At 67.6% G+C, this 53,776-nt stretch carries 63 protein-coding genes (2 of these 63 only partly in view); 20 read left to right on the plus strand and 43 right to left on the minus strand.

Going from position 1 to position 53,776, the window contains the following annotated elements; all coding sequences use genetic code 11:
- The 14 genes from AB0M15_RS20365 to AB0M15_RS20430 all read right to left on the minus strand — a co-directional run.
- A protein-coding gene (locus AB0M15_RS20365) for an HNH endonuclease signature motif containing protein (protein WP_363820902.1) crosses the window boundary here: on the minus strand, nt 1-255 show its 5' portion. Its footprint begins 90 nt before the window's first position; 255 of the gene's 345 nt are visible here — the first part of the coding sequence; the start codon lies at nt 253-255; its stop codon lies beyond the left edge, outside the window.
- Complete coding sequence (locus AB0M15_RS20370; RefSeq protein WP_363820905.1) at nt 252-740, minus strand: hypothetical protein; 489 nt, start codon at nt 738-740, stop codon at nt 252-254. The genes AB0M15_RS20365 and AB0M15_RS20370 overlap by 4 nt, the downstream gene beginning before the upstream one ends.
- Nucleotides 737-955 carry a hypothetical protein gene (locus AB0M15_RS20375; protein WP_363820908.1) on the minus strand — a complete coding sequence of 73 codons (219 nt, stop codon included), beginning with the start codon at nt 953-955 and terminating at the stop codon, nt 737-739. The genes AB0M15_RS20370 and AB0M15_RS20375 overlap by 4 nt, the downstream gene beginning before the upstream one ends.
- Nucleotides 955-1,185 carry a hypothetical protein gene (locus AB0M15_RS20380; RefSeq protein ID WP_363820911.1) on the minus strand — a complete coding sequence of 77 codons (231 nt, stop codon included), beginning with the start codon at nt 1,183-1,185 and terminating at the stop codon, nt 955-957. The genes AB0M15_RS20375 and AB0M15_RS20380 overlap by 1 nt, the downstream gene beginning before the upstream one ends.
- The gene (locus AB0M15_RS20385) at nt 1,185-1,553 is read right to left on the minus strand and encodes a hypothetical protein (protein ID WP_363820914.1); all 369 of its coding nucleotides are present in this window, start codon (nt 1,551-1,553) and stop codon (nt 1,185-1,187) included. The genes AB0M15_RS20380 and AB0M15_RS20385 overlap by 1 nt, the downstream gene beginning before the upstream one ends.
- Nucleotides 1,550-2,320 carry a ParB/RepB/Spo0J family partition protein gene (locus AB0M15_RS20390; RefSeq protein ID WP_363820917.1) on the minus strand — a complete coding sequence of 257 codons (771 nt, stop codon included), beginning with the start codon at nt 2,318-2,320 and terminating at the stop codon, nt 1,550-1,552. Before AB0M15_RS20390 ends, AB0M15_RS20385 begins: the two co-directional genes overlap by 4 nt.
- Complete coding sequence (locus tag AB0M15_RS20395; protein WP_363820919.1) at nt 2,317-3,381, minus strand: hypothetical protein; 1,065 nt, start codon at nt 3,379-3,381, stop codon at nt 2,317-2,319. Before AB0M15_RS20395 ends, AB0M15_RS20390 begins: the two co-directional genes overlap by 4 nt.
- Nucleotides 3,381-3,977 carry a hypothetical protein gene (locus AB0M15_RS20400; protein WP_363820921.1) on the minus strand — a complete coding sequence of 199 codons (597 nt, stop codon included), beginning with the start codon at nt 3,975-3,977 and terminating at the stop codon, nt 3,381-3,383. The genes AB0M15_RS20395 and AB0M15_RS20400 overlap by 1 nt, the downstream gene beginning before the upstream one ends.
- Nucleotides 3,974-4,690 carry a hypothetical protein gene (locus tag AB0M15_RS20405; protein WP_363820924.1) on the minus strand — a complete coding sequence of 239 codons (717 nt, stop codon included), beginning with the start codon at nt 4,688-4,690 and terminating at the stop codon, nt 3,974-3,976. Before AB0M15_RS20405 ends, AB0M15_RS20400 begins: the two co-directional genes overlap by 4 nt.
- An 11-nt stretch (nt 4,691-4,701) precedes the next feature.
- Nucleotides 4,702-5,127: a hypothetical protein gene (locus AB0M15_RS20410; RefSeq protein ID WP_363820926.1), complete on the minus strand. Its 426-nt coding sequence runs from the start codon at nt 5,125-5,127 to the stop codon at nt 4,702-4,704.
- Nucleotides 5,124-5,324 carry a hypothetical protein gene (locus AB0M15_RS20415; protein ID WP_363820929.1) on the minus strand — a complete coding sequence of 67 codons (201 nt, stop codon included), beginning with the start codon at nt 5,322-5,324 and terminating at the stop codon, nt 5,124-5,126. The genes AB0M15_RS20410 and AB0M15_RS20415 overlap by 4 nt, the downstream gene beginning before the upstream one ends.
- Complete coding sequence (locus tag AB0M15_RS20420) at nt 5,321-6,160, minus strand: hypothetical protein (RefSeq protein WP_363820932.1); 840 nt, start codon at nt 6,158-6,160, stop codon at nt 5,321-5,323. Before AB0M15_RS20420 ends, AB0M15_RS20415 begins: the two co-directional genes overlap by 4 nt.
- A gap of 163 nt (nt 6,161-6,323) precedes the next feature.
- A complete protein-coding gene (locus tag AB0M15_RS20425; RefSeq protein ID WP_363820935.1) occupies nt 6,324-6,467 on the minus strand; it encodes a hypothetical protein in 144 nt (47 codons plus the stop codon).
- Between the two features lie 279 nt (nt 6,468-6,746).
- Nucleotides 6,747-6,980, minus strand: a complete 234-nt coding sequence (locus tag AB0M15_RS20430; RefSeq protein WP_363820938.1) for a helix-turn-helix transcriptional regulator — start codon at nt 6,978-6,980, stop codon at nt 6,747-6,749.
- A 95-nt stretch (nt 6,981-7,075) separates the two neighbouring features.
- Between AB0M15_RS20430 and AB0M15_RS20435 the strand changes: the two genes are divergently transcribed.
- Together AB0M15_RS20435 and AB0M15_RS20440 are read left to right on the plus strand one after the other, a co-directional pair.
- On the plus strand, nt 7,076-7,459 hold the full coding sequence (locus AB0M15_RS20435) for a helix-turn-helix domain-containing protein (RefSeq protein ID WP_363820941.1): 384 nt from the start codon (nt 7,076-7,078) through the stop codon (nt 7,457-7,459).
- 180 nt (nt 7,460-7,639) lie between these two features.
- On the plus strand, nt 7,640-7,867 hold the full coding sequence (locus AB0M15_RS20440; protein ID WP_363820944.1) for a hypothetical protein: 228 nt from the start codon (nt 7,640-7,642) through the stop codon (nt 7,865-7,867).
- A gap of 52 nt (nt 7,868-7,919) precedes the next feature.
- On the opposite strand, the gene AB0M15_RS20445 is transcribed toward AB0M15_RS20440, so the two are convergent.
- From AB0M15_RS20445 to AB0M15_RS20470, 6 genes are read right to left on the minus strand one after another with little or no spacing between them, the layout of a single operon-like run.
- A complete protein-coding gene (locus AB0M15_RS20445; RefSeq protein ID WP_363820947.1) occupies nt 7,920-9,389 on the minus strand; it encodes a recombinase family protein in 1,470 nt (489 codons plus the stop codon).
- Nucleotides 9,338-10,069: a carbohydrate ABC transporter permease gene (locus tag AB0M15_RS20450; protein ID WP_363820951.1), complete on the minus strand. Its 732-nt coding sequence runs from the start codon at nt 10,067-10,069 to the stop codon at nt 9,338-9,340. Before AB0M15_RS20450 ends, AB0M15_RS20445 begins: the two co-directional genes overlap by 52 nt.
- On the minus strand, nt 10,059-11,003 hold the full coding sequence (locus AB0M15_RS20455) for a sugar ABC transporter permease (RefSeq protein ID WP_363820954.1): 945 nt from the start codon (nt 11,001-11,003) through the stop codon (nt 10,059-10,061). The genes AB0M15_RS20450 and AB0M15_RS20455 overlap by 11 nt, the downstream gene beginning before the upstream one ends.
- A 6-nt stretch (nt 11,004-11,009) precedes the next feature.
- Nucleotides 11,010-12,317 carry an extracellular solute-binding protein gene (locus AB0M15_RS20460; RefSeq protein WP_363820958.1) on the minus strand — a complete coding sequence of 436 codons (1,308 nt, stop codon included), beginning with the start codon at nt 12,315-12,317 and terminating at the stop codon, nt 11,010-11,012.
- Nucleotides 12,318-12,329: 12 nt separating this feature from the next.
- Nucleotides 12,330-13,472, minus strand: coding sequence for an enolase C-terminal domain-like protein (locus tag AB0M15_RS20465; protein WP_363820960.1), 1,143 nt, complete (start codon nt 13,470-13,472; stop codon nt 12,330-12,332).
- On the minus strand, nt 13,469-14,455 hold the full coding sequence (locus AB0M15_RS20470; protein WP_363820962.1) for a hydroxyacid dehydrogenase: 987 nt from the start codon (nt 14,453-14,455) through the stop codon (nt 13,469-13,471). The genes AB0M15_RS20465 and AB0M15_RS20470 overlap by 4 nt, the downstream gene beginning before the upstream one ends.
- A gap of 102 nt (nt 14,456-14,557) precedes the next feature.
- Between AB0M15_RS20470 and AB0M15_RS20475 the strand changes: the two genes are divergently transcribed.
- From AB0M15_RS20475 to AB0M15_RS20500, 6 genes are all read left to right on the plus strand, one after another.
- The gene (locus AB0M15_RS20475; protein ID WP_363820970.1) at nt 14,558-15,448 is read left to right on the plus strand and encodes a LysR substrate-binding domain-containing protein; all 891 of its coding nucleotides are present in this window, start codon (nt 14,558-14,560) and stop codon (nt 15,446-15,448) included.
- 47 nt (nt 15,449-15,495) lie between these two features.
- The gene (locus AB0M15_RS20480) at nt 15,496-16,452 is read left to right on the plus strand and encodes an SDR family NAD(P)-dependent oxidoreductase (protein WP_363820973.1); all 957 of its coding nucleotides are present in this window, start codon (nt 15,496-15,498) and stop codon (nt 16,450-16,452) included.
- A gap of 24 nt (nt 16,453-16,476) precedes the next feature.
- On the plus strand, nt 16,477-17,229 hold the full coding sequence (locus AB0M15_RS20485; protein ID WP_363822288.1) for a putative protein N(5)-glutamine methyltransferase: 753 nt from the start codon (nt 16,477-16,479) through the stop codon (nt 17,227-17,229).
- A 41-nt stretch (nt 17,230-17,270) separates the two neighbouring features.
- On the plus strand, nt 17,271-17,732 hold the full coding sequence (locus AB0M15_RS20490; RefSeq protein ID WP_363820975.1) for a GNAT family N-acetyltransferase: 462 nt from the start codon (nt 17,271-17,273) through the stop codon (nt 17,730-17,732).
- 350 nt (nt 17,733-18,082) lie between these two features.
- Entirely contained in the window at nt 18,083-18,985 is a 903-nt protein-coding gene (locus AB0M15_RS20495; protein WP_363822290.1) for a nucleotide disphospho-sugar-binding domain-containing protein, read from the plus strand.
- 9 nt (nt 18,986-18,994) lie between these two features.
- Complete coding sequence (locus AB0M15_RS20500) at nt 18,995-19,966, plus strand: NAD(P)-dependent oxidoreductase (protein WP_363820977.1); 972 nt, start codon at nt 18,995-18,997, stop codon at nt 19,964-19,966.
- Here the strand turns inward: AB0M15_RS20500 and AB0M15_RS20505 are convergent.
- Nucleotides 19,923-21,908, minus strand: coding sequence for a translation factor GTPase family protein (locus AB0M15_RS20505; protein WP_363820979.1), 1,986 nt, complete (start codon nt 21,906-21,908; stop codon nt 19,923-19,925). The genes AB0M15_RS20500 and AB0M15_RS20505 overlap by 44 nt on opposite strands.
- Before the next feature lie 239 nt (nt 21,909-22,147).
- Between AB0M15_RS20505 and AB0M15_RS20510 the strand changes: the two genes are divergently transcribed.
- Nucleotides 22,148-24,571, plus strand: coding sequence for a glycoside hydrolase family 3 C-terminal domain-containing protein (locus AB0M15_RS20510; protein ID WP_363820982.1), 2,424 nt, complete (start codon nt 22,148-22,150; stop codon nt 24,569-24,571).
- A gap of 2 nt (nt 24,572-24,573) precedes the next feature.
- On the opposite strand, the gene pyrH is transcribed toward AB0M15_RS20510, so the two are convergent.
- The 3 genes from pyrH to AB0M15_RS20525 are packed head-to-tail and all read right to left on the minus strand — an operon-like array spanning nt 24,574 to nt 26,922.
- Nucleotides 24,574-25,281, minus strand: coding sequence for a UMP kinase (pyrH, locus tag AB0M15_RS20515; protein WP_363820987.1), 708 nt, complete (start codon nt 25,279-25,281; stop codon nt 24,574-24,576).
- Between the two features lie 34 nt (nt 25,282-25,315).
- A complete protein-coding gene (locus tag AB0M15_RS20520) occupies nt 25,316-25,948 on the minus strand; it encodes a maleylpyruvate isomerase N-terminal domain-containing protein (RefSeq protein WP_363820991.1) in 633 nt (210 codons plus the stop codon).
- Nucleotides 25,945-26,922, minus strand: coding sequence for a tyrosine-type recombinase/integrase (locus AB0M15_RS20525; protein ID WP_363820996.1), 978 nt, complete (start codon nt 26,920-26,922; stop codon nt 25,945-25,947). The genes AB0M15_RS20520 and AB0M15_RS20525 overlap by 4 nt, the downstream gene beginning before the upstream one ends.
- Before the next feature lie 559 nt (nt 26,923-27,481).
- On the opposite strand from AB0M15_RS20525, the gene AB0M15_RS20530 reads away from it, so the two are divergent.
- Entirely contained in the window at nt 27,482-28,612 is a 1,131-nt protein-coding gene (locus AB0M15_RS20530) for a phosphotransferase (protein WP_363821000.1), read from the plus strand.
- On the opposite strand, the gene AB0M15_RS20535 is transcribed toward AB0M15_RS20530, so the two are convergent.
- Nucleotides 28,594-29,238 (minus strand): GNAT family protein, encoded by a 645-nt coding sequence (locus tag AB0M15_RS20535; RefSeq protein ID WP_363821004.1) that lies wholly within the window; start codon nt 29,236-29,238, stop codon nt 28,594-28,596. The two genes, AB0M15_RS20530 and AB0M15_RS20535, sit on opposite strands and share 19 nt — an antisense overlap.
- A 121-nt stretch (nt 29,239-29,359) precedes the next feature.
- On the minus strand, nt 29,360-30,385 hold the full coding sequence (locus tag AB0M15_RS20540) for a LacI family DNA-binding transcriptional regulator (RefSeq protein WP_363821008.1): 1,026 nt from the start codon (nt 30,383-30,385) through the stop codon (nt 29,360-29,362).
- 194 nt (nt 30,386-30,579) lie between these two features.
- Here AB0M15_RS20540 and AB0M15_RS20545 point away from each other — a divergent pair, with 194 nt between their 5' ends.
- Together AB0M15_RS20545 and AB0M15_RS20550 are read left to right on the plus strand one after the other, a co-directional pair.
- On the plus strand, nt 30,580-30,906 hold the full coding sequence (locus tag AB0M15_RS20545; protein ID WP_363821010.1) for a YciI family protein: 327 nt from the start codon (nt 30,580-30,582) through the stop codon (nt 30,904-30,906).
- A complete protein-coding gene (locus AB0M15_RS20550; RefSeq protein WP_363821013.1) occupies nt 30,903-32,135 on the plus strand; it encodes an RNA polymerase sigma factor in 1,233 nt (410 codons plus the stop codon). Before AB0M15_RS20545 ends, AB0M15_RS20550 begins: the two co-directional genes overlap by 4 nt.
- 1 nt (nt 32,136) lies before the next feature.
- Here the strand turns inward: AB0M15_RS20550 and AB0M15_RS20555 are convergent, their stop codons facing one another.
- Nucleotides 32,137-32,844: a VOC family protein gene (locus AB0M15_RS20555; protein WP_363821015.1), complete on the minus strand. Its 708-nt coding sequence runs from the start codon at nt 32,842-32,844 to the stop codon at nt 32,137-32,139.
- A gap of 57 nt (nt 32,845-32,901) precedes the next feature.
- Nucleotides 32,902-33,507, minus strand: a complete 606-nt coding sequence (locus tag AB0M15_RS20560; protein ID WP_363821018.1) for a TetR family transcriptional regulator — start codon at nt 33,505-33,507, stop codon at nt 32,902-32,904.
- 82 nt (nt 33,508-33,589) lie between these two features.
- On the opposite strand from AB0M15_RS20560, the gene AB0M15_RS20565 reads away from it, so the two are divergent.
- Nucleotides 33,590-34,720 (plus strand): FAD-dependent monooxygenase, encoded by a 1,131-nt coding sequence (locus tag AB0M15_RS20565; RefSeq protein ID WP_363821020.1) that lies wholly within the window; start codon nt 33,590-33,592, stop codon nt 34,718-34,720.
- On the opposite strand, the gene AB0M15_RS20570 is transcribed toward AB0M15_RS20565, so the two are convergent.
- The 3 genes from AB0M15_RS20570 to AB0M15_RS20580 are packed head-to-tail and all read right to left on the minus strand — an operon-like array spanning nt 34,717 to nt 36,602.
- Entirely contained in the window at nt 34,717-35,544 is an 828-nt protein-coding gene (locus AB0M15_RS20570) for a phosphotransferase (RefSeq protein ID WP_363821023.1), read from the minus strand. The genes AB0M15_RS20565 and AB0M15_RS20570 overlap by 4 nt on opposite strands.
- Nucleotides 35,545-35,560: 16 nt before the next feature.
- Nucleotides 35,561-36,058, minus strand: a complete 498-nt coding sequence (locus AB0M15_RS20575) for a GNAT family N-acetyltransferase (protein WP_363821026.1) — start codon at nt 36,056-36,058, stop codon at nt 35,561-35,563.
- Nucleotides 36,030-36,602: a cysteine hydrolase family protein gene (locus AB0M15_RS20580; protein ID WP_363821028.1), complete on the minus strand. Its 573-nt coding sequence runs from the start codon at nt 36,600-36,602 to the stop codon at nt 36,030-36,032. The genes AB0M15_RS20575 and AB0M15_RS20580 overlap by 29 nt, the downstream gene beginning before the upstream one ends.
- Before the next feature lie 114 nt (nt 36,603-36,716).
- Between AB0M15_RS20580 and AB0M15_RS20585 the strand changes: the two genes are divergently transcribed.
- On the plus strand, nt 36,717-37,667 hold the full coding sequence (locus tag AB0M15_RS20585; RefSeq protein WP_363821030.1) for a WYL domain-containing protein: 951 nt from the start codon (nt 36,717-36,719) through the stop codon (nt 37,665-37,667).
- On the opposite strand, the gene AB0M15_RS20590 is transcribed toward AB0M15_RS20585, so the two are convergent.
- Complete coding sequence (locus tag AB0M15_RS20590) at nt 37,649-38,119, minus strand: GNAT family N-acetyltransferase (RefSeq protein ID WP_363821033.1); 471 nt, start codon at nt 38,117-38,119, stop codon at nt 37,649-37,651. The genes AB0M15_RS20585 and AB0M15_RS20590 overlap by 19 nt on opposite strands.
- Before the next feature lie 94 nt (nt 38,120-38,213).
- Between AB0M15_RS20590 and AB0M15_RS20595 the strand changes: the two genes are divergently transcribed.
- On the plus strand, nt 38,214-39,098 hold the full coding sequence (locus AB0M15_RS20595) for a toxin-antitoxin system, toxin component (RefSeq protein WP_363821036.1): 885 nt from the start codon (nt 38,214-38,216) through the stop codon (nt 39,096-39,098).
- A gap of 40 nt (nt 39,099-39,138) precedes the next feature.
- On the opposite strand, the gene AB0M15_RS20600 is transcribed toward AB0M15_RS20595, so the two are convergent.
- Together AB0M15_RS20600 and AB0M15_RS20605 are read right to left on the minus strand one after the other, a co-directional pair.
- Nucleotides 39,139-39,564 carry a nucleoside deaminase gene (locus tag AB0M15_RS20600; RefSeq protein WP_363821038.1) on the minus strand — a complete coding sequence of 142 codons (426 nt, stop codon included), beginning with the start codon at nt 39,562-39,564 and terminating at the stop codon, nt 39,139-39,141.
- Entirely contained in the window at nt 39,561-40,409 is an 849-nt protein-coding gene (locus AB0M15_RS20605) for an LLM class flavin-dependent oxidoreductase (RefSeq protein WP_363821040.1), read from the minus strand. Before AB0M15_RS20605 ends, AB0M15_RS20600 begins: the two co-directional genes overlap by 4 nt.
- A 93-nt stretch (nt 40,410-40,502) precedes the next feature.
- Between AB0M15_RS20605 and AB0M15_RS20610 the strand changes: the two genes are divergently transcribed.
- On the plus strand, nt 40,503-40,961 hold the full coding sequence (locus tag AB0M15_RS20610; RefSeq protein ID WP_363821044.1) for an Lrp/AsnC family transcriptional regulator: 459 nt from the start codon (nt 40,503-40,505) through the stop codon (nt 40,959-40,961).
- Nucleotides 40,961-41,800, plus strand: coding sequence for a hypothetical protein (locus tag AB0M15_RS20615; protein ID WP_363821046.1), 840 nt, complete (start codon nt 40,961-40,963; stop codon nt 41,798-41,800). The genes AB0M15_RS20610 and AB0M15_RS20615 overlap by 1 nt, the downstream gene beginning before the upstream one ends.
- A gap of 1 nt (nt 41,801) precedes the next feature.
- On the opposite strand, the gene AB0M15_RS20620 is transcribed toward AB0M15_RS20615, so the two are convergent.
- From AB0M15_RS20620 to AB0M15_RS20630, 3 genes are read right to left on the minus strand one after another with little or no spacing between them, the layout of a single operon-like run.
- A complete protein-coding gene (locus AB0M15_RS20620; RefSeq protein ID WP_363821049.1) occupies nt 41,802-42,230 on the minus strand; it encodes an OsmC family protein in 429 nt (142 codons plus the stop codon).
- Between the two features lie 30 nt (nt 42,231-42,260).
- The gene (locus tag AB0M15_RS20625; RefSeq protein ID WP_363821052.1) at nt 42,261-42,914 is read right to left on the minus strand and encodes an SDR family oxidoreductase; all 654 of its coding nucleotides are present in this window, start codon (nt 42,912-42,914) and stop codon (nt 42,261-42,263) included.
- A gap of 25 nt (nt 42,915-42,939) precedes the next feature.
- Nucleotides 42,940-44,820 (minus strand): propionyl-CoA synthetase, encoded by a 1,881-nt coding sequence (locus AB0M15_RS20630; protein WP_363821055.1) that lies wholly within the window; start codon nt 44,818-44,820, stop codon nt 42,940-42,942.
- A 63-nt stretch (nt 44,821-44,883) separates the two neighbouring features.
- Here AB0M15_RS20630 and AB0M15_RS20635 point away from each other — a divergent pair, with 63 nt between their 5' ends.
- Nucleotides 44,884-45,804 carry a threonine/serine dehydratase gene (locus AB0M15_RS20635; protein ID WP_363821058.1) on the plus strand — a complete coding sequence of 307 codons (921 nt, stop codon included), beginning with the start codon at nt 44,884-44,886 and terminating at the stop codon, nt 45,802-45,804.
- Here AB0M15_RS20635 and AB0M15_RS20640 read toward each other — a convergent pair.
- Both AB0M15_RS20640 and AB0M15_RS20645 read right to left on the minus strand, forming a co-directional pair.
- Nucleotides 45,790-46,230, minus strand: coding sequence for a GNAT family N-acetyltransferase (locus AB0M15_RS20640; protein WP_363821060.1), 441 nt, complete (start codon nt 46,228-46,230; stop codon nt 45,790-45,792). The two genes, AB0M15_RS20635 and AB0M15_RS20640, sit on opposite strands and share 15 nt — an antisense overlap.
- Nucleotides 46,230-46,859, minus strand: coding sequence for a rhomboid family intramembrane serine protease (locus AB0M15_RS20645; RefSeq protein WP_363821063.1), 630 nt, complete (start codon nt 46,857-46,859; stop codon nt 46,230-46,232). The genes AB0M15_RS20640 and AB0M15_RS20645 overlap by 1 nt, the downstream gene beginning before the upstream one ends.
- A 236-nt stretch (nt 46,860-47,095) precedes the next feature.
- On the opposite strand from AB0M15_RS20645, the gene AB0M15_RS20650 reads away from it, so the two are divergent.
- Entirely contained in the window at nt 47,096-48,307 is a 1,212-nt protein-coding gene (locus tag AB0M15_RS20650) for a Cmx/CmrA family chloramphenicol efflux MFS transporter (protein WP_363821067.1), read from the plus strand.
- Here AB0M15_RS20650 and AB0M15_RS20655 read toward each other — a convergent pair.
- The 4 genes from AB0M15_RS20655 to AB0M15_RS20670 all read right to left on the minus strand — a co-directional run bounded on the left by AB0M15_RS20655 (nt 48,304) and on the right by AB0M15_RS20670 (nt 52,234).
- Nucleotides 48,304-49,716 (minus strand): APC family permease, encoded by a 1,413-nt coding sequence (locus AB0M15_RS20655; protein ID WP_363821070.1) that lies wholly within the window; start codon nt 49,714-49,716, stop codon nt 48,304-48,306. The two genes, AB0M15_RS20650 and AB0M15_RS20655, sit on opposite strands and share 4 nt — an antisense overlap.
- A 60-nt stretch (nt 49,717-49,776) precedes the next feature.
- Complete coding sequence (locus AB0M15_RS20660) at nt 49,777-50,439, minus strand: HNH endonuclease family protein (protein WP_363821073.1); 663 nt, start codon at nt 50,437-50,439, stop codon at nt 49,777-49,779.
- 86 nt (nt 50,440-50,525) lie between these two features.
- A complete protein-coding gene (locus AB0M15_RS20665; RefSeq protein WP_363821076.1) occupies nt 50,526-51,290 on the minus strand; it encodes a peroxide stress protein YaaA in 765 nt (254 codons plus the stop codon).
- The gene (locus tag AB0M15_RS20670) at nt 51,290-52,234 is read right to left on the minus strand and encodes an aldo/keto reductase (RefSeq protein WP_363821079.1); all 945 of its coding nucleotides are present in this window, start codon (nt 52,232-52,234) and stop codon (nt 51,290-51,292) included. The genes AB0M15_RS20665 and AB0M15_RS20670 overlap by 1 nt, the downstream gene beginning before the upstream one ends.
- 58 nt (nt 52,235-52,292) lie before the next feature.
- On the opposite strand from AB0M15_RS20670, the gene pepN reads away from it, so the two are divergent.
- Nucleotides 52,293-53,776 carry the 5' portion of an aminopeptidase N gene (gene pepN / locus AB0M15_RS20675; protein WP_363821087.1) on the plus strand. It continues 973 nt past the right edge of the window, so the window shows 1,484 of its 2,457 coding nt (coding positions 1-1,484); the start codon lies at nt 52,293-52,295; its stop codon lies off the right edge, out of view.

Raw genomic sequence — 53,776 nt, forward strand, 5'->3', positions numbered from 1 at the left:
CTTGCAGCCCGGGATGATCCGGTCCACTGTGACGGTGTCAACCGTGAGTAGCTCACCGCAGCGGTAGCACCGACATGCGTGGATGCTGACGCTGGATGGCTCGGTCGGTGTGAACTCTCCGTAGGTGTTGACGTATAGGTCCACGTCGGCCCGGTAGGTCTCGACCAGCCACGCCCGGCGGCGCCGGCGGTCATAGGAGCTGCCGGAGACGTTGCCGTTGGACGTACCCCGCGTGGCTAGCTTCTGTTCGGTCATCGGCCGGCCTCGGCCTTCAGCTCTTTCGGCACGCCGTAGATGGCAGCGCGCTGCACGGACGCGACCTGATGGACCAGCGTCGTACGGAAAGCCCCGCCGGGGGCACTGATGACGATCTCCGGGGTCTCGATCGCCACGGCAATGGCGTCGGCCGTGTCGGGCGACTCAACCTTGGCGACGCACGCCCGGAATCCCTGCGCGTACGCCAGGCGTACGTAGTCCGCGATGCTCGCGGTGTCCCAGTGCACGTTGGTGATGTCCAGGCCGAGGTTGCGGCAGGTGGCCGCGGCTTCGGTGCGGGCGTCGACGTACTCCGGGGTCTCCGGGTAGGCCGCCGGACGCACCCGTACTGCGGTGGATGGCGGCTCGACGCCGTCGGGCAGGCCGGGAGAGTCGATGACGCGGGTACCGCCAACGAGGGTCGGCATGCCGTGCAGGAGCACGGAGCTGATGGAGGCGCCGCGCAGGCGCTCGCGGATGCTCATCGTGGCCCCACCTCGTCGGACAGCCGCTCGAGCGACGCGGGCTTGGAGGCGCTGGTGATGCCGTGCTCCCACTGCACGACGACCAGCGGCCGATCGTGCAGGTCCCGCACCGTCCCCAGAACGGAACCGAACAAGCCGAGGCCGGCGCGGTGGGCGACCCGGGTCCTCCGGCGGAAGAGCGCCTCGGTGGTCTGATCGCCAGGCTTGTGCGGCATCAGCTCACCGCCTGCTCGTACTCGTCGATCGTCTCGGCGACCACCAGCGTGTTGTGCCCGGTCTCGGCCGTGTGGGCCTTGGCGGCGTCACGCGTCTTGTCGCTGGACGGCTTCGACCAGGTGCAACCCTTCCCGCGGAACGACTGCACGTGGTGGTCGGCGGGGTAGACGTAGATGCAGATCGCACGCGGGAGACACCCGACGCTGCTGACCCGTCTTGCGCTGGCCATCAGGCGTCCTTGCCCTTGGCAACGCGCAGCGTCCAGCTGCCGGACTTCTTGGCGTACTGCACGTACTTGACCGGGTCGTCGGCCTTGAACCTGGTGCTGTCGAAGCGCCACGTCTCCACGTAGGCCAGGTGCAGCCGCGGGCCGGCCGTGCCCTCCAGCTGGATCGTTCCGGCGCCCGGTGCGGCTTCGGTCAGCGCCAGCTTGAGCGCGTCGGTCGCGGCATCGGCGCGCTCCTTGGCGGACGCGGCCAAGGCCTTCGCCTCGACGTACTCGGCGTGCAGCTGCTCCAGGCGACTGCCGGGCTCGTAGTTGACGACAGGCGTCACCGGCTGTACGACGGGCTTGGGAGCGAAAGTCTGATCGGTCATTTACGTTCTCCAGTTGCCGTTCGGTTGAGTTCGTCGGTGCGGATGACCTGCTCCCAGCACTGCCCGCAGGCAATGCCGCCTACCGTGGGCCGGACACGACCGGTACGTACGTCGGTGTGAACACAGAGCTTCTGGACACGCTCAGCGAGCGGGTGCTGTTTGCCGAAGTGCGGCCCCTCGACTGCGACCGCATCGGTCGGTTTGGCCTGGGGCCGCCCGAACGCCCGTGCCGTCCGCTGCACCTTGCGGGCCTGGCGTACCGCCCTGGTCGCGGTGCCGACGCCGACCTCGCCTGTACGTACGCGGGTACGCGTCTCCTGGTCCAGGTCGAGCAGCGCGAGCGACTCGCTGATCCGCCCGGCGGACAGCCCGGTGCGGCGGGCGACCTCGGCCAGCGTCAGGCCCTGCCTGTCGCGCAACTGGCCGAGCACCTCGGCGCGATCAATCGCGCTCAGCTCCTGGCGCTGGCAGTTCGCCACCAGCATCACGACCAGTTGCTCGTCGGTGTCGTCGAGATCGTGGCGGACAACGACTGGCACGGTAGGCAGGCCGGCCATACGGGCGGCGGCCGCGCGGTGGTGACCGTCGAGGATGAGCCAGCAGTCGAGATCGGTCGGGTGTTCGGTGACGACGAGCGGCAGCAGTACCCCGTGCTCACGCATCGAGTCGGCCATCTCTTCGACGCGCTCGTGCGACAGGTCGCGGTTGTTGTCGTGGGCCCTCAACGTGCTCAGGCCGACGTGCCGGATGCTCTGCTTAGGCTTCACGATGCCTGCCTCAGCGCACGCTGCGGGTTGATCCCGGTACGACGTTCGACCTCGTTGCGGCTGGTGCCGGCGGCGGTCATCCTGCGTACCAGTTCGGCCTGCTCGGCTGCGTTCAGGCGGACGCTCTTGTCGCCGGACATCCGGCGCTCAACGGCCGCCTGGTCGACGTACGACGTGTCCGTCTCGGTGTCGGCGTACGGCTTGGCTGCGGGGTCGTCAATGCTCTCGTCGTCCCAGGCGAGCGGCGATACCCAGCCGTGTGCCTTGGCGTAGTTGCGGCTACGTGACGCGACGAGCTTCTCGCGGTGCGTGGTTTCCGGCGGCTTCTTCATCGACAGCTCGGCGTACAAGCCGCGGACTGCCCGGTCGTGGGCGCCGGTCGTGGCCGGTCGAAGGCCTTGCGCGATCGGCGTGAAGTTGGCGCGGCTGATACCGAGCCGGCGGGCGATGTTCGACTGGGACCAGCCAAGCGCGACCAGTGCCTGGATCCGGCGGACCGTACCGGTGTTGTCGACCCGGGCACCGTCGGCCACGTTGAGTTGGATCGCGAGGATGCGTTCCTCGTTGCGGGGTGTGATGCGCTTCGCAGGGACCTGTCGGCCGTCGGGTCGGCGCTTGCCGTACATCAGCTTCCAGAGCATGCCCGACGACAGGTCGGTGACGGCGATGATCCGCTTCAGCCCCATGCCTTGGTTGAGCAGGCTCTGGATGTGAGCGCGGGCAGGACCGGCGTCGACCAGACCGTTCCACCGGCCGTACGCCTGCTGGCGAGTGCGGTTTTCCTCGTAGCTCGCGTTGGACGCGGCGCACGGAAGGCACCGGCAAAGGTCTTGGACGTAGCAGGCGTAGGTGCCGTGCTCGTGGTTCGCCTGCTTGTGCAGACAGGGCTTCGGCGTCCGGTCGATCGCGGCGTTGCGGGCTCGGTACCGCTCGGCGTCAGCGGCCCTCCGCAGCCACCGCTCGCACGAGTGCCGGCTGAACGCGTAGTCGGCCTTGGCCTCGCTCGCGTAGGAGCCAACGAACGGGCAAGCATCGCAGCCAACGTGGTACCGGGTGGCCATCACGCACCGCCCAGCCAGCGCAGGATCGTGTCGCCGCCGTGGCCGTGCACGGCGAGCATGTCGTCGACGCTGTCCCAGGCGGCGGTGGAGGGCCGGTTGCTGTGCCAGTGCAGGGCAACGCGGCCGCTGGGGAACTGCACGCCGTAGGCAACGAGCCCCGGTCCGGACACACCGGAGTGGTCGACGAGACGAACGAGCTCGAAGGTTCGGGGCAACGGGGCGGCGGGTCCGCCAGCCGCAGCAGAGGGTGAGGCGCCTCCACCGGGCACCACCGCCCCGTTGCCGTTCCGGAGGAGCAGGAGCTCGTTGAACTCCGCTCCGAGTATCCCGACCACAGACACGCGGTCGGGGGTGGACAGGACGCCGGTGAGGCGGCGCTCGATGCGCTCGCGCAGGCCGATCAGATCAGTGGCCTGGCAGTCGATGGACGCCGGCGGGTAGACGGTGACCGGACCGAGCAAGGCGAGCGTCTGCTCCCACGGTCCCGAGGAGGACTCGGTCATGCAATCCCACTGGCCGTCGACGAGGTTGTACTGCCAGATGTCGCCGTCCTTGTCGACAACCAGGGACGTGCGGACGGGCTCCGGCGTCGTCACGCGACACCGTCCTGATGGTGGTCAGAACCCTGGTGCTGCTGGGTCCGGCCCTCGACCTTCTCGGTGTAGATGGCCGACGCGCGCTCAGTCCTGCGATAGCTACGGCCGAAGGCGACGAGCGCCATGACGACCAGGCCGACGATCAACATGCCGAGCAGCCAGTGGCCGTCGGGGACGCGGCTGGGATGGGTGAAGCCGAACAGGAACAGGCCGACACAGCCGACGATGAGCGCGATGCCGGCGTTAATGCCACCGCGCTCATCACGTTCGACGTGCGCCACCCACTCGGCGGTCGCCATCTCGGCCGGCGATTTTCCACGGGTGCGCGGGTCGTCAACGACCTCGACGTGCACGCGGGTGCCGAGGATCATCTGCCGGCGGACGCCGTGCCGGTCGATGTTCGACGGCATCGCGTAGCCGCCGACCGCGACGTGCCAGGCGTGCGCCTCGTGGTTGCCGCCCTCGACTCGCACCCACAGCTGGCCGTTGAGCGTGTAGTACTCGTGCCTGGTGGCGCGCAGCCGGGTGCTGTCGGCAACGACCCGCTCGATCCACGCCATCGTGGCTGCGTACGTCGAGCCTTCCGGCGCTGTGAACGGCGTGGCGGCGTGCATGTCCTCGGCTTCGGCGATGGTCGCCGCGGAGACCTGCCCGCAGTACGCGAACGTGCAGTCGGACTGCGGGTGCGGGGGCCGGCCGATGGGCCTGTGCATCTCGGCGGGCATCACGGCACCAGCTGCCAGGTCGGGCAACCCTGGGTCGCGAAAGCGTCATCGTCCTTGCCGAGGACAACGGTCTGCGGGCCCATGCGGTATGCACCATCGACGATGACCCAGCCGCCGGACGGGTGGCGCTGCAAGCGGGTCCACAGGCAGATCGAGCTGCCGGCGGTGTGATAGGTGCCGCGCTTGACCTCCTTGCCGATGAGCCACGTGCCGTTGTTAGGCACTGTGTCCGCGACCGGCGGCGACTGCTCGACGGGCTTCGCGTCGTAGCGCTGCGGCACCGGTACGCCGGGCTGGGCCGTCGGCCGCAGGGCCTTGCCGACCGACACGGCGGGGGAGTCCTGGGAGACGACGTACACACCAACGCCGGCGCAAGCGAGTGCGGCAACCCCAGCGGCGGCGACCGCCCGCCAGTCGCCGGTCACAGGTACCGCCAGGAGTCGTGACCCATCAGGCGGGCGACCGGGATCTCGTCGTCGATGATCGGGTCGTACTCGAACGTGGCGAACCAGTCGTTACCCCCAGCGTGCTGGGCTTCGGCGGTCGGCGTGGTCCGTGTCAGCTGTCGCGGTCCGCGGTGCCGGCCCCCGCCGAGTACGGCCTTCAGCAGGGTGCGCATCATCCACTCCAGTGCATGAACACGGCGCCGTCGCGGCGGATGAGCATGACGGCCTCGTCGCAGAACTCAGCGACGATCTCGGCCGACTCCATGTATGAGGAGACGTCGCCGCGGTAGACCGCCATGGCGCACGGGCGGCCGAGCACGTCCTTGCCCAGGGTCATCGCGAAGACTTCTTGGCCCTTGTCGAAGCCGAGGACCGCGCCCTTCGCGGTGGAGTAGCCGCCGTCTGCGAGCCATGCACGGTCAGCGCTGCCGGCCTTTTCCTCGCGGTACCACGCGAGCACCTGCTCGTCGGTCGGCAGGTCGCCCCAGAGATGCTCCGGAGAGCCGATCATTGCCGTCGCGTCCATCACACGCAGCGAATCGCAAGTGGCGAGCCTCGAAGCGACCGACAGTGCTTTGTCCTTCGCTTGTTCGAGTCCGGGAATGCTCGCGTCGGTCAGCTCGATCGAGTAATCGTCCGAGGTGCCCCGCACAGGCTCGAAGATCCCGTTGAACGTCGCGTTGGAGTCGGCGAGGAAGTCCGGTACCGCGCGGTTGAAGCCGCTGGCGTTGTAGGACGACCGCAGGTAACGGCGGTTGCACAGGTGGCCGGGGTAGCGCTCACTCGGTACGTCGGACGAGCTGGCGTCCGCGGGGATGGCAGTGTGCACGCACTCCGAGCAGTCCGCCTCGTGACCGAGGATGCTCATCTCGTGCTCGAGCTTGCTCTGCGCCACAGCGGGGTCGTCCTCGGACCGCTCCCCGAACCTGGCGTACCAGGCCTCCCACGCCGTGTTGTGCGCGTCGCTTGCCTCCTGCTCCGCGCGCTCGTAGAGATAGACGTCCAGTCCCATGGGATACTCCTCGTAGTTCGTGAGCCCGGTTTCTGCTTGTCGGTGGAGCCGGGCTCCGGCTTGTCTGGTGGTCTGTGCTGTTGGAACCGGGTCGGCGCCAGGAGCTGGGGGAGCTCGGCGCCCGGGGGGTGTTGACGCTTGTTGACCGGCGCCGACCCGGGGTTCAGGAGGCCGAAGCCTCGGTGTGTGGTTGAAGGAACGGCCCGTGCAAGGCGGTCAGTCGCTCGATCTCCTGCTGGGTGAGCGGTGCGTCGCCGTCGCCGTCGTCCCAACCGGCGGTGAAGGCCTCGGCGGGTGTGCGGCACACGCGCAGGGGGTATGCCTTCACGTCTTCTTGCCTGTCGATCCGCCGGTGTTTCCGCCTTTGCTGCCGCCCTTCGGTGCCTTCGGCTTCTGCTGAGGCCGTCCGCTCGTCGGGTGGGTCTTGCGCGGCGCCATCAGTGCGCTCCGGATCGGCCCCAGCCGGCGCTCTTGCGGCCGGCGCCGAGACGCGCGATCCGCCGGGCGAGCCGGTTGCGGCGGTGCATGCGGTGACCGCCGTTGCTTTGCCGCGACTTGCGGCGGGTCTGTCCGCCGAGCCGCGGCATCAGCTGGCCGCCTTCGTCTGCACAAGTTCGGTCTGGGTGCGCGACCGGAACTCGTCGAGGGTCAGGCCGAGCGCGGCGGCCAGTTTGTTGACCGTCGAGACGCGGGGGTGGGCCTTGCCCTGCTCGATCGCCAGGTACGCGTTCTCGCTGATACCGGTGCGCTCGGCGAGCGAGGCCTGGGTGTGTCCCCCGGCCAGACGGAGCGCCTTGAGCGCTTCGGTATTGAGCTGCATGTGAGCCAACATAGAGCCCAAGTTGAGCCCAAGTCAAGCTCAAGTCAAGCCCGGCGGTTGACGCAAGGCCAAACTTGGGCCTAACTTGGGTTCCGATGGCGACTGAGACATTCGGAGTTGTGGTGCGGTCCCTGCGTGAGGCGGGGGATATGAGCCAAGACGAGTTGGCTGCGAAGACCCAGGTTTCTAGAACCAGCATTCAGAACTGGGAGAACGACCGGAGCCGGCCGCGGCGTGCGGAGTTCCGCCGGCTGGCCGTCGCCCTGGGCCTCACCGTCGAGCAGTTGCGGGCGCGGACAGAGGCCGGCGACGACGGACCGGAGGAGGTGTCGGCGGATGAGCTCCGGCGGCTGATCGCCGAGACCGAAGACGAGCTCGAGTATCTCAACCCGAAGTACGAGAGTAACCGAGCGTCACTGACCGCACATCTTCAGCGACGCCTAAGGCAACTAAACGAGCGACTGGACGCATTGAAGTAGGCAATTGTGGCTACTTCCTGCAAATCTGGCGTGTCGTGTAACGCGCATAGCGGGTCACAGGATGTAACGGGCACCACCCCGGCCGAGTGCAGGCCGCAACCCCTACTCGACCGGGATGGCATCTTTGTCCATACCCAAGTTGAGCTGGGGGAACCCGCAGTGTTTGGAACGATCAAAGGGGTGATCGTTGTAGCCGTGATCCTGGTGGTCGCGGCAACGGTGGTTGCTGTACATGAAGAAAGGCTCGCGAGCCTGCTGATCGTCGCCGCAGGGGTGGCGTCGACGCTGGCGGGAATCATGCTGATTCTCGAGCGCAGGCTGGGGGACTGGTACGACACCGGCGGCAACGCCCGGGAGCTCGTGCTGCTCCGCCGGATGGTTGACGGTAGGGGTAACGCGGGGGAGTAGCCCTGAACATCCGGGCGGGCTCCGCTCCCCGCCTGGGTGTTGAAGGCTGCTGCTAGTCGTCCAGCTGACGCCGCTTCATCCGCACTGACGCAGGGTCGAAGCCGGGACCGCGGCGACCTGCCGGCAGCACGGTGACCTGGAACAGCGAGCGCACCGTCTCAGCCCGGACGTCGATCGGCTCGAGGTCCCACTGTTCGAGCGTGATCCCTGCCATCCGGACCAGGAGCCGCTGCGCAGATGTCGCCGCCATCTGCGCACGCAGCTGCGCGATCTTGCGGTCATAGCTAGCGATCCCCAGCGCCAACAATGCGGTGTCGACTTCCGGATGATCGGCCAGATCCTGGAGTACTGCGGTGTCCGCCGTCTTGCGTCGTTGAAGCGCCGCGATCTCGCCGCCGAGGCCCGGCTCGTCCAGCGAGGCGTGCACGGCGGCCAGGAAGGCAGGCTCGTTGAGCCGCCGCAGCACGCGGCCCACCACATACGCATCGAGCAGCCGGACGTTCCGCGCGACAGGGGAGGGGCAACGAGGGGTCTTGCAGTAGTACAGGCGGTCGCCGGTCTTGTTCGCCGGCTTCGTGTACAGGGGCCCTGCGCAACCACCGCAGTCCGCGGCCTTCCCGGTGAGCAGATACAACCGCTCCCGTCCCGAGTAGCCGTATGTGTCGCTTTGCGCCTGGAGCAGAGCGAGCACGTCCTCCCGCTGCTCCGGCGTCATCAGGCCCTTCCATCGCGCCGGCATCAGCTTGCCGTCGTACTCGACGAGACCCGCGGTTCGCGGGGCGGACAGCCAGGCCCGGAACGCGTTGGCCTTCCACGGGTTGCCGGCTGTCGTCGTGCACTTCGTGTTCAGCCAGGCGATCACGCCCCCCTGCGACTGGCCGGCCAAGAACCGCTTGATGGCCGCGCGCCCGATCGCTGCTTCCTTGCGGTTCAGCTTCTCGATGTCATACAGCGGCTTCCCCGTCCGGCCCAGATTCCCTGTCGGTACGCCGTAGCCGAACGGCCGGTTAGACCCAGTGCCGGCGCCACCCTTCTCCGAGCGAGCTCGCGCATCGCGCTTCACCCGGCGGGAGGTATCGGCTGAGGCCCGGCAGGCTTGCGCGGCCTCGATCCGGAGGATGAACCGATCGTCCTCGCTGTTCAGATCCCGGGTGCCTTGCGGCGAGGCGAGCGGCAGATGCCGATCGTCCGCGACCTTCAGGAGCAGCTCGAGGTCCCACGGCTGTCTGATCAGACGATCACCGTGGTAGATCAGGATCCCGTCATGCTTGTTGCCCCGCGGACAGACATTGCCGGGCTGCAGGCTGTCGAGCATAGCGCCCCATTCAGCGCGTTTTCGGTTGCGCTGCCACGCCGACTTGTTGTTATCGGAGTACACGCAGCAGACTCCCCAGTCGATCTTCTGACCAAGGTCACGGCAGTCGCCTTCTTGCCGTTCGACCTTCTCCAGCGAGCCGTCCGGGGCGTAGCTCAGACGGCAATAGATACACGCGTACTTCGGTTTCTCGGTGTCTCTGCGCATGGCAAGAGTATAGGTGATATCTTGACAAGCAGGTTGTTCCACTGGCCGATGAACTTGAACACCGCGAGCGTCGCGATCGCCGGCACCGCCAGCGGCACGATCACCCGGGTGAACGCCTGCCAGCGATTGGCTCCGTCCAGGCGAGCCGCCTCCTCGTAGTCGCGGGGGATACCGAGGAAGAACTGCCGCAACAGGAAGACGCCGAGCGCGGTGAACGCGTGCGGCAGGATCATTCCCGGCCAGGTGTCGATGCCGTGCAGCTTCGCGACCAGGATGAACTGGGGGATCAGCGTCACCTGCGACGGGATCATCAGCGTCGCCAGGTAGATCCCGAACAGCAAGTTCCGGCCGGGGAAGTTCAGCCGGGCGAACGCGTACGCCGCCAGCGCGGCCGTGACGGTCTCCAGCAGCGTCGTACCGGCCGCGAAGATGATCGTGTTGAGCAGGTACCGGCCGAGCGGGACCAGCTCGAAGGCCCGCTTCAGGTTCTCCGGATGCCAACTGCTCGGCCAGAACGACGGCTGCGCGGCCATCGACTCCGCGTCGGACTGGAACGCCACCAGCACCATCATCACGACCGGTACCAGCGTCAGCGCGGTAACCAGATAGCAGGCGAAGACGACCAGCTTGCGCGTGGCCACCGGGTTCTTCAGCAGCGGTGCCAGGGCGTTAGTCGTCATAGTGGACGAGCCTCCGCTGCAGCACGAACTGGGCCGCGGTGATGACGACGATGAACCCGAACAGGACCAGCGACTGTGCCGCGGCGTACCCCTGGTCGTAGTTCTCGAAGCCGGTCCGGTAGATGTACATGACGAGCGTCGTGGTGCGTGACCCCGGCCCGCCGTTCGTCATGATGAGCGCCTGGTCGAAGACCTGGAACGAGCCGATGATCGAGGTCACGATCACGAAGAACAGCGACGGCGACAGCATCGGCAGCGTCACGCTGCGGAAGCTCTGCCAGGCCGAGCTGCCGTCGACCTTCGCTGCCTCGTAGAGCTGCTGAGGGATCGCCTGCAGGCCGGCCAGGAAGACGACCATGCCGAACCCGAAGCTCTTCCAGACACTCATCGCGATCAGCGCGGGCATCGCCCAGTTGTCGCTGATCAGCCAGGCCGGTCCGTCGATGCCGAACCATCCCAGCACGGTGTTCACCAGGCCACCGTGGGGGATGTAGAGCCAGATCCAGACGAACGCGACCGCCACCGTGATCGTTGCGTACGGCAACAGCAGCAGCGAGCGGAAGACGGCGATCCGGCGCAGTCCCTGGTTGAGCAGCAAGGCCAGTCCGAGGCTCACCAGGATCGTCAACGGAACGCTCACCAAGGTGAAGTACGCCGTGTTGCCGAGCGCCGACCAGAAGGTCGGGTCAGGTCCGAGCCGGGTGAAGTTCTTCAGGCCGGCCCAGGTGGGACTGCTGAACAGGTTCCAGTTCAGCAGCGAGATCACCCCGGCGGCGACCACCGGGCCGGCGGTGAAGATCAGGAAGCCGATCAGGCTGGGCAGGATGAACAGCCAGGCGGCCAGGGTCTCCTTGTTCCGCCAGCGTGGCGTCGGTCCGGTCGGTGGAGACTTGGCGCTCGTCGCCGCTTGCGCGGGCAGGGTGTCGACAGCCATCCGGGATCACCTCTTCCGGGCTTCGGCTTGGCGGATGTTGTCCTGGTGCTGCTTCATCAGTACGTCGAGCCGCGGCGTCAAACCATTGATCGCGTCAGGTACGGACACCTGGCCGAGGAACGTCCGCGGCAGGTCCTGGCCGAGTAACTGCTTGACCTGGTTCCAGTTGGTCGTCACGTCGAACGCGTGCCCACCGGCCACCTTGCCGGCCAGGATCTCCTGCACGACTCCGAGATTGTCGGGCGGCGGCTTGAACGCGCTGCCCGCTGAGAGACGGGCCGGGTTGTTGCGGCCGGCCTTCGCATAGATGTCCAGGGCCCCGGTGCTGGTCAGGGTCTTGAGCAGTCGCCAGGCCAGCTCGAGATCCTTGCCCTTGACGCTGGAGGGGATAGCGAAGGAGGAGCCGGACACTCTCGGCGTACTGCCGACCGGCCCGGCCGGGAACGGGATGACGTCCCAGTCGAACTTCGCCTTGCGAACGTTGACCACCTGCCACGGACCGTTCTGCATGAAGGCGACGTTGCCCTCCATGAAGTTGGCCAGCGAGCTCTCGGTCACCAGGTTGCTGATCGGCGGTGTCACCTTGTCCTTCACGAACAGGTCGATGACGAACTGGATCGCCTGCATCGCCGCCGGCTTGTTCAGCGTGCTGACCGACTGGTCGTCGTTCATGACGTTGCCGCCGGCGCAGTAGATCCACGACACCAGGTCGTCGATGGCCGGCGCGCAGGTGAAGCCGTACTGATCCGGTGGCTTCGTCAGCTCCTTGGCGAGATCGCGGAAGGTCTCCCAGGTCATCGGCTCGGTCTTCGACGGCAGCTCGATTCCCGCCTTGGTCAGGATCGTCTTGTTGTAGTACATGACCGTCGGGGCGACGTCGAAGCCGATCGCGTAGGTCTTGCCGTTGAAGGACGAGATCTTCCGGCTCAGCGGGTAGAAGTCGTCGGTCTTGAAGTCCGGGTCGGCGGCGATCAGGTCGTCGAGCGGCTGGTGGGCGCCGCGCGAGGCGTAGGTCGGGATGAGCGTACCGTTCAGCGCGGTCACCAGGCTGGCGGTGCCGCTGACGAGTTGGAGGTCGAGCTTGGTCGGATAGGGGCCGGACGGCGTGAGGGTCGGGATCGATTCGAGCTTCAGTTGCTGCTCGACGTACTTGCTGAAGTCTTCCCAGACCTTGCGTTCGGCCGGACTGCTGGACCACATCGACCAAGTGGCCGCGTTCTTGGGCGTTGATGAACAGGCTGTGAGTACTCCGGATGCGGCCACCGCGGCGCCTGTGTACTTGAGGAAGCTGCGGCGGGACAGCTCAGGGGACATGAAGGCACTCCTCTAGGTGAAGAGCAGGGTGATCGACTCGGCGCGGATGCGCTCCTCGTCGACCTGGACGCCCAGACCGGGCGCGGTGGGGACCGTTGCGACGGCCTTGGTGATGGTGAGCCCCTCGACGTACAGGTCCGACAGCAGTTCGGGCCCGTTCAGCTCTGCGGGCAGTGCCAGTTCGAGCTGGCTGAACAGATGCATGGCGGCCGCGAAGCCGATGCCGCAGTCGGTCAGGCCGCTGGCGAGGATCTCGATGCCGTTGGAGAGCGCGACCTGAGCGGTCTTCAGCGCGTTCCGGAGACCACCGGCTTTGCAGATCTTCACGACGACCAGGTCGGCCGCGTCGAGCCGGACCGCCCGGGCCAGATCCTGCGCGGTGAAGCTGCCCTCGTCGATCGCGATCGGCAGGTCGATCAGCTCGCGCAGCCGGTGCATCGCGAGGGTGTCCGTGCTCGGTACTGGTTGCTCGACGCAATGAATCGTCCGGACATGGCTCGTCCGGTCGAGAAGCTGCTTGAGCGCACTCGGGCGGTACGACTGATTGGCGTCCAGCCACAGCGGCTTGGCGCCGGCCACCTCCGCGACCGTCTCGATCGCGGCCGCGTCGGAGTCCAGATCCCCGCCGATCTTCACCTTGTACGCCGAATAGTCCGACGACTGCTGAGCATGCTCCCTCACCACGTCCGGCGCCCCGACCCCGATCGCCGAGCACAGTGGGATCTCGTCGTGCAGCTTCCCGCCGAGCAACGCATGCACCGGTACGCCGGCAAGCTTGCCCGCAGCATCATGCATCGCAAGGTCGACCGCTGCCCGGGCAAACGGAAAGCCGTTCGAGACCGCAGGACTCAACCGCTTCGTCGCCCGCTGGTGAAACAACTCGACCTCGAAAGGCGTCAGCTCCAGCAAGATCGGCTCGAGATGACGCTTGATCACCACCGCGATCGTCTCCGCCGTCTCGTAGCTCCAGCTGGGGAGCGCTCTCTGCTCGCCCCAACCGACCACCCCGTCCTCGGTCGTGAGCTTCACGAAGACCACTGCCGCCGCTTGGTCCGGCGCCTTGTCGGGGGAGCCGACCGCGCCGCTGCCGAGCACGAACTGCCGCGCGAACGGCACCGCGACCGGGAACACCTCGACCGACCTGATCCTGCTCATGCCGCGATCGCCCAGACTGCCGGATCGACGAAGCTCGGACCGCGAACACCGTCGTCGAGCCACTTGAGTACGTCCTCGACGACATAACCCGCCAGCGCGAGGTGACCCTCAACGGTGTCACCCGCGATATGCGGCGTGAGCAGCAGGTTCGGGGCGGCCAACACATCGGCACCGAACTTCGGCGGCTCCGGATCGTACACATCCAGCGCCGCGAACAACCGCCCATCGAGGCAGTGCTCCAGCAGCGCCGGCTGGTCGACGGCCGGCCCCCGCGACGAGTTGACGACGATCGCACCGTCCGGCAATTGCTCGATCAGCTTCCGCGTCACCAGCCCACGAGTCTCCGGCACATCCGGCACATGGATGGAGACGAACCGCGACTGCAGCGCCTCCTCCAACTCAACCACCCGCACGCCGAGTTGCTGCGCGCGTTCCGTTGTCAGGTACGGGTCGTAGACGACGAGGTCGCAACCGAACTGCTTGAGCAGCGTGATCAGCGCGCGAGCGGTCGAGCTGGCTCCGAGGATGCCGACCTGCTGGCCGGCCAGCTCACCACCACGCAGTTGAGGCTGCTTCCAGCCACCGGCGCGGAGTGCCTGGTCGAACTGGGGGAGTCGGCGCGCCAGCGTGAGCATCGAGGCGAGGCAGTACTCGCCGACCGACCAGGCGATCCGGGTGCCGGCCGAGAAGACGGCGACGCCCTGGTCGAGGATCGCCGGGTCGACGAGCTTCTTCACGGAGCCGGCCGCATGCGCAACCACCTTCGGTCCGTTGCCGTCCGCCCAGAGCGCCTTGTCCAGGTGCGGCGTACCCCAGCTGGTCAGGAGTACCTCGCTCCCGGCGGCGAGCTCAGCGACTACCTCGGCGCTCAGGTCGGGACCGGCCCAGGTGACGTCGAACCGCTGGTTCAGCAGCTCCCGGGTCTGCGGGCTGCACACGTCGTCGGCGCGGTCGGGCGTCATCACCACGGCTAGCTTGGACAAGCTGACTCCTCGGATCGGAACTCTTGGACCCGAAGGTAAGGGCTTTCCGTTATGCTCGTCCAAGCCCATTTCCGCATCGACCGATACCGTGAGGGCATCGCCATGGATCTCTCCCTGCAGCAGTTGCGTGGATTCGTCGCGGTCGCGGAGGAACAGCACTTCGGCCGTGCGGCCCAGCGGCTCAACCTGACCCAGCCGCCGCTGACCCGGCAGATCCAGGGGCTGGAGCGCTCTCTGGGCATCAGCCTGTTCGACCGGACCGGCAGGGGAGTGCGGCTCACGGCGGCCGGCCAGGTGTTCCTCGAGCACTCGCGGCGGGTGCTGGCGTTGCTCGAGGTTGCGCCTGACGTGGCGCGGCGAGCGGCCGATGGGCAGACCGGTACGTTGCGGATCGCGTTCACGGCGATCGGGGCGTACGCCGTACTGGCCGACTTCCTGACGATGGTGAGCAAGCGGACCCCGGCGGTGACGGCGGAGCTGACCGAGCTGGTGAGTCCGGATCAGTTCGAGGCGCTGGCGAATCTGGAGATCGATCTCGGCATCGTCCGGCCGCCGATCCCTGCGCAGTTCGACTCGGTCCTGGTGCATTCGGAGGATCTCGTGCTCGCCGTACCGGCAGATCACAAGCTGGCCGACGGAGAGAGCGCTGTCTCGCTGGCTGACGTGACGGACGACTACATCGGTTACAGCCCCGAAGGCTCGCAGTACCTGCACGACATCTGCGCCGCGATGATCGGGATGAACCGGTACGCCGTCAGCCAGCTCGCGTCGCAGGTGCCGACCATGCTCGCGCTCGTCCGGGCCGGGTTGGGGTGCGCGCTGATTCCGCGGTCGATCATGGCCATGGGCGTGCAGGGCGTGCGGTATCGCGAGCTCGACGCGGCGGACGCGCACTCGGTGACGCTGCATGCGGCGTGGAGTCCGGACAGTCCCAACCCGGCTCTTCAGCGGCTCGCCGAGTCGCTGAAGGCAAATCCACATCTGGATGCGTGACTGCCGAGCTTGACCTAGAGCCAGCTCTAGTTCGTACTGTCGGTGTTATGAGCACTCCACAGCACAAGATCGGCTCGGGCTTCGGCCATGGCACCAAGGCGGACGAGGTCCTCGCGGGCATCGACCTGACCGGCAAACTCGCGCTCGTCACCGGCGGCTACTCCGGCATTGGGATCGAGACCACCCGCGCGCTGGCGAAGGCGGGCGCCCAGGTCGTCGTACCGGCTCGTCGGCCGGACGCAGCCAAGGAAGCGCTCTCCGACATCGCCGGCGTCGAGGTCGGCGAGCTGGATCTGGCCGACCTGGCGAGTGTGCAGGCCTTCACCTCAGGCTTCCTCGCCTCCGGGCGATCGATCGACATCCAGATCAACAACGCGGCCGTGATGGCCAACCCGGAGACACGGGTCGGGCCGGGCTGGGAATCGCAGTTCGCCACCAACCACCTCGGGCACTACGCGTTGACCAACCAGCTGTGGCCGGCGCTCGCCGCTGACGGCGGTGCGCGGGTGGTGTCGTTGTCGTCGTCGGGGCACCGGCGCTCTGACATCCGGTGGGACGACCCGCAGTTCACCCAGGGGTACGAGAAGTGGGCGGCGTACGGGCAGGCCAAGACGGCCAACTCGCTGTTCGCGGTACAGCTCGATGCTTTGGGCAAGGATTCCGGCGTACGGGCCTTCGCGGTGCACCCGGGCGGGATCCTGACGCCGTTGCAGCGGCATCTGCAGCGTGAGGAGATGGTCGGCTTCGGGTGGATCGACGAAGAGGGCAACCTGGCGCGCCCGGATCTGTTCAAGACTCCTGAAGGTGGCGCGTCGACCTCGGTGTGGGCGGCCACTTCGCCCCAGCTCGACGGTCAGGGTGGCGTCTTCTGCGAGGACTGCGAGGTCGCCGAACTGTCGACGGACGATGCGCCCGGAGTACGGCCGTACGCCGTCGATCCGGCGTCGGCTGCACGGCTGTGGACGCTGTCCGCCGAACTCACCGGCGTGAACGCGTTCCAGTAATCTGACCGCATCACTACTTCAACGATCGTCAGCACCCTCCGCGCCGCCGGCTGCGTCTTCGCCGAGGACGAGGCGGACCTGCTGATCGCGGCAGCCCGCGACGACGCCGAGCTCACCCACATGGTCGCGCAACGCGTCGCCGGGCTGCCCATCGAACACATCGTCGGCTACGCGGACTTCTGCGGACTGCGCATCCTGCTGGACCCCGGCGTCTTCGTCCCACGCCGCCGCACCGAACACCTGGTCGCGGAAGCTCTCCTGCGCACCCACCCCGGCTCGATCGTCGTCGACCTCTGCTGCGGCTCAGGCGCCCTCGGTGTCGCCGTCCACGCGGGTCAACCCGACATCACTCTGTTCGCCGCCGACCTCGACCCCATCGCCGTCGCGTGCGCCCGCCGCAACGTCGAGCCCATCGGCGGCCACGTCACCCAAGGCGACCTGTACGCCGCCCTGCCACCGTCTCTGCGCGGCCGCATCGACGTCCTGCTCTCGAACGTCCCCTACGTCCCCACCGACGAGATCCCCTTCCTCCCCGCCGAGGCCCGCCTCCACGAACCCCACACCACCCTCGACGGCGGCACCGACGGCCTCGCCATCCTCCGCCAGGTAGCAGGCGAAGCCTCCGCTTGGCTGGCTCCCGGAGGCACCCTGCTCACCGAAACAACCGAAGCCCAAGCCCCAGTCGCCGCCGAGATCCTCACCGCGGCCGGCCTGACACCCCGCATCAGCACGTCCGAGGAGCTCTACGCCACCGCAGTCATCGGCACCAAGGATTAACCCGATGCCGGTCACGCCAGCCACCGCCAAGGAGTAGCCCGATGGAGATCAGACCAGCCACCGCCGAGAACCTGCCCGGCGTGGTCGCCTCTAGCGCCGCGCTCTTCGCGGAGGACGCCGCAAACCGCGACTCTCTCCGCAATGCAAGCTGGCCGGCCACCCACGGCGCGCAATGGTGCGCTGACCTGCTGGCTGATCCTCAGGCGCTGGTGCTCGTTGCTGCGGTGGAGGGCGAGGTCGCCGGTCATCTCGTCGGCATGTTCGCGGAGCCGTCGGACATGTGGACCGGAAGCAAGGCCGAGCTGGTGAGCATGTACGTCCGCGTCGACCTGCGAGGACAGGGCGTCGGCGGACGGTTGGTCGACGCGTTCGTCGAGTGGGCCAAGGGGCGTGGGACCGCGCGCATGCACGTCACGGCGTACGCGGAGAACGCGGCCGCTCTGCGTTTGTACGAGAGCCGGGGCTTCGCACCGAAGTCGGTGACACTTGCCGTGGACCTTTGATCCGTAGGAATTGCCTGATCGGGTAAATGGGTTGGAGCTCGGGTCGTGGGGTGGAGACGATGTGAATCTATGGCTGATCACATCGCGTTCTTGACCATCCCGGCCGCGGGGCACGTCAATCCGACTCTTCCGGTGGTTGCCGAGTTGGTGCGGCGAGGGCATCGGGTGACTTATGCGACCGGGCCGGCCTTTGGTGACGCGGTCAGGGCTGCCGGGGCCGAGTTGGTCGAGCTGGACTGGGAGCCGAAGGCGATCAAGGTCGCGCGGACCGGGCAGACGACCGAGGATCTCGCCAGGATGTTGTCCAGCTTCGTGAACAGTGCGCGGCGGGTGACGCCGGCGGTCGAGAAGTGGCTCGTCGACGACCGGCCGGATCTGTTCGTGTACGACATGATGACGTTCATCGGGCCGGCCCTCGCGGCCAAGCTCGGGCTGCTCGAGGCGGCCACGGTCGCGAACTTCGCCGGCAACGAGCAGTTCAATCTCACCCAGGCGCTGGTGCCGGCCGACTTCGACCATACGCACCCGAAGTTCCGGGAGTTCCTGGCCGCGCGGGCGCAGTACGCGAAGGACTTCGGGGTGCCGCTCGAGACGGTCGCGACGGCGGGGGCGATCGCGCCGATGAACCTGGTCTTCATCCCGCGCGAGTTCCAGCTGTCGGGGGAGACCTTCGACGACCGCTTCCATTTCGTGGGGCCCGCGATCGGGGCGCGTACCGCCGTCTCGGACTGGACGTCACCCGGCTCGCCGCTGCTCTTCATCTCGCTCGGTACCGCCGTCAACGACCGCCCCGACTTCTTCACCACCTGCGCGAAGGCCCTAGGCGGCACCCACTGGAACGTCGCGATGGCGATCGGCAACGAGGTCTCACCGGCCGACCTCGGCGACATCCCCCCGAACTTCGACGTCCGCCCGTACTTCCCCAGCCGGCCGTCCTCGAACACGCGGACGTCTTCCTCTCCCACGCCGGAATGAACTCGGTGATGGAGTCCCTCCTCAACCAGGTGCCCTTGGCAACCTACCCACAGACCGCCGAACAATCCGCCAACGCCGACCGAGTCACCGAACTAGGCCTAGGCCGCCGCCTCCAGAACGACATCACCCCCGACATCCTCCGCACCACCATCAACGAACTCACCACCGACACCACCATCCGCAACAACCTCGCCACAATGGCCGACCACATCCAAGCCGCCGGCGGCCCAACCGGCGCAGCAGACGCCCTGGAGGCCTACCTCGCCCGGGGTTGGTAGTTTGCGCCCGTGGCCGACTTCTGGGTACATGGCGTGGACGGATTGGACGACGATGCTGCCAATCGCTTGGCAGCAGTGCATCCAGACTGGCGGTTCACCGATGGCGACGTACCGCCGGCTGACGCGGCGTACGACGTACTCGTCGGCGGCCGACCGAGCCTCTCGTTGCTGACGGCATCCAAACGCCTGCACACATTGGTCATCCCGTTCGCCGGAGTGCCTGCCGCGACCTCGGAACTGTTGGGTGCGCACCCGCAGATCGCAGTCCGGCCCGTCCACCACACGGCTGGTCCGACGGCCGAGCTCGCGCTCGGCTTGGTGCTGGCCGCCGCCCGTGCGCTGGTCCCCGCGGATCAGGCGATGCGCGCCGGCGACTGGACGCCTCGGTTCGTACCCCCGACGCCAACGATGATTCTGGCCGGGCATCCGGCGGTCATCGTCGGCTACGGCGAGATCGGTCGGCGGGTGGCGCGCTCGCTGGCTGCGCTCGACATGGAGGTCCACACGATCCGGGGGAGTATCAGTTCGCCGTACGCCGATGGCGAGGTGCGTGTGCACCCGGTGGGGGAGTTTGCCGAGCTCGCTGGTTGCGCGCGGGTCGTCGTACTGGCTGCACCTGCGACTGCCCGAACTGCTGGTCTCCTCAGTGCCGAGGTGATCTCGGGGTTGCCGACGCCGAGTGTGGTGGTGAATGTCGCGCGAGCCGCCCTGGTCGATGAGAGAGCGCTCTACGAGCGGCTGCTGACCGGAGAGATCGCCGCAGGACTCGACGTCTGGTGGAACGAGGCGTCCTCGGCTGATGCCGCTACCGGGATAGCGGCATCAGCCGAGCCGTTTCACGAGCTGCCGAATGTTGTTCTCAGTCCGCACCGCGGAGGCGCCTTCAGTCTCCGGGAGGTGCGCGACCGGCGCCTCGCCGAGGTGGAGAAGGTGCTCATCACACTCGCCGGAGCACGTGGAGTAGGTAGTCACGGCGGTTGAGTGGGTCGTTGTCGGTGCGTGGCCGGTCGGGGATCGGACCCGTGACGGGTTGATAGCGCTCGAACGCCGACTCCAAGACGCCCTCGCCGCGGGAGAGGCCGGGCAGCTGCTGCTCCAGTTGGTAGACGGCGGCTGCCGGGATTTCTCCTTCCAGGACGGAGGTCTCGGAGCCCAAAGCTGGTACCTGCGGGATGGCTCGGAGCCGAGCAAGGGCAGCCAGTACGCCGCGAGTGGTGTCGGTTGGGATCTCCAGCTGGAAGTGATGCATCGGCTCGTACACCGTCGTGCCGGCCTGGCGCAGCGCCGTCATCAGGACGAGTGGGGTGAGGTTGCGGAAGTCGCCGGCCGTGCTCGACATGCTCTTGTCGAAGACTGCGTGCGCGTGACTCTGTCGCGCCGAGTAGCCCGAGTGCGTCATCACCACTCGCGCGTCCGGGATCTGCCAACCGTGGATGCCCTGCTGCAGCGTCTCGTGAACGGTCTCCTCGACCGCCTTGATGAACGCGTACGGCATCGAGCCGAGCTCCACCTCGAGGCGGAAGCTGACACCTTCGTTGGCCGGCGCCGGCTCGACCCGCAGGCCGACGGTCGCGAGGAACGGGTTCGGGTCCTGCTTGTTGAACTCGACCGCGGTCCCGATCCCGTCCAGCCGCTCGATGCAGATCGTCGTCGTCTCGCGGAACGTGACGTCGATCCCGAACTCGGCGGCCAGTGTCGTCTGGATGACCTCCTTCTGCACCTCGCCGTACAGCGACACGAACGTCTCCTGGCGGATGTCGTCCTGGCGCAGATTGATCAGCGGATCCTGCTCGGCGAGCTGAGAGAGCGCGACCTGCAGGTTGCCCTTGTCCGACGGACTGACCGGCGCGATCACCGTCTCGAGCGTCGGGGGAGCGAAGTACCCGCTCTCCGCGCTGATCCCCTCGGCCCCGATCGCGTCACCGATCTGGATCTCACCGAGCCCCCACAGCTTGCCGATCTGCCCGGCGGTCACCTCCGGCCGGGTCAGCACCGAACCACCGTCGAAGACGCTGATCGACGTCACCTTCGACTCGCGGTCACCGTGGAACCGGAGCAGATCCCGCGTCCGGATCGCGCCGGAGAACATCCGCACGAACGCGATCTTCTCCCCGGCCCGTCCACGCTCGACCTTGAAGACCGACCCCGACACGGGTCCGTCGACGTCGCCTTCGACTGCGGGCAGCAGTTCGCGGATCCCCGCGATCAGTTCGTCGGTCCCGGCGCCGGTGATCGCCGACCCGAAGTACACCGGATGCACGAGTGCCCGCCGCGTCTGCTCGACCAGCTTGGCACGCAGTACGTCGTACGAGAGTGCGGCTTCGTTCTCGACATAGGTCGTCAGCAGCTGATCGTCATGGACAGCCAATAGCTCGATCAACGTGTGCGTGAAGTCGAGGTCGTCTCGCCCGTACGACGCGAACCCGGCGCTCGGGCTTCCTAGCCCGGCCGCCTCACCCATCGCGATGACGTCAGCCGACAAGCGATCCGCGATGCTCTTCAGCAACTCCGGCGCCTGGGCGCCACGCCGGTCGAGCTTGTTGACGAAGATCAGGGTCGGGATCCGGAGCCGTTGCAGCGTCCGCATCAGAACGCGCGTCTGCGCCTGGACGCCCTCGACCGCGGAGATGACGAGCACCGCGCCGTCGAGCACGCTGAGCGCCCGCTCCACCTCGGCGATGAAATCCGGGTGGCCGGGAGTGTCGATCAGGTTGACCGTGACGTCGTCGATCGCGAACGAGACGACCGCGGACTTGATCGTGATCCCGCGCTGGCGTTCCAGCGCGAGCGAGTCGGTCTGGGTACTGCCGTCGTCGACGCTGCCGACCTCGTCGATGACCCCGGCGGCGAAGAGGAGCCGCTCGGTCAGGCTGGTCTTACCGGCGTCGACATGCGCCAGGATTCCCAAGTTCAGTGTTCGCACGCAGCTTCATGTCCCTTGAAGAGGAGGTATGGCCTTCCTGGGTGAACATGAAGTGAGCTCGCATGTCAGGAGTACAGCAGAGGCCGCTCCCCGGCAGCAATCGGTTTTCCGTGCACCGGCTGCGACGAATGTCAGGTACGGGACGTGGGGTGCAGCAGCTCGATCAGATGATCCAGGAGGTCCGCCGGCTCGTCCGGCAGCCGGAACTGGGACTGGATTTCGCGCCTACAGTGACACGCATGAGCCCGACACCCGCTGACTTCACGGATCTCCTCGGTCGCCTCACGCTCGAGCAGAAGGTCCAGCTCCTCACCGGCCAGGACTTCTGGTCGACCCACCCGCTGCCCGGGATCGGGCTGCGGTCGATGGTCCTGTCCGACGGTCCCAGCGGTGTCCGCGGCCCGGTCTGGGACGAGCGCGACCCATCGCTCAACCTCCCGTCCGCCACCGCGCTCTCGTCGTCGTGGGACCTCGCCGTCGCCCACCGGTACGGCGTGGTGTCCGCACTCGAAGCCCGCCGCAAGGGAGTGGACATCGTCCTCGGCCCGACGATCAACCTGCACCGGTCGCCCCTCGGCGGACGTCACTTCGAGGCGTTCAGCGAGGATCCCGTGCTGACCGCCGAGCTGGCCGCCGCCTACGTGGCCGGCGTACAGGAGCTCGGCGTCGGTGCCACCCCGAAGCACTACGTCGCGAACGACTTCGAGACCGACCGCTTCACCGCCGACGTCGTGGTCAGCGAGCGCGCACTGCACGAGGTTTACCTGCTCGCCTTCGAGAAGGCGGTCACCGAGTCCCAAGCGTGGCTGGTGATGAGCGCCTACAACTCGATCAACGGCGCGACCGCGTCAGAGAACGAACTGCTCGAGACTCCGCTGAACAGCGGGTGGGGCTTCGACGGCGTCGTCGTCAGCGACTGGACCGCCGTACGCAGCGTCGAAAGCGCGAAACACTCGCAAGATTTGGCGATGCCGGGTCCGATCGGGGCCTGGGGGGATGCCTTGGTCGAGGCCGTGCGGTCGGGTGAGGTCGAGGAGGACGCGATCGATCGGAAGGTGCTGCGTCTGCTCGCGCTGGCGGCCCGGGTCGGCGCCCTCGAAGGGTTCGAGAAGCCGGCCGAGTTACCGGAGGTCGACACCGTCGCCTTCGCGCGCTCGGCGGCGGCCGAAGGATCGGTACTCCTGCGCAACGCCGACGAGCTGCCCTGGAACGCGAGCACTCTCCAGCGGATAGCGGTCATCGGGCACAACGCGCGGGACGCGCGGACCCAGGGCGGCGGTAGCGCGACCGTCATCCCGTCGGCAGTGGTCTCACCGCTCGACGGACTCCGTGCGGCGCTTCCGGACACCGAGGTGACGTACTCGATCGGCGCAGTGGTCCAAGAAGGCGTCGCGGAGTTGCCGTTGTCGACGATGACCAACCCGGAGACCGGCCGGCCCGGCGCCCGGACCCGTTTCCTGGCCGAGGACGGGTCAGAGCTGTTCGCCGAGGATCGCTTCTCCAGTGCGCTGGTCTATCTCGGCGGGAACGCGCCGATCGGCGACACGTCGGTCTTCGAGTTCCGTACGACGTACACGCCGGGGGAGTCCGGGGCGGTGCTGCTCGGGTTCGCCTCGGTCGGCCGCGGCCGCATCTATGCCGACGGCAAGCTTCTCCGTGAGGACACGGTCGTACCGGTCGGCACGGACCTCGGTGCCGCCCTGCTGTCACCGCCGTCCATCTCGACCCCGCTCGACGTGATCGCCGGCCGGCCGGTAGACGTCCGCGTGGAACTGGACCTGGCGAGATCGGAAGGCGGTCTCGGCAACGCCCTGAGCATCACCGTCGGCGTCGAGCCGGACCGCTCGGACCCGCAGGCACTGATCGCCGAGGCCGTCGAGGCCGCCCGGGCCGCCGAGGTAGCAGTCGTGGTGGTCGGCACCAACTCCAAGGTCGAATCCGAGGGCCACGACCGGACGACCCTCGCGCTCCCCGGCCACCAGGACGAGCTGGTACGGGCCGTGGTGGCAGCGAATCCCCGGACGGTCGTGGTCGTCAACGCAGGCTCGCCCGTCCTGCTGCCCTGGCGCGACGAAGTCGCCGCGCTCCTGGTCACCTACTTCGGCGGCCAGGAGTACGGCAACGCACTGGCCGACGTCCTGCTCGGCATCGTCGAGCCCGGTGGCAGGCTTCCCACGACGTGGCCGCGCGACGAGGCCGACGTACCGGTCATCGACGTCACTCCACACGACGGTACGGTCCAGTACGACGAAGGCGTCCACATCGGGTATCGCGCCTGGCTCCGCGCCGGGACCGAACCGGCCTTCGCCTTCGGGCACGGCCTCGGCTACACCACCTGGTCGCTGTCCGACCTCCGTGCCTCCGCGACCTCTGTCGCGGTGACCGTCCACAACACCGGCCGGCGATTCGGCAAACACGTGATCCAGGTGTACGCCGAACGCCCCGGGAGCACTGTAGATCGCCCGGTCCGCTGGCTGGCCGGCTTCGCCGTCGTCAGTCTGGAGGCAGGCGAAACCGGCGAGATCACCGTCCCCCTGCATCCCCATACCTTCGAGTACTGGGACAACGCCTGGACCACCGAGCCCGGCACCTTCACTCTCCGCGTCGGCTCGTCGGTATCGGACCTACCACTGTCGACTGAGCTCCAGGTCCGTACGCCTTGAGCTCAGTCGATGAGGGTGCCGATGTGCGCGCCGGAACTGATGGCCGCCGCAGCGCCGTCGTGGTCGATGTCGAAGACGTGCAGGGGGAGTGCGTGGTCGCGGGCGAGGATGAAGGCGCTCTGGTCCATCACGCCCAGTCCCTTGTCGATGACCTCCTGGTAGCTGAGGCGGTCGAAGCGGCGGGCGGTGGCGACCTTGTTCGGATCTGCGTCGTACACGCCGTCGGTGCCGTTCTTGGCGACCAGCAGCGCGTCGGCGCTCAGCTCGATCGCGCGCTGGACCGACGGATAGTCGGTGGTGTGGAACGGCTGGCCGTTTCCGCAGGCCAGCAACACGATTCCGCCCTTCTCCAGGTGGCGCAGCGCGCGCAGCCGGATGTACGGCTCGGCCAGGTTGTTGATCGGGATCGCGGTCATCAGCCGGACGTTCTTCGCGCCGAGGGCCGAGAGCCGGCCGCGCAGCAGTACCGCGTTGATGACGGTGCCGAGCATGCCGATGTTATCGGCCTCGACCCGGTCGATACCCCAGTCCTCGGCCCGGTTTCCGCGGAAGACGTTCCCGCCACCGACGACGACCGCCACCTGAACGCCGGTCTCGTGCACGGCGATCACCTCACGGGCCAGATGCGTCAGGCTGTCGCTGTTGAAGCCGAACTCGGCCGATCCCGCGATCGCCTGGCCGGACAACTTGATGACAAGCCTTCGGTACATCGGAGCTCCTCACAGCACAGATGGACGGGGCGGGTCAGAAGGCGGTGATCGTCCGCGGTGCCCGCTCCGCCCGAGACAGCGTACGCAGTACTGCGCTCGCGCCGTGCCGCCGGACGGAGAGTCGCGTCAGCAGACTCAGCACCGTCTCCACCGCGCTCGGCGGCAACTCCGGCGTCGGCAACCCCACGCTGACGGCCAAGTCGTCCGAGTGCACGGCGAGCTCCATCAGCCTGGTCAGCAACATGTCGTCGAGCATCAGCGACCACGGCCCCCACAACGAGATCCGGACCGGGCGGTCGACGATCTCCGGCAGCTCGACGGTGAGCTGCTCGAGTGCCGCATCCAGCCGATCCGCCAGTACTCCGGGACCGTCCGCCGCGATGAGATCGCCACCCGACCTGATTCGCAGGCTGATCTCGTCGTCCAAGTCGGCGTCGATCCACTCGACCCGGGCGTAGTGGTCGAGCACCGTGATCGTCGGCTCGGTGGGGATCGGGGACGCGACGATCTCCGGGATCGCGAGAACCTGGAAGGCGAGATGGCCCGCCAGGCCGCTCACGGTGAACTCCTCCAGCGCACTCGGCTTCGACCATGCCTCGATGACCGCGGGCTCGCGCAGGAGTTGCGCTGCGGACATACCAACGGCGAGGAAGTCGTCTCTGATCACGCTTCATTCTCACCGATTGCTTGGTCGAGGGAGCGGTAGGTGCGATTGCTTGCTGCTGCAGCGCGTTGCTCCCGGCCGGTGGCCTCGATGTAGTTCTGACTGGTGGCCAGACTCGCGTGGCCGAGCAGCCTCATGATCTCGGTCGCGGTGGCGCCGTCCTCGGCGAGTCTGGTGGCGAACGTGTGGCGTAACGCGTGGAGATTCGCGCCCGCTGGTACCCGATCGTGCAGGCCGGCCCAGCGATAGCAGGACTTCACGAGATACTCGAGGCCGCCACGGCCGATCGGCTCGCCGGTACGGTCAAGCAGCAGCTTTGTGGAGCGGCTGAATCGCTTACGGGGAAAGCGTTGTGCGCACGAATCGATGTACGTCTCGATGATCTTGGCCATGATCGGCTCGACCGGGATGGAGCGGTCGCGGCTGCCTTTGCCGTGGACGTGCAGGCGCATCTCACCGGGACGCCCGGCCAGCGAATCCGCTGTCAGGGTGCGCATCTCGCCGGATCTCAGACCGGCGACCAGACCGAGCGCGATCACCAGGACGTCCCGCTCCGGCCAGGGATCGCGCGATTGGCGGGCACCGTCGGCGACCGAACGCAGCAGAACTTCCGGGGTGTCCTCGCCGCGGAGAGGCTTGGGGGAGAGGGGAGGGGTTTTGGGTCTGGCCACTGCTCCCATCGGGTTGCCCGCCAGCAGACTGTCGGACACGCAGAAGGTGAGGAACTGGTTCCAGGTGGACCAGGCGCGCAGGACGGAACTCTTGGCGTGGCTGTCGGCGAACGCACCGAAGGCGGCGCGCAGAGCATGGGCGGTGAGGTCGTCGACCTCGAGTTGTTCGAGCTCGACGTCGAGGTTTGTGCAGAGCAGCGTGGTGATGCCGGCCAGGTCGCGGCGGTACGCGTCGGTGGTGTGGGGGGAGTCCTTGCGAGGACGCCGGGCAGCGAAGAACGCCGACTGAGCTGCGAGAACCTTCATGGGGGAGTTCTACCGACCGCCACCGACAGTTTGCGATCCGTGCCCGACTCCCCTGGGCTCATTCCTTGCATCAGGCAACAATTCCGGCCGGAACCTGCTGCATAATGGTGATTATGCATGACAGAACCGGCGTCGACCGCTGGGCTGTCTTCCGGGGGATAAATGCATCAGCTCCAAGATCTTTGTCATCCAAGCTTCCTCGGATGACAAAGCTGCGACCAACCGCAGTGGTTCTGTCAGCAGGACGCTCTCAGAGCCGCTGACAGAACCCGTCGGACGGCATCGAGCCGAGAATCAGGCTGGAAGACAGCTCCTGGCCGTCCTCCTGAGTCTTCTCCCTGAATGTCCGATAACTGACATTATGTCAACTGGTACGGTTCTGGCCCCTCTCCTAAGATGAGGTTCTGGCGTCGGCCGACGCCCAGCCTCTGTGGACCTCCCCCAGCGAAGTCCTCGAGATGGCGAAGGGGAATCCGCCCTCAAGGCCAAAGTGGTGGTGTCCAGGCCTGGATCGAATGTCGCGTCGCTGGGGGGCGAAGACATGTCGAGGAGGCTTGTCATGACCAAGCAAGGCAGTTTCAAACGCGCCGTCCGCGATCGGGCCCGGCAGACCGGTCAGCGGTATACCCAAGCACTCGCTGATCTGGAGCAGATCAACAGATCGCCGTTCGCCCGGACCCGCCCTTTCGAGCGTGCCGATCTCAAGGCTCACCTCGAGACGCGGTACGGCATCCGGATCAGCTCGCTGGCGCCGATCGACGACGACCCAGCCACCCGGCCCGATGGCTCGTGGCCCGGCCACTACCCGTCGACGTTGTTCGTCCGTCGGGAGGACGGTCCCCCGTGGATCGCCCGAGTGTTCTCGTCTCCCGCCGACCGGCTCGCTCGGGTCGAGGGCGACGCAGAGATCCTGCGATTCCTGGCTGCGCACGACTTCCCCGCTGAACGGATCGCGCACGAGGAACCGGTGTCGGTGTTCGACGACAGCGGCGTGATCGTGACCCAGTTCATCGACGGCGGGCGCCCAGGCGGTCAGCACGGCAGGAGCGAACACGCCGAGATCGCCCAGGAACTGGGCAGCCTGCTCGGCCGACTGCACGCGCTCCCCCAGGCAGATGGCGCGGTCGCCAGAGACGGCGGCGCCGAGGAAGCCGACGGCGGCTTCTACGTGGGCCGGCCGAAACAAGATGTTGCCGCGGCGATGAGCTTCCTGGTCAGTGTCGAGGACAAGGTGTCCCCCGCCGGCCGGGAGAAATTCGACTGGCTGCGCGATCAGGTCGAGAACGCTGACGACGCAGAAGGGCTACCGGAAGCGCTCACTCACAGTAACTATCACCTGTGGGCGGCCGTCGGTATCCCCGGCGCGCTCACGATCGTCGGCTGGGCCGGCTCTGGGCGCGGGCCGCGACTACCCGCGCTCGCCTGGCTCCTGCGGACCACGGCCGAAGGCAACCCGGACAACATAGACGCCGTCCTGCGTGGCTACCGTCAGCACATCCAGCTCACCGACGAAGAGCTTCAGCGACTCCCCCAGATCCTGAACCTGCGCCCGCTCTGGCTGGCCTGCCTCGACTACCAAATGACCGTGAACAACGGCGCTACGCCAACTCTCGATGAAGGTTGGCTACACCCCGGAAGCATCGAACAAGCCGAACGACTGGCGGCCCGCGCTTACGACAGCGGCAAGTAGGCGCGGCAGGCCTCGAGGTTGTGGACTTCGATGTCGTCTCGCCGATGTTGCGCCCAGTTGTCCCTGGTGAGTCGCCAGCGGTTGAGCAGGCCGGGCTCGCCTTGCCGCGTGGCCCACTCGGATCCGTTGGGCTCGTAGCCATGACCTCGCGAGATGGCGTTGGAAGCCTGGTTGTCGACGAAGGCGTCGCTGCCGGCTTCCTTCGCGCCGAGGCCGTCGAAGGCGAGGTGCAGGATGGCTGCCCGCATCTCGTGTCCGTACCCGTGGCCACGCTGGTCGGTGGACAGCCAGGAGAAGCTGCTCACCGTCCCGAGGGTGGAGAAGTCCAGGCCCAACAGCGCTTGCTCCCCCACCGGCCGTCCGTCGACCATCACGACGAAGTCGAGCCGCCAACCTTCAGGCTCGACGGTGCCGCGTCGGCGCCATACCGCGCGCAGCCACTTGGCGACCCGCAGATCCGGATCGGCTTCGTAGAACGACATGGGGTCGTCGTACGGCGGCGGATCGGCGTGCGTCTTGCCTGCCCGCACGACCTCCGCAAGCTCGTCCAGCAGTTCGTCCGTGGTACTGCGCAACTCGATCCTCGGCGTACTGATGCGCAGATCGAGCAGCGGATAGTTCCTCATGACCGCTTACTCTGCACGTCGAAGGACTACAGCGCAGCCGAATTTCCACGGGCCATGATGGTGAGGCCGATGACGGCCAGGAGTCCCAGGGCGGCTGAGACCAGGAGTACCCACCACCTGGTCATCGAGTGCCACCAACCCTCCCCGTGTCAGGTTCGCGGGTGCTTTCCCGTACTACGAGATCGACCGGAAACTGTTGCCGGTGGCCGCGTAAAGGGCCTCCCGCCAGGAGCAGGCGCGCGGCGGAACTGGCCATCTCCTCGACCGGCAGCCGCATCGTGGTCAGCGGCGGATTGGTACAGACCGCCGCGATGGAATCGTCGAAGCCGATGATGCCGACGTCGTCCGGCACCCGTCTGCCGCTGGCGGTGATGGCCTGTACGGCGCCGGCGGCCATCAGATCGCAGGCGATGAACATCGCGTCGATGTCCGGGTGCCGTTCGAGCAACTGCTGTGCGGCGTCGTACCCGCCCTCGCGCCGGAAGTTGCCATCGGCACTCAAATCTGCCAGGCCGAGCCGTTGCGTCGCCTGCAGGTAGCCGGCCCGTCGATCGATGGCGCAGGGGTTGAGGGTCGGTCCGTGGATGGCGGCGATCCGGCGATGGCCGAGCTGGTGGAGCCGGTTGACCGCCTCGTAGGCGCCGCCGAAGTTGTCGGCCTCCATCCCGGGTACGGCCGGATCGGTACGTACCAGCGAGACGGCACGTCGGCACCGCCGGTAGAAGTGCGCGGCCAGGTCGGGCGTGATCTCGGCGAAGACGGCGCCGAGTGTGGTGGTCGAGGCGATCTGGTCGAGCTCGTCCGCAGCAGTCGCCTGCGCTACCGCGTGTAACCGCAACTGGGCGTTGACGCCCTGAAGGACCGGCATCACGCCTGGCAGTACTCGGCTGACATACGGGTGCGTCCCGAGCCAGCCGACGCTCAAGTCCGGGGTGACCACGATGACGTCGATGGCACGCTGGCGTCCGGTGGCCAGAGCTCTCGCGGTTTCGTTGGGCTGGTAGCCGAGCTCGGCCACGGCTGCACGGACCCGTTCTCGCAGCGGCGCGGAGGCGCCGGGAACGTCGTTGATCACCCGGGACGCGGTCGCCCGGGACACACCGGCCAGCTGCGCGACATCCTCGATCGTCGGTTTCAGCGTGCTCATCGGCGGGTGCACTCTCCATCAGGGTCGTGAGATGGAGTGAACGCTAGACCTGAGAGCGCTCTCAGGCGAAGGTCGCTGCCTCTTCTTCTGGAAAGATCCCCCGGAGAAAGTCCGGGCCGGTGTCGGATCGGGGCCGGGTTCTTCGTTGTAGGGGTGAGCGGCTGCCCGGCCGGGACGACAGGAGATGAGTTGAGATGCAGTACTTGGTTTCTGTGATCGCGGACGAGGCCACCCACGCCGGTACGCCGGAGGAGCGGGCGGCCATCAGCGTGTTCAACGAGCGGATCATCGCCGACGGCAACTGGGTCTTCGCCGGCGGACTCGCCGGACCCGGCTCGGCCACGGTGATCGACAACCGCGGGGCCGAGGCGGTGTTCACCGACGGGCCCTTCGTGGAGTCGAAGGAGTTCCTCGCCGGGTTCTGGGTGATGGAGGCCGCCGATCTCGACGAGGCGCTCAAGCTCGCCGCCGAGGGGTCCAGGGTCTGCAACCGTCGCGTCGAGGTGCGGCCGTTCCTGTGAGCGAGGTCGAGGCGGCGATCACCCGGGTCCACCACGAGGAGTGGGCGCGGGTGGTCGCCTCCCTGACCAGACGGTTCGGTGATCTCGACATCGCCGAGGAGGCGGCGGCCGAGGCGTTCACGGTCGCGGTCGAGAAATGGCCGGCCGACGGCGTACCGCCGAATCCCGGTGCCTGGCTGACGACCACCGCCAACCGCAAGGCGATCGACCGGATCCGCCGGGAGAGCAAGCGCGACGACAAGCACAAGGAGGCTCAGATGTTGTCCGACGACGAACCGCCCGAGTCCCTTGGCGCGATCGACGACGAGCGGCTCCGGCTGATCTTCACCTGTTGTCACCCGGCGCTCGCGATGGAGACCCGGATGGCGCTGACGCTGCGGATGGTCGGTGGGCTGACCGTGCCCGAGATCGCCCGGGCGTTCCTGGTGCAGGAGACGGCGATGGGTCAGCGGATCACTCGCGCGAAGGCGAAGATCAAGGCGGCCCGGATCCCCTATCGGGTGCCGTCCGCAGAGGATCTGCCGGCGCGCGTGTCCGGCGTACTCGCTGTGTTGTTCCTGGTCTTCAACGAGGGGTATCTGGCGACTGGTTCCGAGACGGATCCGGTACGTCACGAGCTGACCGCTGAGGCGATTCGGCTCACCCGGTTGATCCGGGCGCTGATGCCGGAGGACGGTGAGGTGGCTGGGTTGTTGGCGCTGATGCTGCTGACCGAGGCTCGCAGTGCTGCTCGGGTGTCGGCGACCGGCGAACTGGTGACGCTCGTCGAGCAGGATCGTGGCGCGTGGGACGTGGCGATGATCGGCGAGGGGCATCAGCTGGTGCGCGAGCGGCTGGCCGCTGGGGTGGCTCCGGGGCGCTATCAGATCCTCGCGGCGATCAATGCCGTGCACACGTCTGCTCGCGCGGTCGGTGATACGGATTGGTCGCAGGTCGTTGCTTTGTACGACCAGTTGGTACGCCTCGACTCGTCGGCGATCGTCGCGCTCAACCGGGCGATCGCGGTCGCTGAGCTCGACGGTCCGGATGTGGCGCTCGCGGCGGTCGACCGTCTTGAGGACAAGCTGGCGGGGTATCACGCGTACCACGCGACTCGGGCTGACTTCTTGCGACGGTTGGGGTGCAGTCAGGAGTCGCGCGCGGCGTACGACCAAGCCATCGAACTGGCCGGCAACACAGCCGAGACCGCGTACCTAACCCGCCGACGCGACCAACTCGGCCGCCCCTGAATCACCGCAGGACGCTGAACTCGTTGCCGTCGGGGTCGGTAAGCTGGATCGACCCGTCCTCCCCCGCGTCGGTTTCGCTGCGCTTCGCGCCGAGCGAGACCAGGCGATCGATCTCCGCCTCCCGATCGCTGCCGGCAGGCGTGGCGACATCCAGTCGCAGGCGGTTCTTCCCAGTCTTCGGACGTACCGGCGGCCCACCCCAGCTGATCTTCGACCCGCCGTCGGGCGACTGGATCGCCGTCTCCTCGTCCTGATCCCATACCAGCGGCCAGCCCAGCGCCTCACTCCAGAAGTACCCGACCGCCTGGCTGCCATCGGACGACAGCGCGCCGATCACGCCGGTGTCAGCGAGGAAGTTGTTGCCAGGCTCGATCACACAGAACTCGTTGCCCTCAGGATCGGCAAGCACGACATGACCGTCCTCCGGCGTCTGCCCGATGTCGATGTGCCGGCCACCCAGCTCCAGCACCTTCGCCACCTTCTGCTGCTGCCCGTCGAGCGATTCACTCGTCAGATCGAAATGCATCTGGTTCGGCTCAGTCTTCTCAGCCTCGGTCGGCAAGAACCGAATCTGAAACTCGGTCTCCTCCCCCGCCAGCAACGTGACACCGTCCTCAGCCACCTCCCGGCCCAGCACACCGGCCCAGAACCGCGCAAGACGGATCGGATCGTTCGCATCGAACTCGAGCGCCACCAACTGAGAGGTCATACCCGCGACGCTAGGTGCCCCGGCCGTCACCGAGCAACACAATTAGATGAGGAGCCTTCAGTCGGCGAGGTGGCTCACCAGGCGGATCAGTTGGTCGGCGTACTGGTCGGTGAAGGTTTTGGAGTCGGGGTCCAGGCCCAGGGCTCGGGCTATTTGGGGGAAGGTGATGGGGGCCGCGGAGAGGGCGAAGAGGGCGAGGGTGGTGTAGGCCGGGTCCATGTCGGCGGCTAGTTCGCCGTTGGACTGGCGGTGGCGGATGTCGGCCAGGACCTGTTGGAAGCGGGTTGCTTGTTCGGCTTCGTCGCCGGCGCTGGTGTCCTGGTCTACGCCTTGGCGGATCAGGAGGCGGGCCAGGTCGGGCTGGGCCTGGGATTCGCGGGCGTAGGCGGCGACCAACTCCCCCAGGCTCCCGGCGGGTTCGGCCAGGGCGGGTTCGCCGGCTCGCCAGCGGTCGGTGACTGCTTGGTACAGGCCTTGTTTGCCGCCGAAGTAGTACGAGATCAGTTGTTTGTTGACGCCCGCTCGCGTCGCGATCTCGCTGACCCGGGCGCCGCTGAATCCGCGGGTGCCGAACTCGATCACCGCCGCGTCCAGCAGTTGCTGCTTGCTGCGCTCGGCGTCGCGCTGCCGCTCGTCCGCCGCCGGTGCTCGCCTCGGGCTCATGGCTCCGATGGTATCCGAGGTCTGATTTAGTCAGCTATATGGATGATAGAGTCGTAGAACGAGTTGATTGGGGAGAGAGTTGATGAGTACTTCGTTGCGAGTCGCCATCGTGGGTGGCGGAATAGGTGGGCTGGCGCTGGCCCAGGGGCTGACGAAGGCCGGCGTGGAGGTGCGGCTGTACGAGCGGGACGAGTCACCGCTCAGCCGGAAGCAGGGGTATCGCATCCACATCAGTCCGGTCGGTGAGGACGCGTTGGCTGCGATGCTGCCTGCCGACGTGATGCGGCGAGTTGTGGAGACCTCTTCGCGGCCCGGTGATCTGGTGGGTGGGTTCGATGGGCAGTTGAATCCGACCTTCGAGCAGACGTTCCCGGTTGCTGGGCCGGACACGGTGAGCGCGGTCGATCGGTATGCGTTCCGGCGGGCGTTGATGACTGGGCTCGATGGGGTGCTGCGGTTCGGGCATGAGTTCGAGGGCTATCGGGAGACGGCTGATGGGCGGGTCGAGCTCCGGTTCACGGACGGGACCTCGGCCACGGCCGATGTGTTGGTGGGGGCCGATGGGATTGGGTCGCGGGTTCGGGGGCAGTTGCTGCCGGACTTTCCGATCGTCGACATCGGGGTGCGGTGCATTTACGGGAAGATTCCCCTGACTGACGCGATCAGGGAGCTGGTGCCGCCGGCGTTCCTGCGGGGCTTCAACTTCGTGACGGTGGGCGGTGGGCCGGGGTTGGCCTTCGGTCCGGTGCAGTTCAGGACGCCGCCGGCGGAGTACGGCGACTATCTGATGGCGGTGTTGACGGGGACTCACGAAGTACTGGGTGTTCCTGACGAGGAGTTGTTTGCGCTGTCTGCTGAGGGGCTCTGGGATCTCGTCGTACGCCGTACGCGCGAATGGCACCCCACCATCCAGCGACTGGTCGCCGCGGCGGATGTGAGTGCCGCGTTCCCGATCACGCTGCGCACCAGCACCCGGATCGAGCCGTGGCAGACCGGGCGGGTCACCCTGCTCGGCGATGCGATCCACCCGATGACTCCGGCTGCTGGAGCCGGCGCCAACACCGCGCTCTGGGATGCCGCTCGTCTCACGGACGCATTGGTCGGCGGTGATCTCGCGACCTACGAGGCGGAGATGATCGAGAACGCCCGAGTGGTCGTCGAGGAATCACTTCGCAATGCAGAGCGGATGTTCGGCGTACAGGTTGCGGCCTAGGAGTCGAGGACTTCGGTGAGCATGCGGAGGCCTTGGTTTTCGAAGGAGTCGGCGCCTACCTGGTGGGCCCAGGCGGTGGTGCCGATGGCTTCGCGGACTCGTTGGCGGTGCCAGGAGTCGGGGTCGCGGGGGTCGGTGCCGTAGCCGTGGAGGAAGGCGGTCTCCAGGGTTGGGTCGGTGCGGAATTGTTGGGCCGCGAGGCGGCCGAAGTCTGTGTACGCCGGGCGGAGGCCGGCTCGGCCGAAGTCGATCACGCTGACCGTGCCGTCGTGGATCAGCCAGTTGCGGGGTTGCCAGTCGCCGTGGGTCGGGACCAGGTCCGTGGTTGGTGTCGGCCAGGAGTTGATGAGGGTGCGGAGTTGGTCTACGACGTCGGGTGCGATGCGGTGCGGCCTGGCGAGCCAGGCGAGGGCCTTCTCGTTCTCCCCTGCTTCGAAGTCAGCGGCGACGGCAGATTGGCCGTGGAGCTGGGCTAGCAGCTCGCCTGCTTGGCGGTAGGTCTCTGGATCGTGTTCGTGGTCGGTGCCCTCGACCAGGTGTCCCGGGAGGTAGCGGGTGACGAGCAGCTTGGCTTGGTCGTCGCCGTGGACGAGTTCCGGTGCGCGGTTGTGGGTTGTCCACGGTTTCAGCCAGGCCTGGTGCGCCTCCAGCTCAGTGGCGATGTTGCCGTCGGCGGCGTCGCCGGCCTTGGCGATGTACCGCTCGCCGTCCTGCACCAACTCCAGCACGGTCGTGCCGACCAGACCCCAGCTGAGGTCCTTCACCACTTCGGCCCGCGGCAACCACTCGGCCAGAAGGTCACGCTGCCGGTGATCCAGAGTCATGCCGCAAGTCTGCCCATCACCTGAACTCCTGGCCGAAGCACCCCGAGCTTCCACCAGCCCGCGGCCAGGTAGAGCCGGACCGCGGGATCGGTTGGATCGTCGCTCGTGCGAGCAGGCATCGGCTTGTCACGGATTCGAGGAGCTTGTCGTGGAGGGCGCGGCCGATTCCGCGGCCGCGGTAGGCAGGCAGCACCGCTAGCTCGACGAGTTCGAAGTGGCCGCCGACCCATTCATCGGTGATGACAGCCGGCAGCGCTTCGCAGACCAGGTCGCTCCAGTACTGGCCTCGCTGACCTGTATATCCCCAACCGAACCCGACGACCGCCGAGTCGCCGACTGCTGAGTCGTCGACGGCTGTGACGAGGCGGTAGCCGTCTCGGGCGGCGTGCCGTTCGTACAGGTCGGTGCGCCAGTGGTCGAACGTGTCGAAGTCGCCGAAGGCCTCCTGGTAGAGCGGCCAGATGTCGCGAGCCAGCCCGAGAGCGTCAGCTGGGTTGTGAAGGTGAATCTCCAAGGCCTACCTCTGCGGTGGTGGCGGTCCCGGCGGTCCGGCCCGGGGCTTGGTGGTTGGACCAGTAGAGGTTGGTGTGGGAGATGACCTTGTCGGGAGTCGGCGCGCCCCACTCGGAGAGGTCCTCGGTGGTGTGGGCGTCGCTGACCAGCAGCGTGTCGTAGCCGCGGACGATCGCGCCGTGCAGGGTCGAGCGGACACACTCGTCGGTCTGCGCGCCGGCGACCACCAGGCGGCCGATCTTGCGGTCGGCGAGAACGGATTCTAGGTCGGTGTCCTCGAAGGAGTCGGGATAGAGCTTGCGGACGACGGGCTCGGACTCCCCCTGCTTCAGCTCCGGGACGTACTGCCACCCCTCACTGTCGATCGGCATGTGCTCGCTGGAGTGCTGCACCCAGATCACCGGTACGTCGTCGGCGCGCGCCTTGTCGACCAGAGTGGCGATGTTCGCGACCACGGCGTCCCGATCGTGGGAGCCCTCCATCACGCTGTTCTGCACGTCGATCACGATCAGCGCGGACTCCGTCCGGCCCTCCAGCGTCGTCATCACGATCCCCTTCCACCCACTCGCCGACTGTTGACCCCAATGCTAGGAACGCCCGCCGACAAAACTCAGCCAAAGTAGTCACCGGGTGAGCAGTTTGTTTGGGAGGATCGGGTCATGCGGGCTGATCGGTTGGTGGCGACTCTGTTGCTGATGCAGGCGCGCGGGCGGGTGACCGCGGCCGAGTTGGCCGAGGAGCTGGAGATCTCGGTGGCGACGGCGCGGCGGGACCTGGAGGCGTTGTCGACCGCTGGGATCCCGGTTTATCCACAGCCTGGGCGCAACGGTGGATGGTCGCTGCTGGGCGGGGCGCGGACGGATCTCAGCGGGCTCAACGCGACCGAGGCGCAGGCGTTGTTCCTGCTCGTCGGGCCGGCGGCGTCGGTTGCGCCGGAGGCGAAGGCCGCGCTGCGGAAGTTGGTGCGGGCGCTGCCGGATACGTTCCGTGCGGATGCCGAAGCGGCTGCCGAGGCGGTGGTGATCGACCCGGCGCGCTGGGGTGAGCAGGTCAAGGAACGGCCCGAGATGGTCCGCCGGTTGCAGGATGCCGTCGTCCGCCGGGTCAAGGTCAGGCTCCGGTACGCCGGACGCGGCAGCGCCGAGACGGAACGGCTGGTCGATCCCCTCGGGCTGATCGACAAGGACGACATCTGGTACCTGATCGCGGGGACGGCGAAGGGCCAGCGCACCTTCCGGGTCGAGCGGATCACGGAGGCGGAGCTCACCGGCGTACCGGCGGAGCGGCCGGACGACTTCGACCTGGCCGAGGCGTGGAGCCGGGTGGTGGAGGAGATGGAGCAGCAGCGGTCGTTGATGGCGGCGACGCTGCTGATCGAGGAGCGATACCTGTGGGTGATGCAGGATCGGCACGGCCGGCACGTCGAGGTGGTCGGGCCGGCCGACGACGGGCGGATCAAGCTCCGGCTGACCGCGCCCTCTCCCCTGATGATCGCCCAGCATCTGGCCGGGTGGGGCGGGATGATCGAAGTACTGGATCCGCCGTCAGTGCAGGCTGAGTTGGCGCGGCTCGGCAACGAGCTGGTGACTCGCTACAGCGGGAGCGAGTAGATGATGAAGCCGCGGTTCTCGGCGACCTGGTCGTAGAGCCGCCGGGCGGTCGCGTTGGATTCGTGGGTCGACCAGTAGACGCGGCCGCAGTTCTGCGCACGGGCCCAGTCGGTGACGGCCGCGATCAACGCACGGCCGACTCCGCGGCCTCGGGCGGCCGGAGCGGTGAAAAGGTCTTGCAGGTAACACGAATCGGCCGACGTGGTGCTCGCGTGGGTGAGGAAATGAACGATCCCGACCAGCTCGCCGTCGATCCTGGCGGCCAGCGCGTGCATTCGGGTGCCGGTGGTGAACTCCGCCCAGGAGTGGTCGAAGAACTCGGCCGGCATGGTGCGCCCGTAGAACTCGTTGTAGCCGGCGAAGAGCTCCTCCCAGGTCTTGCGGTCGGCCGGCTCGAGCGGGCCGATGCTGAGGCTGGCGGGCTTTTCGGGGGCTGCGGCTGACTCGGTCACCAGGTCACCGTTTCATACCGAGGGTGCTGGTGAGCCGGACCGATGAGTAGGGTGCGGTGTCGGTTTTTCCCGAATCGAGTTAACAGGAAACTTTGTGACCACTACGCCGCCGCCCGGCCAGCCGTACCCTCCGCACCCGCAGCAACCGGGCCAGCACCCTCAGCAATTCCCGCAGTACGGCCCGAACCAGGGACAGCCGCAGGGCCAGCCCCAGTTCCCCCCACCGCAGCAGCCCCAGTACGGGCAGCCGGGCCAGGGAGCTCCGCAGTACGGGCAGCCGGCGCAGGGCGCTCCCCAGTACGGTGGTCCGCAGCCGCAGTATGGGCAGCAGCCGTACGCGCAGCAGAACTACGCGCCGCCGCAGCAGCCGGGGCAGCCGGGCCCGCAGTGCCGGTTCTGTGGTGGGGTGCCGGCTGTCGAGGCGACCGTGCGGGGCCACCAGGGCTTCCTGGTGATGATGCGGTTCCTGAAGCTGCAGGGACCGTTCTGCAAGACCTGTGGCACCGCGGCGACTCGCGACATGACCGCGAAGAGCATGTGGCAGGGCTGGTGGGGTATCGGGTCGATGATCATCAACCCGATCACGATGCTGGTGAACCTCGCTACCTCCTCGAAGTTCAGGAACCTGCCCGAGCCGGCCCCGAACGCGCCCGGCCGCCCGATGGATCCGGGCAAACCGCTGTTCAAGCGCCCCGCCGTGCTCGGTCTGCTGATCCCGATCGCGGTGATCGCGCTGATCGTCGTCGCCAACCTGAACAAGGACCCCGAGGCCACGATCGGCTCCTGCGTCTACAACAAGGGCACCGCCGACAAGCCGAACGTGAAGGTCGTCGACTGCTCGTCCAGCGAGGCGGACTACAAGGTGATCGGCAAGCTCGACAACACCGTGGACGGCGACCAGTGCGCCAAGTTCCAGGACTCGACCGTGTCATACACCGACCGGAACGCGAAGTACACGCTCTGCCTGACCCCCAACTAGTACTGCGCTCTGCCCAGCCCGTCGGCTGGGCAGAGCCAGGTCAGTTGTAGTAGCCGTCTACCGGCACCCGCGCCTCGTCGTACAAGGCAGGACCCTCCTGCGGCACGGCAGCGAAGCCGCCACCGGGTTTGAGCCCGTGGAGCTGCTCACCGGACAGCGCGTAGACGACACGGCCGAGCCCGGAGCGCTCGATGGCGCCGGTGCACATGCCGCAGGGCTGGCAGCTCGTGTACATCGTGGTGCCGGCGGCCGCGTCGGCGTCCAGCTCGCGCGCGGCCCACTTGGCGAGCTTGAGCTCCGGGTGGGCGCTGATGTCGTTGTCGGTGATGCTCGTGTTGTGGTCCTCGGCGATCACCGTCCCATCGGGACCGACCAGCAGTGAGCCGAACGGCGGGTTCCCGGATTCCCGGGCCGTTGCGGCCAGACCGATCGCACGGCGGAGGAATTCTTCTGCTGAGGGGGTCACTGTCGCTCCACTCCATCCATGGACGCCGCGACGATCGCGAGGTCCTTCCAGGCGTTCTGCGGCCGCTCGGTTTCGGCCGGGTCGCCGCCGAACGGATCCAGTACTACGGTCGTCGCGCCGAGCAGCCGGAGCTCCTCGAGATCGCCCAGCACCTGCTCGAGCGATCCCTCCCCCGCCACTCGCTCGGCCTCAGGCAACGGCTGGGCCGTGAGTCGGAGCACGATCCGTGGCGCGAAAGCTGGCACAGGTCGGCCTTCCTCGGCGGCCAGTTCCTTGAGCCGATCGAGCCCGGTACGCATCCAGTCGACGCGCCGGCGCAGCGGATGCCAGGCGTCTCCGAGCCGTACTGCGCGACGCAGGCCGGCGTCGCTGCCGCCACCGACCCAGATCGGGATGTCACCCGCGCGGTAGTCGGCGTCGTCGGACCATGCCGCGCGGACCTCGCGGATCAGCTCGTCGGTGAGCTTGCCGCGACGGGTGAAGTCGACGCCGAGCGCCTCGAACTCCTGCCGCGCCCACCCCACTCCGAGCCCGAGCACGAAGCGCCCGCCGCTCAGTGAATTGAGGTTGGCCGCCATCCGGGCGACCAGCAGCGGGTGCCGGTACGGCGCGATCAGTACCGTCGTCCCGAGCCCGATCGTGGTGAATCCCGCCAGCCAGCTCAACGTGGTGAACGGCTCGTAGAAGGGCGCCGGGTACTGCGAAGCGACATCGGGGGTGACCGCGACATGGTCGGAGACCAGCAGCCGGTCGAAGCCGAGACCCTCGACGGTCTGGGCCCAGTCGCGGAGCCGGCCGGGGTCGGTACCGGGGCCGAAGTTGGGGACGTTCACACCGATTTGCACCCGCTCAGGCTATCCAGCCGAAAGGTCGCGCCTGAAGAGATTCCTCGCCGAAAACCGGGTTCGTGGCCATGGATTCACCGGTAGATTGACCTGATGACCGTGACTCTCGATCCGACCGACTGGGCCATCCTGGTCGAGGTGCAACGTGACGGCCGGATCCCGCTGACCGAGCTGGGCCGCCGGATCAACCTCAGCGCCTCGGCGACGACCGAGCGACTGAAGCGGCTGGAGTCGACCGGTGTCATCACCGGCTACCGCGCCGAGGTCGAGCTGGCGAAGGTCGGGTACGCCGTGCTGGCCGTAGTACGGCTGAAGTACCCAGGCAACAAGCACGACCCGCTCAAGAAGCTCCTCCAGCGGCGCTCCGAGATCCTCGAATGCCTCCGTACCACTGGCGACGACTGCTACACGCTCAAAGTAGCCGCCGGCTCCATGGCCCACCTGGAGGAACTGGTCAACGAACTGACCGAGTTCGGCAGCACCACCACCAACCTCGTCTACAGCCAAACCCAGCCCTACCGAGGCCCGCAGACCCCACCCCCGGAGCTCTGATGCGCGTCCTCGACATCCCGGTCTCCCCCGCCCTGCTCAAGAACTGGGTCGACTGGCTCGCCCCGGACAAGCAGCCCTTCTACGTCACCGCCAAGCAGCTCAGGAGCTGGAAGCTCCAGCAGGACGACACCGAGCCGAGCCCGAACCTCCGCGACACCTACCGCACCTACAACCTCGACTCCCGGCTCCGCTCAGTCTGGCTGGACGAGGCGACCTTCAACAGCTTGCCTCAGGCAACGAGGGCCGGGCTGGTCCGGGCGCAGCTGGTCAATGGACGGGCGGCAGTGCCGTCGGTACGCCGGTGGCGCGCCGTACTGGGGCCGGAGATCAAGTCGCAGGCCGACGGCCATCGGTTCGTCTGGTGGAAGTCCCTGCTCGAAGGACCCCTGGCGGCGAAAGTGCTACCGGACATCGTCAGCGAGGACCTGCACCCGAGCCGTCATCGCGAGGTGAGGTCCTGGCCGAAGCTGCTCCCCAACGCCCGCGCATTGGCCGGCACCTGGCCGGAGGGTAGTGGGGCGAACTGCTTCGGCACCGTGATGGCCGCCGCCGGTGTCGAGGGTGCTGAGCACGTGTGGATGCAGCGCGAGCCGTTCGAGCAGTGGCTGGCTGACAACACGAGCCGTAGCGGGCGGGACGACGTACCGGGGACTGTCCTCGTGTGGCGTGACACCGACACCCGGCTCGTGCAGCACGCCGCCGTCACCCTCGGGGGCGGCTACGCGCTGCACAAGCCGTCGCAAGCATGGAGCACTCCGCGCAAGGTGCGCACGGTGGCCGAGGTCCGTCGATCAACCCGTACCGCGGGATGGCACCTGGAGCGGCACTCGGTGCAGTAGGTCAGTCGAAGAGCGTGGTGGTGACTGGGGTGCCCAGTTCTACTGTGCGGCTCACTGTGCAGAGGCGGTCGTGGGACATCTTGACGGCTCGGGGCAGCGCCTCGCGGGCCTTGTCGCCGTCTTCGCCCTCGGGGAAGCGGATGGTGAACTCGACGGCCAGGTTCTCGAGGCGGTTGCCTTGTTCGGTGTCGCGGAGCTTGTCGCCGCTGACCGTGGCGCGGAACTCGGTGGGCTCGGCCCGGCGGCTGGTCACGATGTCCACGTCGATGGCAGAGCAGGTGCCGATCGCCGCGAGCAGGAGCTCCACCGGGGTGAAGTCGGTGTCGGCGCCGGAGCCGACCGAGATGCTGCCGCCGCGGACGTTGCGGACCTCGTACTTGCTGTTGGCAGTGCGCTCGAACTGCACGTGCCGCTGGTTGTCGTCGCCCATATCAGTCGCAATCTGTTGCTGGTAGCAACGTCAGAGAGTGGCCAATGCCTCGGCGGCCGGGGTGTCGCCGCCGATCAGTTCCAGGGTGCGGCCGATCGCCGCCGGGGTGTCGCACAGTCCGGCCAGGACGAGCGCGACGTCGTCGCGGGTGACGCTGCCGCGGCCGGTCTTGTCCGCGAGCAGCACCAGGCCGGTACCGGGGTCGTTGGTCAGCGAACCCGGGCGCAGGACGGTCCAGTCCAGCCCGTCGCGGGCGCGCAGGTCGTCCTCGGCCGCCTTCTTGGCCTTGAGGTAGATCGTGAACGACTCGTTCGGATCCAGCTGGTCGACCCGGTCGGCACCCATCGAGCTGACCTGGATGTGACGCCGTACGCCGGCCTGCTCGGCCGCATCGGCCAGCAGCCCGGCCGCGCCGCGGTCGACGGTGTCCTTGCGAGCGTTGCCACTGCCCGGGCCGGCACCGGCCGAGAAGATCGCGACGTCCGCGCCCGCCAGCACCTTCGCCACCGACTCGACGTCGGCGGACTCGAGGTCCAGTACCGCCGCCTCGCCGCCGGCCGCCGCGATATCGGCCTCGTGCGCGGGGTTGCGCACCAGCCCGACGACCGAGTGCCCGTCCGCGGCGAGCAGCTTCGTCAGCCGCAGCGCGATCTGTCCATGTCCACCAGCTATGACGACTCGCATACCCCGAGCCTAGTTCACACGATTGTCAGAGTTCGTGCCGGAGGATCGGGCGGAGCGCTTCCAGCACGGTCGCGTCCTCGATCGTGGACGGGACCGGTTCGTCGCGGCCGTCGGCGATGCCGCGCATCGTCTTGCGCAGGATCTTGCCCGAGCGCGTCTTAGGCAGCGCATCGACCACAGACACATCCCGGAACGCGGCCACCGGGCCGATGTCCCGGCGCACGGCGGCCACCAACTCCTCCTGCAAGACGGAGGCCGAGATCGTCGCCCCGGCCTTCAAGACGACCAGCCCGCGCGGCAACTGACCCTTCAACGCGTCGTGCACACCGATCACCGCGCACTCGGCCACCGCGGGATGCGCCGCGAGCACAGCCTCCATGCTCCCGGTCGACAGGCGATGCCCGGCCACGTTGATCACGTCATCGGTCCGGCCCATCACGAAGACGTAGCCGTCGGCATCGACATACCCGGAGTCGCCGGTCAGGTAGTACCCGTCGAACCGGCTCAGGTAGTTGTCGATGTAGCGCTGGTCATCACCCCACAGCGTTGGCAACGCCCCCGGCGGCAGCGGCAGCTTGATCGCGATCGAGCCCTCCTCCCCCGCAGGCAGCCGCGACCCGTCAGCATCGAGCACCTGTACGTCCCACCCGGGAAGCGGCACGGTCGCCGACCCAGGCTTCACCGGCAGCGGCTCCAGCCCACGCGGATTGGCGACAATCGGCCAACCGGTCTCGGTCTGCCACCAGTGATCGACGACCGGTACGCCGAGCTTCTCGTGAGCCCAGTGGTACGTCTCCGGGTCGAGCCGTTCGCCGGCCAGGAAGAGCGTGCTGAACCCGTCCAGCCGGTACTTCGCGAGCTCGAGAGCCTCGGGATCGACCTTCTTGATCGCCCGCAACGCGGTCGGCGCCGTGAAGAGCGCCTTCACGCCATGGTCGGAGATCACTCGCCAGAAGGCGCCCGCGTCCGGAGTACCGACCGGCTTGCCTTCGTAGAGCACGGTCGTGGCGCCGATGAGCAGCGGTGCGTAGACGATGTACGAGTGCCCGACGACCCAGCCGACGTCAGAGGCGGTCCACCAGACGTCGCCGGGCTTGATGCCGTAGACGGCGCCCATCGTCCAGGCGAGCGCGACGGCGTGCCCGCCGTTGTCGCGGACGACGCCCTTCGGCTTCCCCGTCGTACCGGACGTGTAGAGCACGTACAGCGGGTCGGTCGCCGCCACCGGCACCGGATCGGCGGGAGTCGCACCGGAAACGGCGTCCTCCCAGGAGAGATCACGCTCTCCGAGTTTTCCGGGCGCGATCTCGCGTTGCAGCAGCACGGTCCGGTCGGGCTGATGCGTCGAGATCTCGAGCGCTGCGTCGATGATCGGCTTGTACTCGACCACCCGGGTCGGCTCGATCCCGCAGGAGGCCGCGACGATCACCTTCGGCGTCGCGTCGTCGATCCGGGCCGCGAGCTCCTTGGGGGCGAACCCGCCGAACACCACCGAGTGGATCGCGCCGAGCCGGGCGCACGCGAGCATCGTGATCACGGCTTCAGGGATCATCGGGAGGTAGACGATCACGCGATCACCGGCCCCGACGCCCAGATCGCGCAACGCGCCCGCGAAGAGCGCGACCTCGTCCCGTAATTCGGCGTACGAGTACCTGCGGGTGGTGCCCGTGACGGGTGAGTCGTAGATGAGCGCGGTCCGGTCGCCGAGGCCGGCCTCGATGTGGCGATCGAGCGCGTTGTACGACGTATTGAGTTCTCCATCGGGGAACCACCGGTAGATCGGTGCCGCCGAGTCGTCCAACGCTCGCGTCGGCGGTCGCGTCCAGCTGATCGCTCCGGCCGCCTCGAGCCAGAACCCCTCCGGGTCCGCCAGACTGCGGCGGTAACTGTCCTCGTACGCACCCATCGGTCGCCTCCAACTCATCAGTGAGGCCACGGTAGTCCTGATCCGCGTGGCAGGGTGGGACACATGACCGTGACTCCTGCCGACATCCAGCTCGCCGCCGACCGGATCGCCGGCCACGTCCGCCGTACGCCGGTACTCCGTGTGTCGCCGACGCTGGCCTTCAAGCTGGAACTGCTCCAGCACGTCGGCTCCTTCAAGCCGCGCGGCGCGTTCAACCGGCTGCTCGTCGCGAAGGAGCAGGGCGCTCTCACCGGACAGGGCATCGTGACCGCGTCTGGTGGCAACGCGGGTCTGGCCGGCGCGTACGCCGCTCGCGAGCTCGGCGTACCGGCTCGCATCTTCGTCCCCACCACGGCGCCGGCGGCCAAGGTCGCGCGGCTGCGAACTCTCGACGCGGATGTCGTCCAGGTCGGGAACGAGTACGCCGAGGCGTACGAGGCCGCCGTAGCCGAAGCAGACAAATCGGGCGCTCTGCTGTTGCACGCGTATGACCAGCCGGAAGTCGTGGCCGGGCAGGGGACGATCGGCCTGGAACTGCTCGAGGACCTCGGAGACTTCGACACCGTGCTGGTCGCCGTCGGCGGTGGCGGCCTGATCGGTGGCATTGCGACGGCGCTTGGAGACCGCGCCCAGGTGATCGGCATCGAGCCCGAACTGGCTCCCACCCTCGCCAAGACGCTCGACGCGGGCGAACTGATCGACGTCGCTGTCAGCGGCGTGGCGGCCGACTCGCTCGGTGCCCGCCGCTTCGGAGCGCTCGCGTTCGAGGCCGTCCAGGCCAACAAGGTGCAGTCGGTCCTGGTCACCGAGGAGTCAATCGTTGCCGCTCGCAACGAACTCTGGCGCGAGTATCAACTAGCCGTCGAGCACGGTGCCGCCGTCACCTACGCTGCCCTCCAGACCGGCGCCTACCGGCCCGCCGCGGACGAGCGAGTGGTAGCAGTCATCTGCGGCGCCAACACCGACCTCTCAACGATCGGTTGAGCGCAGTGTGATGAAGGGGATGGTGTTGCCGGGCAGCAGGTAGCGCTCGGTCTCGACGAAGCCGTGGGCCAGGGCGAAGCGCAGACCGTCCTCGTTGGACTCCAGCACGACCGTTTCCACGGAGTCGGCCAGTGCCTGGGCGTGTGGCAGTTCGGCTGTGTAGAACTGGTCGCCGAAGCCTTGGCGGCGGTGGGCGGGGAGCACTCGAACGATCAGGGTGGCGGCCGGGGTGTCGTCCTCTGGCGGCCGCACGGTCGCGCAGCCGACCGGTACGTCGTCGTCATACGCGACTGTCAAGCGGCGGCGCTGCGCCCGCTCCCGGATGACGTCGAGCGACAGCGGATCCGTCGGAATGATCTCGTTGTGCACGAGCTGCCAGTCGGATAGCCCCGGCCCATCGATTACCTGTTCGATCCTGAGCGCCATCAGATGACTGGTCGCTGGCCGGCCGTGACGGCTTTGGGGCGGTCGTCGGAGAGGACCCAGGCGGCGAAGATGCCGGCCAGGCCGCCGCAGAGGTGGCCCTGCCAGGAGATGCCGTCCTGCGGGAGCAGGCTGCTGAGCAGCGCGCTGCCCCAGACGACGATGACGATCACGCCGACCGCCACCTGACCGAGGCGCCGGTTGAAGATGCCGCGGGCGATCAGGTACGACGCGTAGCCGAAGACCACGCCGCTCGCGCCGATCGTGATCGTGTTCGGTGGCGAGATCAGCCAGGTGCCGAACCCGCTGAGCACCGCCACGATCGCCGTCACATAGAACAGCCGCTTGGCGCCGCTCACCGCGATCAGCCCGCCGAGCGGGACGAGCGCCACGGTGTTCGAGATCAGGTGCCCGAACCCGAAGTGCAGGAACGGCGACGTGAGGATGCCGAACAGGCCGTCGGGGGTGCGGGCGACGATCCCGTACTGGTCGAGCCGGCCGTCCAGCGCGGTGTCGACGATCTCGCTCACCCACATCAGTCCGACCAGCACGCCCAGCAGCTTGACGCCGCCGAAGATCTTGGGGCCGTCGACGAGGCTGCCGGTACGCCGTGCCGGGGTCGGGATGCTCATGTATCAACTCTGCCCGATCGCGGCAAACCCAGGCACCCCGAAACGCCCGCCGCCACGCCGTGGCGCGGTTGCAGGAACTTGCAACAACTGTCCGGGGTCTGGGCGTGGCGCTGCGTGATCGTAGTCGCTCGGTCACACTGGATGACACGGTCCCGACACTCGCCGTCACAGGCGACCGAGGTGACCGTTTCTGAGCCGCCCCTGCACGACCCAGAATCCGGAGGGAACATCCCGCGATGCCGATCGCTGTCTACATCCTGGGCCTGGCCATCTTCGCCCAGGGCACGTCCGAGCTGATGCTGGCCGGCCTGCTGCCGGAAATGGCGACCGACCTCGGCGTGTCCATCCCGGATGCGGGCCTGCTGATCTCGGCGTTCGCGGTCGGCATGCTGATCGGCGCCCCGGTTCTCGCGGTGGTCACCTTGCGCTGGTCCCGGCGGACGGCGTTGCTGGTCTTCCTCGCGCTCTTCGCGCTCAGCCATGTCGCCGGCGCGCTCACCCCGAACTACGAGTTCCTGCTCGTCACCCGGGTGGTCGGCGCTTTCGTGTACGCCGGGTTCTGGGCCGTCGCCGCCGTGACAGCCGTCGGGCTGGTGCCGGTGACCTCGCGCGCCCGGGCGATGAGCGTCGTCACCGGCGGCCTGACGATCGCGACCATCGTCGGCTTGCCGGCCGGCACGATCATCGGGCAGCACTTCGGCTGGCGGGCCGCGTTCTGGACGGTCGCGATCATGTCGGTCTGCGCGATGGCAGGCATCCTGGCCACCATCCCGCTTGGCCGGCCCGACCCCAGCCAGACCCCAAGGATCTCGACCGAGCTGCGCGCGATGGCCAATCCACGGCTCTGGCTCTCGTACGCCACCACCGCGCTCGTCACCGCGGCGATCTTGGTGGTGTTCAGTTACCTCGCTCCCCTGCTCACCGACACGGCCGGCGTGCACCCGAGCGCCGTACCGGCCGTGCTCGCCCTCTACGGCGTGGGCTCGCTGATCGGCATCACGATCGGCGGCCGGTACTCCGATGCGCTGCCCTTCCGCACCCTGGCGGTCGGCATCACCGGGCTGTGCGCGATGTCGGCCGTGCTCGGCGCCTGGGCGGGCACCCCGCAGGTCGCGATCGCGTCGATCTTCCTGCTCGGCGGCTTCGGCTTCGCGGTGAACCCGGCCCTGAACGCGCGGGTGTTCAGCCTGGCCGGTGACGCGCCGACGCTGGCGACGGCGGTCAACTTCTCGTCGTTCAACGTCGGCATCACGATCGGCCCCTGGATCGGTGGGCTGGCGATCGATGCGGGCGCCGGGTACAAAGCGCTTGGCTGGCTTGCGGTCGGACTCGGCCTGGCCGCGCTCGGCACGGTCGTCCTCGCCGCACTGCTACCTCTCCACCCGGTCGCCCGGCCGCGTGCGGTGGACACCCCGAGGATGACCACCGCACGAAGTACCGAGAGCTAGTTCACCGGGCCGCTCGGGTCGAGGTGGCTCGGATCGAAGTCCGACTTGCGCTTGAACACGTACTTGTTCAGCAGCCAGGTGATGGCCCACAGCGCGACACCGACGAGCATCAGGTAGCCAGCGATCTTGTAGTCGCCCTTCGCACGCCCGGACAACGGGCTGGCCAGGTAGACGCACAGGATGAAACCGAGCACAGGCAACGCCGTCGGCGCGTGGAAGTGCTTGTGCTCGACCCGGTCGCGACGCAGTACCAGGACGGCGACGTTGACGACCGCGAACACGCACAGCAGCAGGAAGGCGGTCGTACCACCGAGCGCGGCCAGATCGGCGTACCCGATCAGGAAGAACGCGAGCAGCGTGGTGAACAGGATCGCCACCCACGGCGTGCGGCGCTTGTGCAGGACGCGGCCGAGCGGGCCCGGCAGGACCTTCTCATGCGACATCCCGTAGAGCAGCCGGCTGGCCATCAACATGTTGATCAGCGCCGAGTTCGCCACCGCGAACATCGTGATCCAGGCGAAGATCTGCAGTGGGAACCCCGGAGCGCCGGCCTGGATCACCTTGAGCAACGGGGTGGCGCCCTTGTTCAGCTCGTCGGGAGAGACCAGCGCGACCGCCGAGATCGCGACCAGAACGTAGATCACGCCGGTGATGCTGAGCCCGATCAGCATGATCTTGGGGAAGATCCTGACCGGGTCCTTGGTCTCCTCGGCCATGTTCACCGAGTCCTCGAAGCCGACCATCGCGAAGAACGCCAGCGCCGTCGCCGCGGTGACGGCGCTGAACGGCGACTCACCGGACGGTGTGTTGAAGTCGGTCAGCCGGGAGGTGTCGCCGTCGCCGTTGGCCAGTGCCCAGGCGCCGATCCCGATCACGATCAGCAGACCGGACAGCTCGACCAGCGTCAGTACGACGTTCGCCTTGACGCTCTCGCCGACACCGCGCAGGTTGACCAGCGCGATCAGTGCCATGAACGACAGCGCGGTGATCATCAGGATCGAGCCGTGCGAGGAGTTGATCTTGACGGCCTTGAAGAAGTTCTCCGAGAACGCCTTCGACGCGCTCGAGGCCGAGGTCAGCCCCGAGCACATCACCGCGAAGGTCAACAGGAAGGTCAGGAAGTGGATGCCGAAGGCCTTGTGCGTGTAGACCGCGGCGCCACCGGCCTTCGGGTACTTCGTGACGAGCTCGAGGTAGCTCGTCGCGGTCAGCATCGCGACCACGAACGCACACAGGAACGGCAGCCAGACGGCGCCGCCGACCTCGCCCGCCACCTTGCCGGTCAACGCGTAGACACCGGTGCCGAGGATGTCACCGACCACGAACAGCAAGAGCAGTCCGGGGCCCATCACGCGTTTCAGCTCCGGCCGGTCCTCCGTCGCGGTGGGTGCACTAGCGCTGTCACTCATGCTGCCTCCCAGGTCTGTCACGCTGTGGTCCCACAGGGTAGACCGGGAGTAGCCGAATAATCAGCAGGCCGCGAGCATCTGCTGCAGAGCGGTCTTCTCGGCCGACTGCAGCGACAGGCCGTAGGTGTACTTCACCCAGATCCATTCGCGGGCGTAGATGCAGTGCACCGACGCGTTGGTCGGCTGCCACGACGCCGGGTCGCTGTCTCCCTTGGAGCGGTTGCTCGACGCCGAGACCGCGATCAGTTGCGCGATGGTCAGATTGTTGGCGAACTCCTCGCGCCGGGCGGTGGTCCAGGTGCTCGCGCCGGACTTCCACGCTTCGGCCAGCGGCACGATGTGATCGATGTCGACGCCCGAGGAGGTGGTGACGTACGTAGCGTCGTACACGCTGTACCACTTGCCGGCAGTCGGTTGGCAGCTGCTGTCGACGGTGACTCCGGTGCCGTCCCGCTTGAGCACCATTTCCCGGGTGTCGCAGGTCCCCGACACGGTGTGCCAGTGAGGGAACTTGTCCCGGCTGTAGCCGGTCGTGCTGCCTTCCGCCTTCACAGTCAGCGAGTTCAGCTGGGTCTGCGCCGTGCTGGCGGACGGCGGGGTCGGCGGATAAGCCAGTGCTGGTTGGGTACCGACGATCCAGGCTGTGGTCGCGGCGACAACACTGATCGAGCATGCAAGTAGGCGACGCATCTTCAGGCCTCCGACGTTGGGCGGTGACTTCATCGGCCCCCCTGACGAACTGCGCTGCCTCAACCCTTCCCCGCCGGTGCTCCAGGGAAAACTACTCAGCGGTTAATGCCTGATGACGGTTAGTCGTGCTCCACCACGGTCAGAGTCCACGCCGGACCGGTCCGGTCGAGCTCGGCGTTCCAGCGCTCGGAGATCAGCTTGTGCAGGGCCTTCGGCGTACCGGGGTCTTTGCCCGACTCCAGCAGATGGCGAGCGACCAGGCCGCGCGTGTGCTTCGCGTTGTGTGAGACGACCGAGCGCACTCCCCCACGCTCGCGCACGACAGACACCGCCACCCACTTGGCCGCTTGCTCACCCGCCGGCTTCCACGCAGCGGCGTACGTCGACGAGCGACAGTCGACGATCACCGAGTTGCCGGCGACCGCTTCGAGCGTCGCGGCCAGCGGATCCCGCCACACCGTCGCCAACGGCCCGAGCCCCGGCAGAGTCGTCCCCATCGAGAGCCGGTACGCCGGTACGCGGTCCGCCATCCGCAACGCACCCCACGCCGCCGACATCACCAGCAGCCGGGTGTTGGCCCGCCGCTTGGTGCCCGGCGACAGCGTCGAGTAGCCCAGCGCGTCGAACAGGACCCCCGAGTACAGCTCGGACACCGGCACCGACGGCTCGGACCGCCAACGGGTGTTCCGCTCGACCTCATTGGCCAGCGAGGCCCCCACGTTCAGTACGCCGTACGCGTCCTCCGTCGAACTCACCTTGGCCAGCGACTCCAGCACGGTCTCGCGGACGTCGTTGAGCTCGGGGAACGACAGCGAGGGCAAGTGCACCGCGTTGCCGCGGACGCGGCCGGACTTGCCCTCGGACGGTGGAAGCAGGATGAGCATCAGGTCAGCTCGTCCAGGGTCGCCAGGTCCTCGAAGGTCGGCTCCCACAGACCGGCCGCGACGTTCTGCTCGATCTGCTCCGGCTTGGTGGCGCCGGCGATCACCGATGCCACCGTCGGCTGCGCCGCGAGCCCACCGATGGCGACGTCCAGCAGAGTCAGATCCCGCTCGGCCGCGAACGTCTCGAGCGCCTCGATCTTGTCGAAGTCGGCACGCGCCAGCCGCTCGGGCTGCTTCGCCAGGCGAGTCCCGGCCGGAGCCTCCGCGCCGCGCTTGTACTTGCCCGTGAGCAGGCCCGCCGCGAGCGGGAAGAACGGCAGGACGCCGATGCCGAGGTGCTCGCAGGCCGGGATCAGCTCGTCCTCGACCTCGCGCTCGAGCAGGTTGTACCGGTTCTGCGCGCTGATGAAGTGCTGCGAACCGTTCGTCCGCGCGGCCCAGTCGGCGTCGACGACCTGCCAACCCGCGAACTGCGAGCTGCCCAGATACCGAACCTTGCCCTCGGCAACCAGCTCGGACAGCGCGGCGAGCGTCTCCTCGATCGGCGTGACCTCGTCCGGCACGTGCAGCTGGTAGAGGTCGATCCAGTCCGTGCCCAGCCTGCGCAGACTCGACTCGACCGCCTTGCGGATGTACCGGCGGGAACCGCGCACACCCCAGTCGGGCCCGTTGTCGCCCTTCATGTCACCGCCGAACTTGGTGGCGATCACCACGTCGTCGCGGCGGCTGCCGAGCGCCTTGCCGAGGATCTCCTCGCTCGACCCCTGCTCGCCGCGGTACACGTCGGCGGTGTCGAACAAGGTGATGCCCGCGTCTAGCGCGGCCCCGACGACAGCCTCGGCCTGGTCCGCGTCGATCCGGCCGCCGAAGTTGTTGCAACCCAGGCCGACCACACTCACGGTGAGGCCGGAGTCACCCAGCTGGCGATACTCCATCTCGGTCATGGGCAAACTGTATCGATGCCGCTGCCGAACGTTGGGACCAGCGCATAGAGTGCTCGGCATGCCGAGCCTCACCGTCGCCGGCGCCCGTACCCGGGCCGCCGCACTCTCCGTTCATTCGTACGACGTCGACCTCGACCTCACCCAGGGCGAGCGGACGTTCGGATCGACCACCAGGATCGTCTTTTCGGCCGCTGAGCAGTCCAGCTGGCTCGACGTCAAACCCGACGAACTCGTCTCGGTCACGCTGAACGGGACGCCCGTCGACGTGGCCGGCCTGGCCGACGGACGGCTCGGCCTGACCGGGCTGCGCGCGGAGAACGAGCTCGTCGTGGTGGCGAAGATGCTGTACTCCAACGACGGCGAGGGTCTGCACCGCAGTGTCGACGCGGCCGACGGGCTGACCTATCTCTATGCGATGTCGTTCCTGGACGCCGCGCCCCGGTTCTTCGCGTGTTTCGACCAGCCCGACCTCAAGGCGCCGTACCGGATGACCGTGACCGCGCCGGCCGACTGGATCGTGCTCGGCAACGGAGCCGCGACCCAGGTGTCGCCGGGCCGCTGGGAGCTGGCGGAGACGAAGCCGCTCTCGACGTACTTCGTGACGCTGGTCGCCGGGCCGTACCACCAGATCCTCGGTGAGCACGACGGCATCCCGCTCGGGCTGGTCTCGCGGCAGTCGCTGGCCGAGGCGCTCGATCGGGAGGCCGAGGACCTGTTCGAGGTGACCGGGCAGGCCTTCGACGAGTTCCACCGGCTCTTCGGGTACCGCTATCCGTTCGGCGAGTACCACCAGGCCTTCGTGCCCGAGTTCAACGCCGGCGCGATGGAGAACCCGGGCTGCGTGACGTTCCGCGACCAGATGGTGTTCCGGTCCGCGGTGACCGAGGGCGAGCGCAGCAACCGGGCCCGGACCGTCGTCCACGAGATGGCGCACCAGTGGTTCGGCGACACGGTGACGATGCAGTGGTGGAACGACCTGTGGCTGAACGAGTCGTTCGCGGAGTACATGGCCCACCGGGTGGCGACCGCCGCGACGCGCTACACCGACAACTGGATCGACTTCGCGTTCATCCGCAAGTGGTGGGGACAGCAGGCCGACCAGCGCTCGTCGAGCCACCCGATCGCCGCCGACGCGGTCAAGGACGCGCTCGGCTCGCTCGACGACTTCGACGGCATCTCCTACGCCAAGGGCGCCGCGGTACTCAAGCAGCTCAATGCCTACCTCGGTGACGAGGTGTTCCTGAACGGCGTCAAGGCGCACATCAACGCCAACGAGTTCGGCAACGCGACCTTCGCCGACCTGGTCGCCAAGTGGACCGAGGCCGGCGCGGTCGGCCTCGAGGCCTGGGCGCAGAACTGGCTCCGGACGCCAGGCATGGACACGATCACCGCGGAGCGCACGGCGACCGGCATCAAGCTGCACCGCAAGGCGCCGGCCGCTCACCCGGCCGACCGTCCGCACCAGCTGACCATCGGCGGGTACGACGAGTCCGGCCAGGGCGTGTCTGTACCGGTCCTGCTCGATGCCGACGAGGTCGAGGT

This window comes from Kribbella sp. NPDC051718 (genome assembly GCF_040681515.1).
In the GTDB taxonomy this organism is placed as follows: Bacteria; Actinomycetota; Actinomycetes; order Propionibacteriales; family Kribbellaceae; genus Kribbella.

Bases quoted from the DNA above. Each gene is read 5' to 3' on its own strand.
- AB0M15_RS20565 (WP_363821020.1), top strand. From the start codon at position 33,590: ATGAGTACTTCGTTGCGAGTCGCCATCGTGGGTGGCGGAATAGGTGGG.
- AB0M15_RS20405 (WP_363820924.1), bottom strand. From the start codon at position 4,690: ATGCACAGGCCCATCGGCCGGCCCCCGCACCCGCAGTCCGACTGCACG.
- AB0M15_RS20570 (WP_363821023.1), bottom strand. From the start codon at position 35,544: ATGACTCTGGATCACCGGCAGCGTGACCTTCTGGCCGAGTGGTTGCCG.
- AB0M15_RS20375 (WP_363820908.1), bottom strand. From the start codon at position 955: ATGCCGCACAAGCCTGGCGATCAGACCACCGAGGCGCTCTTCCGCCGG.
- AB0M15_RS20615 (WP_363821046.1), top strand. From the start codon at position 40,961: ATGCGCGTCCTCGACATCCCGGTCTCCCCCGCCCTGCTCAAGAACTGG.
- AB0M15_RS20630 (WP_363821055.1), bottom strand. From the start codon at position 44,820: ATGGGTGCGTACGAGGACAGTTACCGCCGCAGTCTGGCGGACCCGGAG.
- AB0M15_RS20380 (WP_363820911.1), bottom strand. From the start codon at position 1,185: ATGGCCAGCGCAAGACGGGTCAGCAGCGTCGGGTGTCTCCCGCGTGCG.
- AB0M15_RS20395 (WP_363820919.1), bottom strand. From the start codon at position 3,381: ATGGCCACCCGGTACCACGTTGGCTGCGATGCTTGCCCGTTCGTTGGC.
- AB0M15_RS20455 (WP_363820954.1), bottom strand. From the start codon at position 11,003: ATGGCTGTCGACACCCTGCCCGCGCAAGCGGCGACGAGCGCCAAGTCT.
- AB0M15_RS20545 (WP_363821010.1), top strand. From the start codon at position 30,580: ATGCAGTACTTGGTTTCTGTGATCGCGGACGAGGCCACCCACGCCGGT.
- AB0M15_RS20670 (WP_363821079.1), bottom strand. From the start codon at position 52,234: ATGACCGAGATGGAGTATCGCCAGCTGGGTGACTCCGGCCTCACCGTG.
- AB0M15_RS20450 (WP_363820951.1), bottom strand. From the start codon at position 10,069: ATGACGACTAACGCCCTGGCACCGCTGCTGAAGAACCCGGTGGCCACG.
- AB0M15_RS20465 (WP_363820960.1), bottom strand. From the start codon at position 13,472: ATGAGCAGGATCAGGTCGGTCGAGGTGTTCCCGGTCGCGGTGCCGTTC.
- AB0M15_RS20415 (WP_363820929.1), bottom strand. From the start codon at position 5,324: ATGATGCGCACCCTGCTGAAGGCCGTACTCGGCGGGGGCCGGCACCGC.
- AB0M15_RS20525 (WP_363820996.1), bottom strand. From the start codon at position 26,922: ATGAAGGTTCTCGCAGCTCAGTCGGCGTTCTTCGCTGCCCGGCGTCCT.
- AB0M15_RS20610 (WP_363821044.1), top strand. From the start codon at position 40,503: ATGACCGTGACTCTCGATCCGACCGACTGGGCCATCCTGGTCGAGGTG.
- AB0M15_RS20635 (WP_363821058.1), top strand. From the start codon at position 44,884: ATGACCGTGACTCCTGCCGACATCCAGCTCGCCGCCGACCGGATCGCC.
- AB0M15_RS20475 (WP_363820970.1), top strand. From the start codon at position 14,558: ATGGATCTCTCCCTGCAGCAGTTGCGTGGATTCGTCGCGGTCGCGGAG.
- AB0M15_RS20435 (WP_363820941.1), top strand. From the start codon at position 7,076: ATGGCGACTGAGACATTCGGAGTTGTGGTGCGGTCCCTGCGTGAGGCG.
- AB0M15_RS20660 (WP_363821073.1), bottom strand. From the start codon at position 50,439: ATGAAGTCACCGCCCAACGTCGGAGGCCTGAAGATGCGTCGCCTACTT.
- AB0M15_RS20490 (WP_363820975.1), top strand. From the start codon at position 17,271: ATGGAGATCAGACCAGCCACCGCCGAGAACCTGCCCGGCGTGGTCGCC.
- AB0M15_RS20640 (WP_363821060.1), bottom strand. From the start codon at position 46,230: ATGGCGCTCAGGATCGAACAGGTAATCGATGGGCCGGGGCTATCCGAC.
- AB0M15_RS20560 (WP_363821018.1), bottom strand. From the start codon at position 33,507: ATGAGCCCGAGGCGAGCACCGGCGGCGGACGAGCGGCAGCGCGACGCC.
- AB0M15_RS20585 (WP_363821030.1), top strand. From the start codon at position 36,717: ATGCGGGCTGATCGGTTGGTGGCGACTCTGTTGCTGATGCAGGCGCGC.
- AB0M15_RS20625 (WP_363821052.1), bottom strand. From the start codon at position 42,914: ATGCGAGTCGTCATAGCTGGTGGACATGGACAGATCGCGCTGCGGCTG.
- AB0M15_RS20555 (WP_363821015.1), bottom strand. From the start codon at position 32,844: ATGACCTCTCAGTTGGTGGCGCTCGAGTTCGATGCGAACGATCCGATC.
- AB0M15_RS20385 (WP_363820914.1), bottom strand. From the start codon at position 1,553: ATGACCGATCAGACTTTCGCTCCCAAGCCCGTCGTACAGCCGGTGACG.
- AB0M15_RS20540 (WP_363821008.1), bottom strand. From the start codon at position 30,385: ATGAGCACGCTGAAACCGACGATCGAGGATGTCGCGCAGCTGGCCGGT.
- AB0M15_RS20665 (WP_363821076.1), bottom strand. From the start codon at position 51,290: ATGCTCATCCTGCTTCCACCGTCCGAGGGCAAGTCCGGCCGCGTCCGC.
- AB0M15_RS20620 (WP_363821049.1), bottom strand. From the start codon at position 42,230: ATGGGCGACGACAACCAGCGGCACGTGCAGTTCGAGCGCACTGCCAAC.
- pyrH (WP_363820987.1), bottom strand. From the start codon at position 25,281: ATGTACCGAAGGCTTGTCATCAAGTTGTCCGGCCAGGCGATCGCGGGA.
- AB0M15_RS20530 (WP_363821000.1), top strand. From the start codon at position 27,482: ATGACCAAGCAAGGCAGTTTCAAACGCGCCGTCCGCGATCGGGCCCGG.
- AB0M15_RS20420 (WP_363820932.1), bottom strand. From the start codon at position 6,160: ATGGGACTGGACGTCTATCTCTACGAGCGCGCGGAGCAGGAGGCAAGC.
- AB0M15_RS20510 (WP_363820982.1), top strand. From the start codon at position 22,148: ATGAGCCCGACACCCGCTGACTTCACGGATCTCCTCGGTCGCCTCACG.
- AB0M15_RS20580 (WP_363821028.1), bottom strand. From the start codon at position 36,602: ATGACGACGCTGGAGGGCCGGACGGAGTCCGCGCTGATCGTGATCGAC.
- AB0M15_RS20460 (WP_363820958.1), bottom strand. From the start codon at position 12,317: ATGTCCCCTGAGCTGTCCCGCCGCAGCTTCCTCAAGTACACAGGCGCC.
- AB0M15_RS20370 (WP_363820905.1), bottom strand. From the start codon at position 740: ATGAGCATCCGCGAGCGCCTGCGCGGCGCCTCCATCAGCTCCGTGCTC.
- AB0M15_RS20445 (WP_363820947.1), bottom strand. From the start codon at position 9,389: ATGCGCAGAGACACCGAGAAACCGAAGTACGCGTGTATCTATTGCCGT.
- AB0M15_RS20655 (WP_363821070.1), bottom strand. From the start codon at position 49,716: ATGAGTGACAGCGCTAGTGCACCCACCGCGACGGAGGACCGGCCGGAG.
- AB0M15_RS20645 (WP_363821063.1), bottom strand. From the start codon at position 46,859: ATGAGCATCCCGACCCCGGCACGGCGTACCGGCAGCCTCGTCGACGGC.
- AB0M15_RS20430 (WP_363820938.1), bottom strand. From the start codon at position 6,980: ATGCAGCTCAATACCGAAGCGCTCAAGGCGCTCCGTCTGGCCGGGGGA.
- AB0M15_RS20650 (WP_363821067.1), top strand. From the start codon at position 47,096: ATGCCGATCGCTGTCTACATCCTGGGCCTGGCCATCTTCGCCCAGGGC.
- AB0M15_RS20535 (WP_363821004.1), bottom strand. From the start codon at position 29,238: ATGAGGAACTATCCGCTGCTCGATCTGCGCATCAGTACGCCGAGGATC.
- AB0M15_RS20480 (WP_363820973.1), top strand. From the start codon at position 15,496: ATGAGCACTCCACAGCACAAGATCGGCTCGGGCTTCGGCCATGGCACC.